Genomic DNA, 55,110 nt, shown 5'->3' with positions numbered 1-55,110 from the left:
GCCTTCGACATCGACTACAAGGAACGCTTTACCGACGAAGCCACCGTGGTGGAATCTTTCGGCCTCAAAATCCAGCTGGTGGAAGGTGAAGAGGACAACCTCAAGATCACCCGACCCGTAGATCTACTGGTAGCGGCGGAGATCCTGCGGCAACGGCAGGCGTGAATCGTCAGGCGTGAGGCGTGAGGCGTCGGGCGTGAATCGTCAATCGCAATGCGCAACAGAAAAAAACGGATGCTGAAGCATCCGTTTTTTTATGATGGCAGGTTAGCGCCGATCCTTTCAGGAAGTTTCGGTTATGGGAATTTCACGATTCACGCTTGACGCTTGACGCCTGACGATTCACGACTCAGGAGCCCGTCACGATCGGCACATTGGGTGATACATTCAGCGCTGCGCGGTGCAGCGTGAGCGTTTCTCCCGCCTGGTCGATGGACAGCTCCACCCAACCCATATAGCGGTTGGTGCCTTGCTGCACCTGCACGGCCAGGTAGCGGTGCTGTGCCGTCTTCCAGAGCCCGTCCCACCAGCCGTCCGACGTTCCGATCACCTTTTCGGCCAGCATCGTTTGTGTGACCTCGTACCATTCGAAGCCGGCCTGTTGCAGCGGGATAGTTGCGGACGCAGCGTAGGGTGTCGTTTCATCCTGGTCGTTCACCAGGAGGTTGCGCTGGATGCCCGACTGTACGCAGAACTGGTGCTTGTCTACCTGCAGGAGCGGGTCGCCCACGAGCTGGAGCTTGAAAAGCAGGTCGGCAGCGCCATCGGCGTTGAGGTCCACGGTTCGGGTCTGCTGGTAGCGTACCTGCGCATCATTCAGGTCGATGATGCGCATAGCGGGTAACGTTACTTCGCCAGGCGCCGCAGCGCGGTCTTTGGTGCAGGATGCGAGCACAAAGAGGAGGAAGGGGAGAAGGGCCTTTTTCATAATCAGCATTTCCTCTCTGACAAGCGCAACGCCCGTTCCGTTGCAGCCCCTTTCGCCAAAGCGGGCCAGTTGGAGAAATACGGGGATGAATCGTCGCAGGTTTCCGACGAAGTTCCTCCCGGCAACCGCTGCGAACGATCACTGCCGCTGCCTACCGAGTTTTTCACCCCCGGCCTTTTCACCTCATCCCGTATTTTGCCCCAAATTGCTGACGCATGAGAAAGTTCGGTATTCCTGCACTGACCCTGTTGTTGATCGCCGGGGTACAGTTTGCCTGCAAAAAGAGCAACTCCGGCAACCTCGACGGCACCTACCAGTCCAACGGGGCCATGAGCGTAGGCCCGCTCAGGATGTACGTGGCGGGCAGTGTGATCACCGACACAAGCGTCACCGGGCCTTATGGACGCCGCTATACTGCGGGCAACCTCGATCCCAGCATGGGCTTTCTGCCCGGGGCCGGCACTGCCACGATGCCCTTTACCTACAAAGTGACCATCAATAACCTGGAGGGTACGATCTTCTTCGAGGGGCAGGCCCCCGTAACCGTCGACATCCGGCACACCCCCGAGCGGTTGTTGCTGGCGGCCCGCGACAGCAGCGCCTATTCTTACAACAGCCCCGACGACCGCTGCGGGCAGCTCCTGCGCCGTGTGACGCTCGATCATTCCGACTCGGCCTGCTACGCGATGCCGGTATCCAGCTTCTCCAATTCCTACTGCAAGTACCGCGATGTGTTCCCCCTCGAAGTGGCAGGCCCCGCGCTCCACGTGCCCACGATGATGCTTGCGATCAATAGCAACGGCTGCGGCCGCAGACTGATCAATGCCTGGGGCCGTTTTGACCCCGCGGTGGCGGTAACGTTGCAGGCCGGCGATACGATCCTGGTGCAGGAGCGTACGCTGCCGCTGTACGAGCAATAAAGGGGATGGAAAGGATCAGCGGGCGGCGCCGAGGCGGACCACCTTAGCCTGTGTGCCGGGCGTGAGCACGCATTCGAGCGCTTCGCCGGGAGCGGCCTCGATGCGCTGCTCGAAACGGGCAAAGCCATCGGCATAGACGAATAACGAAAAAGGATTCCGGAACTGCACCTCGGGCACGTGGAGGGCGAAACAGCCGGCCGCGTTGGCCTCGGTATGGTAGGGCGTGCCACCTGCTTCTACGCGGGCGAATGCCACCGGGTCGCCGTCGGAGTTGCACACGCGGCCGGAAAGGAGCACCTCGCGCGTAGCTGCCGGGAGCAGGTCTTGCAGCAACTGCCGGAGCCGTTCGCGCCAGTGTTCGTTGTGCCGGTGAAGTAAAAATGTGCTGCGTTTCATGCGGGGGTGTTTCTCTGTAATCAAGACGAAAAAAAGAGCGAAAGCGCTGCTTTGGAGTGTCAGTATTTACCTTAATTTTAAAGAAGCCAACAAAACCTGTCGCAGAAGGATCTAACCTCTGCTGAATACCCCTTTGCATCCCGCCCGAAGATGGTTGGCTTTGTTCTGAATGCCGGCGCGGATGCTCCAAACGATTTTTTTATAGGAAGCAATCTGTGTGCGTTTCAAAAGAAGAAGCACACCGAACGCAGGAATAATTGCTCCGCGCGCCGGAATGACCGGATGGAACAGCAGAATGACCGGACGGTGAACCGGAATGACCGGACGGTGGACAGGAATGAGCACACGGTGCAGCGGAAGGAGCAGACGGACTGCAGGAATGGCAATGCCGTGCACCAGAATGAACAAATGGACTGCAGGAATGGCAGCCCGGTGCATCGGAACGAATGATCCCATCGCCGGAGGCGAATGCAACCGGTTGAAAATGAGCCGTATCGACACCAACACCCTTGAAAACACCACGCCAACCTGTGCCCGCACCAACTGACTGTGTCTCTCATTTATTAAACAATAAAAGCAATGTTTATGAACAAAGATGAATTGGCCCAGGTCAAAACGCACGGCGTCACTTATGAGTTCCTGAAAGCAACTGAAGCTACCATCCGGACTGTGGCCAGGCTGTTGGAGGCAACGGGTGAGTACCGGTTGATGCAACAGCAGCTGGCGGAGGTACGCGACGAACTGGCTGGCAGCGGGGGCGGCGATTCCCTCACGAAGGCCGGCAACCGGAAGACGGTACATACCTTTCACCTGCAGGTGGCGTCGGCGGTGGCCGCATGGGCAAATGGAAAGAAGGATCCGGTACTGGAGCAGCAAATGCACGTGACCGAGTCGAAGCTAAAAGCGATCCGTGAAGCCGACCTGGCGCCAGCGAGCCGCGCCGTGCTGGAAGCGGCCCGCACGCGCCTGGCCAACCTGGCCGATTACGGCATCAGCAGCGACCTGCTGGATGCGTTCGACACAGCCATCAAGACCTTTGAAAAAGCCATCCCGGCGCCGCGCAAAACACAGGCGCAGCGTCGCCAGCTGGAGGCGAAGGCCGAAGCCCGGCTCGAGGCGCTCAACGACTTCGCCCGTAAGCAACTTGACAAGCTGATGGTGCCCTTCAAAACAAGCCACCCCGACTTCTACGCCGGCTACCAGCGCAGCCGCACGATCGTGGATGCGGCCACCCGCGGCACGGCCCTTCGCGTGCAGGTGCGCGACGCCCGCACCGACGCCCCCATCGCCGGCGCAAAGCTGATACTCGGTAGCCTGGAAGTAGAAACGGATGCGCAAGGCCGCTTTACGCTCAAGGATATTGAACCCGGTACGCATACAGTGAAAATCGGGAAGCAGGGATATGGAGAAAGGATGGTGGAAGGGGTGGAGGTGAAGGTGGGGAAGGTGCGAAGCCTGAAGATAACCCTGTAAACAAACGATCAATGAATTACTAAAAACTACAAATATGGAAAATGTAACAACTCCACCGCCAACGGTAAGCTCCGCTCCGCCACCTGCAGACAACCCAACGCAATACCAGACTCTACAGTCGCTAGGGACAGTAGCGGGGGCTGCGGCTGTTCTGACAATGATCTACGGAATTGTAACGAACCTATATGCAAATGCAGTGGGTAAAGATCTGCCTTCGATCTGGTGTCATCTCATAGTTTTATCCTTGGCTGCACTAGTAGTAATTGCGTTTAATGCTAAGCGTGAGATGGGTACTACGATGCCGCAGCATGTTCTGGTTCTTGTTATTAATACAGCCGTCCTGTATACTTCTGTGGCCGGAGCCACAGGAATTGCAGCGAACCTTTCCAGTAAAAACAAATCAGGAGTCGTTCAGACTTCGCGGCCAAAAAGCGCTTCGTTTTTTTCTGTGCTTTGCCCAGAACGACCCTTGTACGGTGTTTCTGCAGCGGAACATAATGAGGTAGTAGAAGATTTGGAAGGTGCCCGGACTGTAACAGATGCAGTGACTCAGTACCAAGCTTTAAGCAAGGATACCGCACTCGCAGTGTTCTTGAAAGTGAACGCAGAAGGGGCGCCTTCAGCTCAACAATCTTCAGTATCCGGCTTGGTATTGCCTACAAGCGGTGACTCTACTGAAAGTCAAACAGGTACATGGGTGTATTGCGGACAGATTATTAATGGCTCTTGGACAACCAAGAACTTCTTTTTTACTAACACACCCACACCTGGAATGGAATTAAAAGCAATCAGCGATGTTTTCGAACGAGATGCGTTGCCAAGGAAGATCACTGAGGTTCTTTGGAAGTTAGGCGAAATCGAAGGAACGGTGCCGAAGGGAACTAGGGTCAAGGTGCTACAGGTCCAAAAAATCGAGGACGACAATTATTGGCTACAAATAGTTAAGACTGATTAATGAAAAAGCCTCCGTATAGGAGGCTTTTTTAACCCTAATTAATCTCTGTTACAGGGGAAGTGACAGCAAGTAGAAAAGTGTTGAAATGAAAGTAGGAGAGATACAACACGCTAACCTAGAGGCTGTTACTTTTTCAATCTCCTCGTTCAAAAAAAGTGTACAGGATACCACCGCTTCGCCCCCCCCAAACGTTTGCGCCTCCCATCGGGAGGCGCAAAGGCTAATATTCATTTTCCGGCTTGTCTTTATCCTTGTTCTTCTTCCCGCCGAAGATCCTGCGGAAGATCCCTTTCTTTTCTTCCTGCGGCGGGGCGGCCTCGCCGATCTTGGGGGCAACGGTCTTGCCGGAGTCGCGCTTCGGTCGGTCGGCGGGCGGCGCATCGTCGACGGGCTTCTGCGATTCCGGCGGGATGTATTCGCTGCTCGTATCGAGCTGGTAATCCTGCGCGGAGCCGGCGCCCATGTCCTGGCCCTCGGCGTTTTCCAGCGAGTCGGGAATGATGCTTTCCACGTCGCCCTGGTAGGCCGAGTTGTCCATGTCGGCGGGCTTGTCGAAGGTGCGCGACTTTTCAATGCCCAGGGAAGCGTCGTTGTATACTTTCTGGAAGAAGTTCTGCCAGATGGGACGCGCGGCGGTACCGCCGAAGCCCTGCGCGCTTTCGATGCGGATAAAGCGGTCGTCGCAGCCCACCCATACACCGGCCACCAGCTGGGGCGTGTAGCCCATGAACCAGGCGTCGGCGTTGTCGTTGGTGGTACCGGTCTTGCCGCCCATCTCGGCTGCGCCGAGGGCCTGCATGAGGCCGGCGGCAGTGCCTTTGGTTACCGGTCCTTCCATCAGGCGGGTCATGTTGTAGGCCGTCACTTCGCTGATCGATTCCTTGCGGTCGGCGGTCATGTCGATGCGCTTGATCACGTTTCCGTTGCGGTCTTCGATGCGGGTGATGAGCTTCGGCTTCGTGCTGTAGCCGTGCCCGGGAAATACGGTATAGCCCCACATCATTTCGTAGAGCGACAGGTCGCAGGAGCCGAGGGCGATGGAGGGGAAGGGCTCCACTTTCGTGGGGATGTGGATCTTCTCCGAAAGGAAGGAGGCGAACTGCTCGGGGCCCACCTGCTTCATGATGTAAGCGGTGGCGCAGTTCTTCGACCAGGCGAGGGCCGAGGCCATCGACATCGTGCGGCCGCTGCAGCTCTTGGAAGTGGCGGGCACCTTCTGGTCTTTGCCGAAGCTTTGCTGCACGTCTTCCACCGGTGTTTCGGGGGTGAAGCCGCGCTCTTCCATCGCCTGGGCGTACAGGAAGGGCTTGATGGAAGAACCTACCTGCCGCTTCGTTTCGATGTTGGCGTGGTCGTACTTCCAGGTCTTGAAGGAAATGCCGCCCACCCAGGCTTTTACCTCACCCGTGATGGGGTCCATCACCATGAATGCGGTCTGCATCATCTGGCGGTGGTACTTGATGGAGTCGATGGGCGTCATCACGGTGTCCTTCTCGCGCTTCATGTTCCAGGCGAATACTTTCATCGGCACCGCCTGCTTGAAGGCGGCGCGGATCTGGTCTTCCGTGAGGCCTTCGTCCTTCAGGTTGCGCCAGCGCTCGGAGGCTTTCATGGCGGCGTCAAGTACGTTGTCGTGGCCCTTCCACACCGAGCCGTTGCGGATATTGCTCTGGCTGTTGAGGGTGCGCTGGAGCATCGGCATCTGGCTCGATACGGCCTCTTCGGCATACTGCTGCATCTTGGTGTTGATGGTCGTGTACACCTTCAGTCCATCATCGTAAATATCGTAGGGGTCGCCTTCGGCGTTCTTCAGGTCTTTGAGGGCGTCTTTCAGTTCGTCTTTGAGCACTTCGCGGAAGTAAGGGGCGTAGCCGGTGTTTTCATCGAGCTTCTGGTAGTGCAGCGTGATGGGGGTTGATTTGAGCGCAGCGGCCTCGGCGGGCTTCATGTAGCCGGCTTTTTCCATCTGGCTCAGCACGACGTTCTTCCGGTTGAAGGCGGCCACCATGTGGGTGCGCGGGTTGTAGATGGAGTTGCCTTTGAGCATGCCCACCAGCACGGCGGCTTCGTTGGGGTCGAGCCGGTCGGGCTCTTTCGAAAAGAAGGTACGCGCGGCGTTGCGGATGCCGTATACGTTGTCGCCGTAGGGAACGGCATTGAGGTAAAGGGCAAGGATCTCCTCCTTGGTGAAGTTGCGCTCGAGGCGCACGGCGATGATGTATTCCTTCAGCTTCTCGATGACGCGGAGGGCGACGTTCTTGTTGCCCTGCCCGAGCAGTTGCTTGGCCAGCTGCTGGGTGACGGTGGAACCGCCACCGCTGGAGCCCATGGTCGCCACGGCACTGCCGGTGCGTTTCCAGTCGATGCCCGAGTGGCTGTAGAAGCGCACGTCTTCAGTGGCCACCAGCGCGTGGATCACGTGGGGGGAGATATCGCTGTAGTTGACGTTGCTGCGGTTGCCGCGCTCGCGGTAGTATTTGCCCATGAGCGTGCCGTCGGCGGCGTATACTTCGGATGATTGCAGCAGGCTCGGGTTTTCCAGTTGCTTCAGCGAAGGCATCCTGCCGAAAACGCCCATGAGCGCCAGCACGATGATGAGGAAGAACAGTCCGAGCCCGCCCAGGAAAACGCTCCAGAAGATGCGCACGCTGCGGCGGGTACGGGGCTTCTTCGGTTTGCCTGTCTGCGGAAATCCGGCGTGAGGTTCGATCGGCTTTTTCATTGTAGGTGCTTATGGATGAGCAAAGAACGTGCCTTTGTCTGAGTGCGTAAAGCTAGGGAAAATGACAACGCCTTCGCGAAGCGAAGGCGTTGTCATTGCTGGTCGCTGGCGCCAGCAAACACAAACTAGAAACTACAAACTACCAACTTCGTTTCCTACAGTTTCACCGGCAGCTTCGAATCGATGAACGGTATATAAGCATCCAGCGTCTTCGCATTCTGGACCGCGTTGAGGTTGCCCGGCGAAAGGATGGTAAAGCTGTAGCTGCTGGCCTTCAGCCAGGGCAGTATCTGCGAGGGCGCAATGGGCTTCAACGCCTGCACGTAATCGATGGCGCCCTTGGCGTTGACGAAGGGCCCTACCAGGAGGAGCTTCACGTCGTTGTTCAGCGGCTCCACGCGCGTATCGGCCGTGATGCCGGCCGAGGCGTTGTAGCGGTTGATGGCGTTGCGCGCTTCGTTGCCGAACACCACGTCTACCTTGGTCAGCACCACCACGGCATAGTGGCTCGAGTCGGCGCTGAAGCGGTAGGGACCGGCGGAGGCAACGGGAGCGGCCTGCGGCCGCGTTACGACCGTATCAACACGCGGACGCGGCACCTGCGGCGCCGCTTGTGGTGTTTTCACGGCAGTAGTCATCGTGTCGCGGGTAACCGGAACCACGGCAACGGGCACCTGCGGCTTCGGCACTACCGGCGCTGCGCTCACCACCGCCGACGTATCGTCGCTGTTCCGCTTGACGTCGCTGTTGCGCAGCTCTTCTTCGATCTGCGCGCGGCGGTTCAGCACGTTTATGAGTGTCTGCGCCTTGGCGGCGAGCACCGTATTGGGATTCTGCGTGATCAGGGTTTGCAGCGTGCGCACGGCGTTGCTGTCCTGCTGCTGCTTCACTTGCGCCACGGCCTGGATGTAGAGCAACTGCGGGTTCCAGGTATTGGTGCGGTAGGTGCTGTCGGCGGCGCGCTTGGCGCCTTCGGCTTCCGCAAAGCGTCCGGAGAGGTACAGGTCGTACACCTCTTCGTAAGCTTTTGTTGCTGCCTTTTGCGTCGTTGCCGTCGAGGCCGGGTCGGCACCGGTAGTGGCGATGGCGGTGTAGCGGCCGGCCGGGAAGCTTCCCTGGAGGAGGCGCTTCATCTCTTCGGCTTTTGCCGTATTGCCGGCATGGCGGTAGGCGAAGTAAAGCCCGAAGAGCACCTGCTCGAGCGAATCGGGGCGCGGGTAGCGCTTGCGCAGGTCTTCGAGCGTTACGATGGCGGAATTGTAATCCTCCATATCGGCGGCATAGAGTTGCGCCAGTCCGCGGAGCGCGTATTGAATGCTGTCGTGCGAAGCGCGGAGGGCTTCGGGCGTGAGCGGCACGGGTGCCATCAGCGCTTCAAAGGAAAGCGGGTCGTCGTTGCGGGCGGGGCCGCCGCCTTTGGCCACGTTGCGCGTGGTTTCGGGCAGGTTGTTGCGCAGCTGCGTCGCTACGTCGGTCTGCCGGCGCCAGTTGTCCACGTTCGGACGGTCGCCCCAGAGCTGCTTGAAGGCAGCGACGCCGGAACGTTTTGCATTGTCGTTGTAGAAATACCACTCGCCGCGGTTGTTGCCGTTGTTGGCGGCGCCGAAGGGATCGGCGGCGGGCGTTTCGCGCGAGGCCTGGTAGTCGGCTTCTTCTTTGAGACCTTTGGCGCGGCGCAGCTGGCGGGAGATCTTTTTCACGAACTCCTTGCGCTCGTCGTCGGTCATGGCGGCGATGCGCTGCAGGCTGTCCTGCCGCTCCACCGTGCCGGTGAAGAAGATCAGGCGCGTCAGCAGGGGCTTGCGCGACAGCACCCGCAGCGAGTCGTCGGCGGCGAGGCTGGCCAACTTTACCGAATCGTAGAAGCGCGCGGAGGAGCCGTATTGCTTGCGGTCGAAGGAGCGGTCGGCGAGGGCGAGGTAGGCGTCGTTGCTGACGGCGCCGTTGTCGGAGGCGTACTTGCCGGCGCGGGCCAGGTATTCCTGGGCGGCGCCGAGGTTGCCACGCTCCAGTTCCATCTGTGCCAGCATCGAGTAGATCACGTCGCGGTAGTCTTCGTAGCGGTCGCGGCGGGCCATCTTGAGCAGGGTGGCGATGTTGCGGTCGATATAGTTGTCGCTGCCTTCCTTGTTGAGGCGGATCAGGTTGAGACGGGCGTAGACGTCCATCACCGGATCGTCGGTGTGGTCGATCGATTTGCTGTACCAGGTGCGGGCGTCGTCGGCGTGGCCGGTACGCTCAAAGAGCTGGGCGGCGAGGAATTCCCAGCGGGCCTTTTCCTGGCGGGTGCCGGCGGCGCCGAGGGCGAGCACGAGGTGGCGGGCCGAGGAGTCCCATTGTTCCTGGCGGTAGTACCAGTAGGACTGCACTTCCTCGAGGTCGTCGCGGAGGCGGGCGGGGTAGGAGGAGTCGTTGCGGAGGGTGTTGATGAGCGAGCCGGCTTCCACGTAGGCGTTCTGCTCGATGAGCGTGCGCACCTGCCACAGGAGCGCGTCGTTGCGCGAGGGCGGCTCACTGACCACGCGGCGGGGAAAGCTTTGCTTTTTTTCCTTTGTGGCGATCCGGAGGGCGTTGTTGCCGTCCATTCGCGAGCCGATGTAGCGGTAGTAACCGTCTTTTTCCTTCGGGGCAAACGACCAGTTGATGAACTGGAACATCGTGTAGGCGGAGTCGAACTGCTTCTGGAAATAATAGGCGGAGCCCCAGAGGAAGTAGAGGTTGTCGATCCAGTCGTTGCGCAGGTCGTGGAGCACGATGCCGGTCTTGGCCTTGATGATCACCGAGTCGAGGCTCTGGGCCTGTGCGGCGGTCTGGTCGAGGCTGAAGTTGTAAAAGGGGAGGAGGCGGGTGTAGTTGTCGCGGTGCTGTCCCTTGGCGGCGGCCAGCACTTCATCGATCTTGTTGTTGGCGTTGAAGTAGTAGTTGTAGTGCGTCACCATATTCTGCACCAGGCGCTTCGGCGTCTTGATGGGTTTTTCGGTGGGCGTTTTTTCGGCCTTTACGGTGCGGTTGTCATAGGGTTCGGGCTTTTTGATCTCGAGGCTATAGCCGGGCTGGGCGTGGGCGGACAGCGCAAAAAGGCTGCCGGCCACCCCCATGAGTATTGTAAGGAGCAGGCGTGGTTGGCGGTTCATGAACGAAACTACTAGTACAGTATTAACTGATTTCCGGCCAAAATAGTATAAAAGCCCCGATAAAAGGGGGAGAAAACACCAAAACGAGGTACTTTCCCGGCTGATTCCAGATCTGTGATTTCAGATTTCAGATTTTTGCTGCTTCCGGCTCTCTGAATCCCAGATCTGAAATCCGAAATCTGAAATAACCTGATGCCCAAACTCGACCCCGGTTCCACCCTGAAGCGCCTGCAGAACCGCTACCGCCTGGTAGTGATGAACGAGGACACCTACGAGGAGGTGGTCACCTTCCGCCTGTCGCGGCGCAGCGTCTACGTGCTCCTGAGCTCGGTGTTCGTGCTGCTGGTAGGCCTCACCGTGGCCCTCATCGTGTTCACCCCGCTGAAATACTACATACCCGGTTATGGCTCCTCGGTGGCCGGCCAGGGATACCGCCAGCTCAAATACAAGACCGATTCGCTCGAGAAGCAGGTGCGCTACCAGGGGCAGTATATCGAAAGCCTGCGCCGCGTAGTAGCCGGCGAGCCGCTGCAACTAGATACCAACATCGTGAATGAGCCGCTGCCGGAGGTGACGACCGAGTAGGCCAACGGAAAGGACAGGCCTGCGGCCGTAAATTGGTTAAGTAGTTTATTGGTTAATTAGTAAAGAAGCCTAAAGCGAACCCTGCTTTCCGGTCGGAGAGTGGCTGTTTACCGAAGAGTTCATTAACTTTCGCCGAAGGAAATTGGCTATGGGCAGGAACCTACTACGCCTTAAACGTCCCGTCCAATTAACCAGTCAACCAGTTAACTAATCAACTCCAATCCCTATGTTCAACCGCGACAAATCATCCGCTGAAGGTACTCCGACCAACAAGGCTACGCTTATTTCCACCGGCACCGAGGTGCGGGGCGACATTCATTCCGATCACGACCTCCGCATCGACGGGCGGGTAGACGGCAACGTGAGCAGCAGCGCCCGCATCGTGGTGGGGCCGCAGGGCGCCGTTAATGGCAACATCGAAAGCCAGCAGGCCGACATCACCGGCCGCGTGAGCGGCGACATCCGGGTGCAGGACCTGCTCCAGCTCCGCGGGCAGTGTACCGTCGAAGGCAACATTGCGGCCGGTAAATTGCAAGTGGAGCCTACGGCAACCTTCAACGGCCAGTGCCAGATGGGCGGCGCCGTTACGGTGCTTCAATTGAAAACCCATGAACGAACAACGGCCGAAGCCTAGGAGCAATTCTTCCGAACTGATGCGGTACGCCGGACTCGGCGCGCAGATCTTCGTCACCATCGGCATCGCGGTGTTTGCCGGCCTGAAGGCCGACAAGTGGCTGCATATACCCCTACCTTTGCTCGTCTGGCTGCTGCCCCTCGTGGCGGTGAGCCTGCTGATCTACAAACTGGTCAAAGAAACCTCCAAGCCGAAATGAACCGCCGCCGCAAGCCTATCTACCCCATCATCCTCCTGTTCGTTGTACTCAATGCCTTTTTCATCGCCGGCCGTTCCCTGCTCGAGCGCAAGGGCTTCAGCCAGGACGTGCTGCTCCTGGGCAACGTATTCCTGTTCTTCCTCACCATCGGGTCGTTCCTGATGGCGCAGAAGGGCCTGGCCAACAAGAACCCCCACGCCTTCGTGCGGAGCATTTACGGCTCCATCATGATGAAGCTGTTCCTGAGCCTTATCGTGGCCTTTATCTACATCGCCACGCAGCGCAAGGGCCTCAACAAGCCGGCCTTCTTTACGCTGATGGGCCTGTACCTCGTATACACGGCCATCGAAGTGACGACCCTCACCCGGATGCTCCGCGACCGTTCCGCCTCCTGATATGAGCAAGCAAGAAGCACCGCTGTCGGCCCTCGCCCGCTTCCTGCCGCCCGGAACCTACGAGCCGGTGTCGGCTTACCTCAACCAGCATACGGTGCACCTCACCGTGGCGCGCACCCGCAAGAGCGTGCTCGGCGACTACCGTCACCGCCACCGCGGCGAGGCCCACCGCATTTCGGTCAACGGCGACCTGAACACCTACGCCTTTCTCATCACGCTGCTGCACGAGCTGGCCCACCTGCTCACCTTCGAGGAGTTCGGCAACCGCGTGCCGCCGCACGGCGCCGAGTGGAAGCGCTCCTTCGGGCAGCTGCTGGCACAGTTCATCCAGCACAACGTCTTTCCCGAAGACATCCGCAGCGCCCTGGAGCGGACGCTCCACAACCCCGCCGCCTCTTCCTGCGCCGACGAGGTGCTGCTGCGAACCCTCCGCCGCTACGATGCGCGCCCCGCCGACCTGGTGCTCATCGAAAGCCTGCCGCCCGGCACACTCTTCGAGACCCCCGACGGACGTGTATTCCAAAAAGGAGAGAAGGTTCGGAAGCGCCACCGCGGCACGGAAGTGAGCACGGGGCGGGTGTATTTGTTTAGTCCTGTGTATGAGGTGAGGGCCCATCCCCCAACCCCTTCCCGAAAGGAAGGGGAGTAGACCAACCAACATACAAAGACCCGATGCCAAAGGCATCGGGTCTTTGCTTCCCCTTCCCTTCGGGAAGGGGTCAGGGGATGGGCTTTGCCATCCAAAGCCCGCAGCCATGGTGGCCGCTGTTGCCAAGCGGAGCATCCAGGTAGCGGAAGCCGAAGCGCTCGTAGGTGCTGAGGGCTTTTTTCAGCTCGGGCATCGATTCGAGGTATACCTGCGTGTAGCCCTGTTCTTTAGCGAAGTCCAGCGCGGCCCGGATGAGGCGTCCGCCGAACCCCAGCCCACGGGCTTCGGGCAGCAGGTACATCTTCACGAGCTCGGCGGTGCCTTCGGGCAAGCCTTCGGTGGGGTAGATGCCGCCACCGCCCAGCAGGCGGTCGTCCGTTTCGGCCACGAAATAGCCCGAGCGCGGGGCGCGGAACAGTTCGTAGAGGTGGTCGGTGCTTTCATCGAAATACACCGTGCCCGGGCGGGCGGCGCCGAACTCCTCGAGGGTGCTGCGGATAATGCGGGCGAGGGCGGCATTGTCGCCGGGTGCAATGGGCCGGAGGTGGCAGGAAGGGGCAGAAAGGTTCATTAGAAGAGTTTGCTAAGTATTTACTACTATATTTTTTTAGCTGGATCCTACTAGCCGGCCCAAATCACCCGCCGGAGGTTTTGTTTTCATTGAAGGGGAACAAATATATTTGAACGTATCCGTTCCCTTTAACAACCGATCCGCCTGTTTTTATCCTTATCCTCTTGAAAACGAAGGCCCCTGTTTCCGACAAACAAAAAAAGCCTTAAGAATCCCGCGCGTGAGCGCGGGATTTCTATTTCAGATTTCAGATCTCGGATTCCGGATAGGGCTGGCGCAGAAAAAAGGACCCTTGCGGGTCCCCAATAAATCTGAAATCTGAAATCCGAGATCTGAAATCGTCCTAGGCTACCGCCTTTGCCACAAGTTCCGCGGCTTCGCTGAGCTGGATGGCCGACTGTACCTGGAGGCCGCTTTCGTCGATGAGTTTCTTGGCTTCTTCGGCGTTGGTGCCCTGCAGGCGCACGATGATCGGGATGTGGATGTTGCCCATGTTCTTGTAGGCGTCGATCACGCCCTGTGCGACGCGGTCGCAGCGCACGATGCCGCCGAAGATGTTGATGAGGATGGCCTTCACCTTGGGGTCTTTCATGATGATGCGGAAGCCGGCTTCCACGGTCTGCGCGTTGGCGGTGCCGCCCACGTCGAGGAAGTTGGCGGGCTCGCCGCCGGAGAGCTTGATCATGTCCATGGTGGCCATGGCCAGCCCGGCGCCGTTTACCATGCAGCCCACGTTGCCATCGAGCTTCACGAAGTTGAGGTTGAATTTGCCGGCTTCCACTTCCGTCGGGTCTTCTTCCGAAGTGTCGCGGAGGGAGGCCAGGTCGGGGTGGCGCATAAGGGCGTTGTCGTCGAGGGAGAGTTTGCAGTCCACGGCCACGATCTTGTCGTCGGCGGCTTTGAACAGCGGGTTGATCTCCATCATGGCGGCATCGAGGCCCACGTAGGCGTTATAGAGGTTGGTCACGAACTTGACCATGTTCTTGAAGGCGTCGCCTTTGAGGCCGAGGTTGAAGGCGATCTTGCGGGCCTGGAAGCCCTGGAGCGCGCCGCCGGGGTGCACCCACTCCTTGAAGATCTTCTCGGGCGTGTGGTGGGCCACCTCTTCGATGTCCATACCGCCTTCGGTGGAGTACATGATCACGTTCTTGCCGGTGCCGCGGTCGAGCAGGATGGAGAGGTAAAACTCCTTGCGCTCGGAGGCGCCGTCGTAGTACATATCCTGGGCCACATAGATCTTGTTGACCACCTTGCCGGCCTCGCCGGTCTGGATGGTGACGAGCGTGCCGTTGAGGATCTTGGAGGAGAATTCGGTGATGTCTTCGAGCGACTTGGCCACCTTCACCCCGTTGATGCCGGTCTCCTTGATCTTGCCTTTGCCGCGGCCGCCGGCGTGGATCTGGGCTTTCACCACGGCAAACGGAGAGCCGTAGGTGGTCTTGATCTGGCGGTACGCTTCTTCGGCTTCGTGTACGGTGCTGCAGGCAAAGCCTTCCTGCACCGGCACGTTGTATTTCTTGAGGAGCTCTTTGGCCTGGTACTCGTGCAAATTCATGTGTCTGGGAATTTTGTGCGGCAAAAATAATGGAAAAGGGTTTAGGAGGTTCAGGAGGTTTAGGGGGCAGTAGAGACGCACCATGTGCGTCTCTATGGCTGGCGCCGGCGGAGACGCACATAGTGCGTCTGTACAGGGAGGATGGCCGGCGGTCATCATTGCGTGCGCAGCAAACGGGTAGAGACGCACCATGTGCGTCTCGAAAAGGAGCACCATGTGCGTAATTTAGCAGAAGAACCACAACACAGCATCCATGAACCTCCAGATCATCCGCGGCGACATCACCAAACAACCCGTCGACGCCATCGTGAACGCCGCCAATTCGTCGCTGCTCGGCGGGGGTGGGGTAGACGGCGCCATCCACCGCGCCGGCGGACCGAAGATCCTCGAGGAGTGCCGTGCCCTCGTAGCCCGGCAGGGCGGCTGCGCCACCGGTGAAGCCGTGATCACCGGCGCGGGCAACCTGCCGGCGAAGTATGTGATCCATACCGTGGGCCCGGTGTGGAACGGCGGCGGCAAGGGCGAGGCCGAAAAACTGGCCAGCTGTTACCGGGCCAGCCTCAAGCTGGCCGAAGAAAACGGTTGCCGGTCGATCGCCTTCCCCAATATCAGCACCGGCGTTTACGGTTACCCGAAGCCGGAAGCGGCCCGCATCGCGGTGCGCACGGTGCTGGATTTCCTGAAGGAGAAGGGAAGCAGGATGCAGGTGCTGTTCGTTTGTTTCGACGAGGAAAATTATCGCCTCATCGAAGCGGAACGCGCTAATGCCCTTTCCTGAACCGTACCGGGAAAATTAGTTTTGCCGCTGCCCGTTATAGTGGCTTTCGGCAGGCAGGTACCGGCTCTTTAATTGATCGGTGATGAACCGCGCCTCTGCCTCGTCGAGGCCGATGCCGAACTTCACCGTTTGCAATCCATAGTCGAAGCGGATCGTGCCACCCGTTTGATTGGCGGAAAGGTCGTTGCGGCGGGCGCCGAAGAGTCCGCCGAAACCATCGTTGTCGTCCTGCACCCGCAGGTGCTTCACCTCGTTGAGATCGTATACCTTGGGTTGGAACAGGAGGGCGCCTTCCTTGTCGATGGTCAGTTGCCCTTGCCCCACCGTAATGATCTCTTTTCCTCTTAGATTCCAAAGGAATGTGCGCAAGGCGAAGTAGCCGCCGACGGTCCAGGCGCCGAGCCAGAACAGGATAAACAGGCTCGCCGGGTTGCCACCAAGGATTCCCGTTACGGCACCGAGGGCAAACAGCTCGCCCATGAGCCAGCCGCCGAGCCAGCAGCCGATGAAAATGAGGTGAAACCAGTTTCGCTTCGCAGGAATGGTGATCTGCAGGTCGGTGAAGTTGTCTTGAAGGATCGCGCGGCCGCCGTACGGTTTTTCCATGGTTGTTGATTCAGGCTGGGCTAAATTACAGCGAAGGCCTTTTAAAAATCATTTTATTGCATCCCCCCGCAACTATTCACCAATCCTGGACCGCATGACTCTTTCCGAATTCGCGCAACGTGACGGCGGCAGCCAACTGGCAATCATCCACGAACGCGGGGTGCCGGTCGGCCACCGCGACCAGGGCCCCTACGAGGTGCGCCTCTACCAGGTCGACGCCTTCTACGCGGAGATCTTTTTTCGGAAACACGACCGCAGCATCTGGAAGGTCGGCGGCTTCGATCACCCGGTGCTGCTGCAGCCCTACCTCGACCAGATCGACATCCGTTCCCTGTGGCCGCCGGGGGAATAGGGTATAACGGGATGCGTTGACGCGCGTGGCCACCTCCTTCCCCGGTTCCGGTCAACAGCCACCGGCTTCCGCTGAAACGTACCTGGGTCCGGGAAAACCCTGCTGCAACTCCGCGCGGCCTTTCCTGCTTCAAGGAGACCTTCCCGCAGCGCTGCGCGCCGCCACTTGCCTCCAGGTAATCGTCCGCAGCCGCTGCGCGCCTTTCCACCGGTGTTGGGTAAGCGCCCGCAGCTGCTGCGTGGTCTTCCTTGCCTCCAGGTAACCTTCGGCAGCCGCTGCGGGCCCGTACCTCAGGCCCTTTGAACAGGGCGCAGCGGCTGCGCACCCGAGACCGGGGTTACGGCAAAGCCGTACAACCGGTTCAGGTTCAATAAGAAGGAGGGTTTTGCACATGGCCAGCCTTTTCGTGTGCATATTCCCGTGAGGCGCAACCGCCGGGCGAACGTACCTTATAGAAAATTCTTCTATATGAATGCTTTTCGAAAATCTCGGACGGGCACCTGGCCCAACGCCACTTTTCTTGGTTTTTTTGAAGGCGCTAATGTACTGGTAGAAAAATGCATGAACGGCCTTACCAACACGCCCGACGCCTTTGCGGAACCCTATGCCGCCTTCAGGGAAAGGCTGGTACGACTCGGCGGCTATTTCAAGCTCGGTGCTTCCTCGCTTAGTGGCCAGTTGCAACGCGTGGACGCCCACCGCGACGGGCAGTACAACGGACTCCGCGCCGGCCTGCGGATGTATACCTACCACGAAGACGCCGAGGTGGCCGCCGCCGCCACGCTCGTGGAGGCCAACATGGACCTCTACGGCACCGACCTGACGCGACAGTCCTACATGAACGAGACCGTAGCCATCTCCAACCTGCTCAAAGACTGGCGCGACAAGCCCGAGCTCGCCGGCGCCCTCCGCGCCCTGCCGGCACTGGAATCGTTCCGGGCGCGCCTGGAGCGCGACAACAGCGAGTTTCATGAACTCTACCTGAAACGCGTAGCCGAAAACGCCTCCGCGCCGGAGGGGAATACCGGCGACGCGCAGGCCGAAGTAATCAAGGCCTACGAGCTGGTTCTCCGCAAGATCGCGGGCTTTATGGAAGTATCCGCCGACCCCTCGCCCTGGATGAAGCTGCAGAAAGAGCTCGATACCCTCTGGGAACAATACGCCAACGCCGAAGCGATCCGGATGGGGAAAGCCGCGGCAGCGGCCGAACGAAATACAGTGCCCGGTAGTTGAGTAGTTAATGGAGTAACCGGGTGACGGGTTGATGAAAAAGCCGGAAGCGCATGCTTCCGGCTTTTGGCTTACGATAGCTGCCCGCGTTTCCCTGGCATGCCGGGGGCATGCGCGTTTCCTGACCCGGGATGAAATCCCGGGGCACGATGTGACGCGGGGGCAGGGCTCTTCTTTAATGAAAGTTAAAAGGACCCGGATTCTGCCGGTCCGGTTATCTTTGCCGCGATGAATATGTACGACAAAATCCAGGAAGCCGCACGGTTCCTGCAGCAACACAACAGCGCCGGCGCAACTGTCGGCATCGTGCTGGGCTCGGGCCTCGGCAATTTTACCAACGAGATCGAAGTAACGACGGCCGTTCCCTATGCCGAGATCCCGCACTTCCCTGTGTCTACCGTGGAAGGCCACTCCGGCAAACTGATCTTCGGCCGCATCGCCGGCAAGCCCGTCATCGCCATGGCCGGCCGCTTTCACTTCTACGAAGGCTACGGCCCCGAAGAAGTGGTATTCCCCATCCGCGTACTGCAGGCCCTGGGCGTGAAAACGTTGCTCATCTCCAACGCGGCCGGCGGCACCAACCCGAAGTGGAAGGTGGGTGACCTCATGCTCATCACCGACCATATTTCCTTCTTCGCCCACAACCCGCTCATCGGCCGCAACGACGAACGCTTCGGCCCGCGCTTTCCCGATATGAGCGAGCCCTATAAGAAAGAACTCATCACCCGCGCCCGCCAGATCGCCGCCGACAATGGCCTCGAGCTGCGCGAAGGCGTCTACTTCGGCGTGACCGGCCCCACCTTCGAAACGCGCGCCGAATACCAGCTGATCAACACGCTTGGCGGACAGGCCGTTGGCATGAGCACCGTGCAGGAAGTGATCGCCGCCCGCCATATGGGCATGGACGTATTCGCCATGAGCGTGATCACCGACATCGGCATCCGCGAGGAGGAAAACACGATCACGCACGAAGAGGTGCTCGAGGCCGCCCACGCCGCCGAGCCCAAGCTGACCCTCATCTTCCGCGAACTTATCCGCAGCCTCTGATGCGCCTGTTGCGGGTCATATGTATTTATACGGTCTGCCTCCTGGCCGCCCTGGGCCTTGCCCGGGAGGCCGGGGCGCAGCGTGGCGTGCTGAACAATATCCAGAACGGCGGCTTCAACGGCAGCAGCGGCGGCGGCAGCGACAGCCTGCGCCACCGCGACAAGAACGAGGACAGCCTTACCATTTCGTATCGCTACCTCGACACCGCCGGCCGCTACCGCATCGATTCGGGTGTGCTGGATTTTTACCGCCGCTTCCCGATCCCGTTCACACACCAGTACCTGGGCAATACGGGCGCGCCGTCGCAACCCCTGCTGTTCACACCGCGCACCGCTACCGGCTTCGACCCCGGCCTGCATGCCTTCGACGCCTACCGCTGGACGGTGGACCGCGCCCGCTTCTTTACCACCACGCGGCCCTATACCGAGCTGGGTTACATCCTCGGCGGCGGCCAGCAGCAAGAGATCGAGGTCCTGCACACGCAAAACCTGAAGCCCACCTGGAACGTGTCGGTGAACTACCGCCTCATCAACTCGCCGGGATACTACAACAGCCAGAACACGAACCACAACAACTACCTGGTAACAAGCTGGTACCAGTCGCCCGGCAAGCGCTACAACAACTTTGTCGTATTCGTGGGCAACCGCCTGCAAGCGGCCGAGAACGGCGGCATCCGCGGCGACCGCGACTACCTCAACGACGCGGCCTTCGGCGACCTTACCGGCATTCCCACGCTGCTGGCCAGCGGCAGCACCCGCACCCGGAATACGCTGCTGGGCAACACCACCGTCAACACCGGCAACAAGTACAGCGAGTTCCGCGCCGTACTGCGCCAGCAATACGACCTCGGCCACAAAGACTCGCTGGTGACCGACTCCACGGTGATCCCGCTCTTTTACCCGCGCCTCCGCCTCGAGCATACGCTTTCCTACGGGGAATACAAGTACGTGTTCGCCGACGCCGTCCCCGACTCGCTCATCTACGACAGCGTGTTCCAGGTGGCGCTCCCCGACAGGCGGCCGCTGCTGTACCGCGACATCTGGCGCGAGCTGACCAACGACTTCTCTTTCTACACTTTCCCGGTGGCCAACAACCTGGCCCAGTTCATTCGCCTCGGCGCTTCGTACCAGTTGCTCAAGGGTTTTGTACGCGACACGATTTCCTACAACAACATCTGGGTGCACGGTGAGTACCGCAACCGCACGCGCAACCAGAAGTGGGACGCGCTGGCCGCCGGCGAGTTTTACCTCACGGGCTACAACCGCGGCGACTTCCATGTGCAGGTGCGGCTCCAGCGGCTCCTGGGCTCGCGCCTCGGGTCGCTGCAGGTGGGCTTCGAAAACAGCAACCGCACGCCTTCCTTTATCTACGACACGCGGAGCAACTTCTACCTGGAAACGACGCCCAAGCCGTTTTTCAAGGAAAACAGCAGCCGTTTTTCGGGGCGTCTTTACAACCCGCGCTGGAAGGTGGAGCTCGGTGCTGATTACTTCCTGGTCACCAACTACCTCTATGTTACCGGCTACCACACACTGGAGCAGGAGAGCGGCGTGTTCAACCTGTTGCGCCTCCAGGGCAAGAAATCTTTTAAGGTCTTCCGCAAATGGGGCCTCGACGCCGAAGTATACCTGCAGCAGCAGGCCGGCAACGCGGCCGTGCACGTGCCCCTGGTTTTCGGCATCGGGCGCTTTGCTTACCAGGGCAACCTCGGCTTCAAAAGCCTGACGCTTGCCGCCGGCTTCGAAGCCCGCTACGCTTCGCCCTACAAAGCCGACAATTATTCGCCGCTCATCGGGCAGTTTACCTACCAGGACAGCACCCAGATCCGCAACCGCCCCGACGTCAACGCCTTTGTGCAATTCCGCATCCGCGGCTTCAAAGGCTTCATCCGTGCCGAAAACCTCAACACCCTCCGCTTCAGCAGTCCCGCGGGCTTCAAGCAGTACAACAGCCCCGCCACCGGGTACTATTACCCATCGATGGTACTGCGGTTCGGGTTCTACTGGAGCTTTGTGAATTAATAAGTTGCGGTAAGGGAAATAAGTGTCGGAACCGCGGAGAGAAAAAGAGAAGAAGCGTTTCGCGAAGAGATACGGTAACAGCCCCGCCTGCGGCGGTGCTGTTTTATGGAAACAAAACTTAGCGTACCACCTTCTTTTCTTTTTCTCTTCGCGGTTCAAAACGCTTCTTTAACTTTTTCTTCCTTCTTCCTGACCAGGATCAGGTCAATTCTTCAAAAACACGCTCTACCTTTACGGGCAATGAAAAAGCTGTTCGCCATACTGACGCTGCTGGCTTACTTTACGGTAAGCACGGGCTTCGTGGTGAACCTTCATTATTGCATGGACCGCTACCACTCCTGGGAGCTGGGGGCGCCGAAAGCCGACCGCTGCGATACCTGCGGCATGTCGGTGAAAAAGAACGGCTGCTGTCACGACCAGGTGAAACTGGTGAAGGTGCAGCAGGATGCTACCGGCGCCCAATATGCGCTCTTTACCTTCGCTGCGGCACCGGCGCTGCTTCCTCCGCAACCGATGTGGGAAGCACTGCTTTCGGTGCCGGCAACCGATCGTTCCGCAACGCCCATCCACGGGCCGCCTCTTTTGAGCAGGCAGGATACCTACCTGCGTCATTGTGTTTTCCGGATTTAGACAAGAATGCCGCGCCCGAAACGGGTGCCTGTCCTTCGATTATTGTCTCTTTCAAAAAAACACAAATCATGAAATACGTACTTTCCTTCCTCACCGTTATCCTGCTCCTGTTCGTTACGAACAGCACGTTCGCACAGGCGAAAAAAGAAACCATCAAAGTCGCCGGCGAGTGCGGCATGTGCCAGAAGACCATCGAGACCGCCGCTAAGAAAGGGGGCGCTTCCTTTGCTTCCTGGAATGTGGAAAGTAAGCTGCTCACCGTTCGCTACGACGCCAAAAAGACCAGCACGACCCGCATTGAGCAGTCTATAGCGGCCGCCGGTTACGACACCCCCGAAGTAAAGGCCACCGAAGAAGCCTACAACAAGCTGCACGCCTGCTGCCAGTATGAGCGCGGCGACGCTGCCGTGAAGTCCTGCTGCGACAGCCAGCAATGCAAGGAAGCTTCCTGCCTCAAAGACGGCAAGTGCGCCCCCGGCATGAGCTGCTGCAAGGAAGGCGGCTGCGCTGAAAAAGACTGCTGTAAGAAATCCTGATTCGCTCACCCCAAACTATTGTACCATGAAAGCAATCTTTGTTTTCCTGTGTGCCCTGCTGCTTGGCAGCGGTGCCCACGCGCAGGTGGTCCGGGTGAGCCTCCAGGCCAGCGGACTCACCTGCTCCATGTGCTCTAAAGCCGTCAAGAACGCGCTTGAAGGCGTATCCTTTGTAGAAAAAGTGCAGGTCGATATCAAGAACCAGCAATACAACCTCACGTTCAAAGAAGGCCAGGCCGTGAACTTCGATGTCCTCGCCGGGGCGGTGGAAGATGCGGGCTTTTCCGTGGCTTCGCTGCTCGTAACGGCGCAATTGCCGGCGCAGGCCACGCTGCACAAGGACGAGCACATGGCTGTGGGCGGGCAAACCGTCCACTTTCTCAATGGCGACGGGCAGTCGCTATCGGGCACGGTATCATTTCACCTTGTGGACAAGGCCTTCACTTCGGCCAAAGAGCACAAGAAATGGAGCGCCCGCTCTTCGATGGCCTGTGTAAAAACGGGCCGCATGGCGCCCTGCTGCCAGAAAGGATCCGAAACCCGTATCTACCACGCGATCATATAAGCGATGTATAAATACCTGCTGGCGCCGGCTCTTGCCGGCGCCTTTTTCTCCGCTTCGGCACAGGAGCTGTATCCCTGGACCGAGCCGGCATCGAACATGCCGTCGCGATCGGTCAGCGCGAAGGCCACGGGCATGTTCATGCGTTCCGTGCACGACGACCGGGTGAAGCAGCGCTATATGCCCGAGGTTATGTTTGGCCTCAACAAAAAGTGGATGCTCCACGGGGCGCTTACTTTTTCCGACATGTACAGCGGGTCGCTCTCCTACGAAGCCGCGCGGGCTTATGCCAAGTACCGCTTCCTGAGCCGCGACGAGGTGCACCGCCACTTCCGCATGGCGGCCTTTGCCGCCACGGCCTGGAGCCGCGCTCCGCTGGAGCGCAACGACATCAACCTCTGGGGCGACGGCAGCGGTGTGCAGGGCGGCCTCATCGCCACCCAACTGGTCGATCGCTGGGCCTTTTCGGCTACGGGCTCCCTGCTGGAACTGCTGCCGAAAGACCGCTGGGAAAAAGAGACTTCCGGCAGGTATGCCTGGGAGGCCCTGCAGTATTCGCTGTCGGCGGGCGTGCTGCTCCTGCCCCGGCAATACACCGACTACAACCAGACCAACCTGAACCTGTACGTAGAACTACTGGGCCACCGCAACCTGCGTTTTCCCAGCGAAAAGTATTACGTGGACCTGGCGCCTTCGCTGCAGCTGATTTTCCGGAGCACTGCGAAGTTGAGCGCCGGCTACCGGTTTGAAGCAGGAGGCGATATCCGCCGGCTTTCGAAAGGACAGGTGATGGTAAGCTATGAGCAGATCTTTCTCAACGCATTGGGGAAGGGAAGAAGGAAGAGCAAGTGATTACATGAATACATGACTACATGAGGTCAGAAATCTTCCCTCACTTCTTCCCTCACGTAATCATGTACTCATTTGCTCATGTAATCTACCCTAATGAAAAGGCCCCTGGAAAGGGGCCTTTGTCGTATCGATTGCTTGATGTCTGAATGTATTTAGCGAACGAACAGGAGCTCGCGGTATTTCGGGAGCGACCATTCGCGGTCGTCCACGAGCTGCTCGAGCTTGTCGGCGTGGTAGCGCAGGTTGTCGAAGTGGGCTTCCTTCACCTCGGTGCAGTAGGCGATGGCCTTCTCGCGGCTGTCGGTGATGTTGTTGCACTTCTTGCGGGCTTCCACCATGGCTTCCACGGCTTTCGTGGCTTCGTTGATGTGGTTGGAGATCTTCTCCAGCAGGTTGCGGGTGCAGGTGCCGGTGCTTTCCAGGCCGAGGTCTTTGAGTCCGCGCACGGTGTTGATCAGCGTGTTCTGGTAGCGAACGGCCGCCGGGATGATGTGGGTCGAGGCGAGGTCCACCATCAGGCGGCTCTCGATCTGCACCTTCTTGATGTATTTCTCCAGCTCGATCTCGTGGCGTGCCTCGAGCTCGGCGTGGGTGTAGATGTTGTTGTCCTGGAACAGCTTCAGCGACTTCTCGGTCACCATGGCGTCGAGGGCGGTCGGTGTCGTTTTCACGTTGGCCAGGCCGCGGCGCTCGGCTTCTTTTTCCCACTCTTCGCTGTAGCCGTCGCCTTCGAAGCAAACCTTCTCGGAGGCCACGATGTACTCGCGGATGGTGTGGAGGATGGCGATCTCTTTTTTCTCGCCTTTTTCAATGAGGCCGTCCACGTCTTTCTTGAACTGTTTCAGGGTTTCGGCCATGATGGTATTGAGCACCGTCATCGGGTTGGCGCAGTTGGCGGTGGAGCCCACGGCGCGGAACTCGAACTTGTTGCCGGTAAAGGCGAAGGGCGAGGTGCGGTTGCGGTCGGTATTGTCCTGAAGCAGCTCGGGGATGGAGCGGTGAATGTCCATCTTCAGCATGCTTTCGTCTTGCTCATCGAAGTTGTCGCCCACGCGCTCTTTCACGTCCTGCAGCACCTTGGCGAGGTACTGGCCTACGAACACGGAGATGATGGCCGGGGGCGCTTCGTTGGCGCCGAGGCGGAAGTCGTTGGAGGCCGAAGCAATGGAGGCACGCAGCAGGTCGGCGTAGTCGTGCACGGCCTTGATGGTGTTGACGAAGAAGGTGAGGAACATGAGGTTCGTCTTCGGCGTCTTGCCCGGGGCGAGCAGGTTCACACCGGTATCGGTGGCCATGCTCCAGTTATTGTGCTTGCCCGAACCGTTGATGCCGGCAAAGGGCTTTTCGTGTAACAGAACACGCAGACCGTGGCGGGCGGCTACGCGGGTCATCACGTCCATGAGGAGCGTATTGTGGTCTACGGCGATGTTCACCTCTTCGAAGATGGGGGCGCATTCGAACTGCGCGGGGGCCACCTCGTTGTGCCGGGTGCGCAGGGGGATGCCCAGGCGGTACGACTCCTGCTCGAAGTCGCGCATGAAGGCGTAAATGCGCTCGGGGATGGAACCAAAGTAGTGGTCTTCGAGCTGCTGGCCCTTGGCGGGCGAGTGGCCGAACACGGTGCGGCCGCACAGCAGCAGGTCGGGGCGGGCGTTGAAGAGACCTTCATCCACTACGAAATATTCCTGCTCCCAGCCCAGGGTGGGCGTTACACGGGTCACGTTCTTGTCGAAGTAGTTGCACACGTCCACGGCGGCGCGGTTGATGGCCTCGAGGGCTTTCACCAGCGGGGCTTTGTAGTCGAGCGATTCACCGGTATAGGAGATGAAGATCGTGGGGATGCACAAGGTCTTGCCCGTGCCGATGTCCATAATAAAAGCGGGGGAGGAAGGATCCCAGGCGGTGTAGCCGCGGGCCTCGAACGTGGCGCGGAGGCCGCCGTTGGGGAAGGAGGATGCGTCGGGCTCCTGCTGGATGAGGGCGTCGCCGTCGAAGGTCTCGATGGGGGTGCCGTCGCTCTTCAGGGTAAAGAAGGAGTCGTGCTTTTCGGCGGTGGTGCCGGTAAGGGGCTGAAACCAGTGGGTGTAGTGCGTGACGCCTTTGCTCTCGGCCCAGGCGCGGATGCCGTTGGCGATCTGGTTGGCCATGCTCCGGTCGATCTTGTGGCCGTTCTTAACGGATGCCTGCAAGCTTTTAAAGGCCTCGTCTGCCAGGAACTGGCGGGCAACGGCGTGCGTAAACACGTTTTCTGCAAAAATCGCCGTCACTTTGGTCGTGGTGGCCACCTCCGTGGGTGTGGAGTTGATATTTTTCAGTGCTTCAAAGCGAAGAGAGGACATAAACGGATAAGTTTCCGCAAAAAAACGTCAATTCCGGTAGAAAAATCTAAAAATTTGAAAGGAAGGGCTTCAAAAACACATGATTCTTCAGAAAAAGTCTTACATATTTTTATTTGTCATATGTTCCCGGTCCTTCCAGCGCAGCCTCAGGGTGCTCAGCAGCGGTGTCACCAGCAGGGGAAGCACGAGGCTCCGGTAGCGCACCATTGCCCCCAGGAAGTTGACCGTGAACCCGATCATCAGGAAGAGCGTGAACGCAAAAAAGAGACAGAACGCGACGAAGGGCTCCACTCGGCCGCCGCGGTGGCGCAGCAGCCACCAGCCGAATAGTCCCAGCAGCACGTAGGTTTCGATGCAGGCCAGCAGGATAAAGCTGTTGTAGACATCGCCCGGCCAGGGGCGCAGCAGGAGCAGTGAGAGGGCGTGCGGCGCATTGGTCAGGAACGACCAGGCCGTCGGCTGCAGCTTCGGCGCCGGGATCATCGAATTACCGACGAGGGTAAAGAAGTCCTCCTGCTTTTCCACCGCCATCTGTGGGAAGTCGAGCACCGGCACGGCGTAGCGGGTGCAGAAGAACAGCAGCCCGTACACCGCGTACGTGATCCCGAACACCAGCAGGGGATGCGTGCGGCTGCGGGCGGCCACCCACCAGGCCAGCAGGGCCGGGAGGAGCACCACCACCAGGTAGTTGCGGAAAACGAGCAGCAACAGCAGCCCCGCAACGATCGTTACTACGTATTTCGCCTTCCAGCGATCGCGTAGGCCCATGAAAAAGCAATACAGGATCATTCCCAACGCCAGGGCCACCGGGGCATCGCGGAAAATGCCGCTGGTCCAGAACAGGTAGGAGGGCACCAGGAAGGCCCCCACGAACACCGCCGCCTTGCGGCCGGGGTACAGCTGGTGAAAGATCCGGAACAGCGCCACCGGCCCTGCCATCGTAGCGAAGGCAAAGAAGAGAACGTTTACGAAGTAATGCCCCCGCGTGATCTCGTTGAGCAGGGCGAGGCACTTGATGAAAAGATTACTGTGCAGGTCGTTCCACCAGGAGTTGCGGCTCGACAGGAAGCGGCCGAAGCCGTGGCTGTAGTTGTTGCGCAGCAGATCGGTGAAGAAGGCATGCGGGTCGCGATGGAGCAGCGCCCCTTCCTTCAGCCCCTGGTAATGCAGCCACCAGGTGTCCACGATCTGGCCTTTCTGGCTATAGTAGATGCCTACCAGGCCATAGAGGATGCCGGCAAAGACCTTCAGCAGGAAAACGATCTGCACCTGCGTTTGCGACAGCCCCGAGTTGCGGAAGAAGGGAATCTTCCGCAGCAGCCAAACAAACAGCAACAGGAACAACACGAACAGCAGGTAGGACAAGCCCGGCAATTTTCGCGAAAGTAGGGAAACGTGTGGCGTGAGGCGTCAGGCGCGTCCATTTTCAGGGCCGATCGACGATCTGAATAAAATGTGGAGGATTCGCTCACGCCTCACGCCTGACGCCTCACGAACTCCCCTTAGTTTTGTAGCCCTCACTTCACCATTATGCAAATCACCGCACAAACCGCCCGGCAGCTCCGCCTCACCGAAGAAGAATTCGATCTAATCTGTCAAAAGCTCGGGCGCACGCCCAACTTCAACGAGCTCTGCGCCTTCTCGGGCATGTGGAGCGAGCACTGCAGCTACAAGAATTCCATCAAATGGCTCAAAACCCTGCCCCGCGAGGGTGGGCGTATGCTGGTGAAAGCCGGTGAGGAAAATGCCGGCCTTATGGACATCGGCGACGGCCTCGGCGTGGTGTTCAAGATCGAGTCGCACAACCACCCTTCGGCCATCGAGCCCTTCCAGGGCGCGGCCACCGGGGTAGGCGGCATTCACCGCGACATCTTCACCATGGGTGCGCGCCCCATCGCCGCCCTCAACTCGCTGCGCTTCGGCCGCCTCGAGGAAGAAAAAACGCAGCACCTGCTGGCAGGCGTCGTGCACGGCATCGGTCACTACGGCAACTGCTTCGGCGTACCCACGGTAGGAGGGGAAATTTATTTCAACCAGTGCTATCATACCAACCCGCTCGTCAACGCCATGAGCGTAGGCATCGTGCCCGTAGGCAAGACCGTTTCGGCTACCGCGGAAGGCGAAGGCAATCCCGTCATGTACGTGGGCTCCGCCACCGGTAAGGACGGCATCGGCGGTGCTTCCTTTGCCTCCGCCGACATCACCTCCGACAGCGTACAGGAACTACCGGCCGTGCAGGTAGGCGATCCTTTCCAGGAAAAGAAATTGCTGGAAGCCTGCCTCGAAGTGCTGGCCACCGGCGCCGTTGTAGGCATGCAGGACATGGGTGCCGCGGGCATCATCTGCTCCACTGCCGAAATGAGCGCGAAGGGAGGCGTAGGCATGCGTATCGATCTGGAAAAAGTGCCCATGCGCCAGCAGAATATGAAGGCCTGGGAGCTGCTGCTTTCCGAAAGCCAGGAGCGTATGCTGCTGGTGGTGGAGGCAGGCCGCGAGGAAGAAGTGAACGCCGTCTTCCGCAAGTGGGACCTCGAGAGCGCCGTCATCGGCGAGGTGACAAACGACGGCCTGCTGCGCTTTTATATGAACGGAATCCTGGAGGCCGAAATCCCGGCGGATGAGCTGGTGCTCGGCGGCGGCGCCCCGCAATACAGCCGCGAATACAAGGAGCCCGCGTACTTCGGAAAGATCGCTTCCTTCCAATCGGACAGCATCGCGGTGCCGCAGGACCTGCGCGCCGTGGCCGAGCAGCTCATCGCACTGCCCACGATCGCCTCCAAGCGCTGGATCTATAATCAATACGACTCGATGGTGGGCACCAACAATACATCCACCAACGCACCTTCCGACGCGCCCGTAGTGTTGGTGAAGGAAACCGGCAAGGGCCTCGCAGTGACCGTGGATTGCAACAGCCGCTACGTGCACGCCAACCCGTATAAGGGTGCGCAGATCGCCGTGGCCGAAGCCGCCCGCAACATCGTGTGCAGCGGTGGCCAGCCTCTTGGCGTGACCAACTGCCTCAACTTCGGCAACCCCTACGACCCGGAAGTATACTACCAGTTTGTGCATGCCATCAAAGGCATGGGCGACGCCTGCCGCCGCTTCGATACGCCGGTAACGGGCGGCAACGTTTCCTTTTACAACCAGAACCCCGACGGACCCGTCTTCCCGACGCCGACCATCGGTATGGTGGGGCTGCTGGACGACCTGTCGAAAAAGACGACGCTGGCCTTTCAGGAAGCCGGCGACCTCCTGTACCTCGTGGGTTCTTCGCGCAATGACATCAATTGTTCGGAATACCTGCATTCGATCCAGGGCGTTGCCTTCAGCCCGGCGCCGCACTTCGACCTGGAAGAAGAATTCCAACTCCAGCAAACCGTGAGCACGCTCATCCTCCAGCGCCTGGCGGCCTCCGTGCACGACCTGAGCGAAGGCGGACTGTTCGTGGCCCTCTGCGAGAGCGGCTTCCGCAACAGCCTGGGCTTCGATATCCGCTCCGATAAAGGCATTCGTGCCGATGCCTTCCTGTTCGGCGAAGCCCAGAGCCGCGTGCTGGTGAGCGTGCTGCCTGCGCAGGCCGCCGCTTTCGAAGCCGCCCTCGGCGCCCATCCTTTCGAAAAGCTGGGCACCGTCACCGGTGGCGAGCTCGTGATCGACGGACAGGACTGGGGCCGCATCGAAGACTGGCGCGAGCGCTATGACACCGCTATCGAGAATATGCTGGCGCGTGTGGAGAGTGAGGGAGCGCTGGGGCTGCTTTGAGGGCAGATCAAATGAGTACATGAATACATGATTACATGGGGGTAGCGGGAAGGTTTGATTTCTGACCTCATGTACTCATGTACTCATGTATTCATGTAATCAAGTATTTCCCTCTTTATTATTCCCTCTCTGGTTCTCCCCTCATTTTCCACAGTGCTGTTAAATACCCTTTTTCAGCCCTGTTTTTGCCGTAGGTTTGCACGACCTCCCGGAAAGAATCATTTCCTTTCTTCGCTGGTCAACCGGCCTTTTTACGCATACATTTATTGATTCACGCGACAACTATCGAAACGATGGCGAAGTATATTTTTGTTACCGGCGGCGTTACTTCTTCTTTGGGCAAAGGCATCATTGCGGCCTCGCTGGCCAAGCTGCTCCAGGCCCGCGGCCTCCGGGTGACGATCCAGAAATTCGACCCCTATATCAACGTGGACCCCGGCACGCTCAATCCCTACGAGCACGGGGAGTGCTATGTGACCGAAGACGGCGCCGAGACCGACCTCGACCTCGGCCACTACGAACGCTTCCTCAACATCTTTACCACGCAGGCCAACAACGTGACCACGGGCCGCATTTACCAGACCGTGATCAACAAGGAGCGGGAAGGTGCTTACCTCGGAAAGACCGTGCAGGTGATCCCGCACATCACCGACGAGATCAAGCGGCGTATGCTGGCGCTGGGGCAGAAGAACGAATACGACATCGTGATCACCGAGCTCGGTGGCACCGTGGGCGACATCGAGTCGCTGCCCTACATCGAGGCCGTACGCCAGCTGCAGTGGGAGCTCGACGAGCAGGACCTGCTGGTAGTGCACCTTACCCTCATCCCGTACCTCAAGGCCGCCAAGGAGCTGAAGACCAAGCCTACGCAGCACTCCGTAAAAATGCTGTCGGAGCAGGGCGTTTTTCCCGACGTTATCGTGTGCCGCACCGAGGAGCCGATCAACAACGACATCAAGCGCAAGATCGCGCAGTTCTGCAACGTCAAGGTGGAGGCCGTTATCGAAGCGCCCGACGCCAGCACCATCTACGAAGTGCCGCTGCTGATGCAGAATGAAAAGCTCGACGAGATCGTGCTGAAGAAACTCAATATGCCCAACGACCGCGAGCCGGACCTGGAAAAGTGGAAGGTGTTTCTCAACAAGCTCAAATACCCGAAGGCCCGCCTCACCATCGGCCTCATTGGTAAATACGTAGAACTACAGGACGCTTACAAGTCGATCCTGGAAGCCTTTATCCACGCCGGTTCCGTTAACGAATGCAAGGTGCAGGTGGTGCCGATCCATTCGGAGTTTTTGCAGGAAGACAACATCTCCGAAAAGCTGGCCAACCTCGACGGGTTGCTGGTGGCGCCCGGCTTCGGTCACCGCGGCATCGAAGGCAAGATCACGGCCGTGAAATACGCCCGCGAAACGGGGCTGCCCTTCTTCGGTATCTGCCTCGGAATGCAAATGGCGGTGATCGAGTATGGCCGCAACAAGCTGGGCATCAGCGGCGCGCACAGCACCGAAATGTACCCCGAAGCTACCGACGCCGTGATCAATATGATGGAGGAGCAGAAGGCCATAACAGCCAAGGGCGGCACGATGCGCCTCGGCGCTTATCCCTGCGCCATCACGCCCGGCACGCTGGCGCACAAGATCTACGGCAGCACGCTGATCTCCGAGCGCCACCGCCACCGCTATGAATTCAACAACGCCTTCCTGGAGCAATACGAGGCCGGCGGTATGGTGATGAGCGGCCGCAATCCCGAAACCGGGCTCGTGGAGATTATCGAGCTGCCGAACCACCCGTTCTTCATCGGCGTGCAATACCACCCCGAGCTGAAAAGCACCGTGGAAAACCCGCAGCCTCTTTTCGTGCATTTCGTGGCCGCCGCGCGGAAGTACAACGAGGAGCGGACGAACGGATCGAAGAACCCACTGCTGCAAAGCGAGATGATTTAAGCCTCTCCCCTAACCCCTCTCCAAAGGAGAGGGGAATAGAGAAAGTAGAGAAGAAGATAGTATAAGGAGGTCCGGAAGGGCCTCCTTTTTGTTTTGCCGCTTTGTGGTCCGCGGCGCATCGTTTACATGCGGCGAAAGGCGGCGCGCAGGAGGCGGACGGCCAGCCCGGTGAGCAGGGCGGCGCCGGGCCATTTTACCAGGGCCAGTTCGGAAACACGCACCGGCGCGGAGAAAAGTCGCGCACTTACTGCCAAAACAATGGCGATAACGAGGGCCGTCGCAGCGCCCAGGAGGTAAGCTTCATTGAGCCGGTACCGCACAGCGTTTTTTGTCCTTTCAAGGTACGTCAAATCGCTTCCAATCGACCGGATGGGCAATAGCAGCAGCCCACAAATCAATTGATTTATAAGGCGGGATCGTTCGGAGGCAGGTGGGAAATATTTCGGAGGAGGATGCAATTCGTCCGGTGATGGGTCGGAAATATTTCCGGTGTGGGTCCGGACCGTCCGGATACCGGTTGCAAATAATTGCCAAGTATGTCCGGAGACTCCGGATATAGACCGGAAATATTTCCCCTATAGGTCCGGAGCGTTCGGGGGTACGTCCCAAATATTCCGGATATAGGTCCGGAGCGTTCGGAGCTGCCTCGCAAATATTTCCCTGATAGGTCCGGAGCGTTTGGAGGTGCCTCGCAAATGTTCGGGCTATAGGTCCGAACGTTGCGGACGACATTTTCAACGTTACACCCGGGATGGGCAACGTTGGGATGGGGGATAGAACGTTTAAAGAGTACTCTGAGCGTTCAGAAGGGGTATTTATCCTTTGATCCGCAGGGCGCCGGAGCGCCATCAGCCCATTAATCCATGAACCGGTCAATTTGTTAACCCGTTTCCCCGCCTTCATTCACCGAAAACCCGCCGATTCCCGTTAATACTCCGTCCGGCATGGTCACGGTTGCTTACCTTTGCCGCCCATAAACGAAGGTTCGAATGAATTTTGACCGTAATACCATCATTGGCTTTGTGTGCCTGGGTCTCCTGTTCCTCGGCATGTTCCTCTACACGAGCCGTGACCAGAAGGCGTTCCAGGAGCAAAAGCGCATCAAAGACTCCACCGAAGCGGCTCACCGCCCGAAAATCAACCCGGCCATCGCCCTGGCCGATTCGCTGCGCGCCGATTCCCTCGCCCGCCAGGCCCAGACCGCGGGCCTCGATAGCAGCGCCAAGGGTCCGGAGCAGACCATGACGGTGGAAAACAGCGTCGTGCGCGTGACCTTCTCTTCCCGCGGCGGCCAGCCGAAGCTGGTGGAACTCAAGAAGTTCAAATCCTTCGACTCCTCGCTGGTGCGCCTTGGCGGCCAGGCCGGCGATCACTTCCAGTACAACGTGGTTACGGGCGCCAACCAGACGGCGCTCAGCACCACACTTAACTATACGGCGAGCCCCGTGACCACGGGTGTCGACGGCAGCCAGCAGGTGAGCTTCCGCCTTCAGACTCCCGGCGGCCCGGTGGTGCACCAGTATACGATCCGGAAAGACGACTACCTGATCGACTTCAACCTGCAGGTGCCGCAGGCCTTCACACAGAACGGAAAGCTGGGCGTGGAATGGGCCAAGGAAGCCGTGCAGGTGCAGAAAGACCTTTCCTACGAGCGCCAGCAGTCGACGCTGGCCTACCGCGAGGACGGCAACTACGACGACTACAACGTATTCAAATCCGGCCCCCACAGCTTCGAAAAGGCCGTGAGCTGGGTAGCGGTGAAGCAGCAGTTCTTCAACAGTACCCTCATCGCCCGCAACAACTTTGCCGGCGGTACCCTTTCCTGGACGCCCCCGCCTTCGGAAGTAACCCCCGGCAACCGCAGCGTGGTGAAGGCTACGGCCTCCCTCCAGCTCGTGTTGCAGAACGGCGCCGCCCCGCTGGCTCTTTACTACGGCCCCAACGACTACAAGCTGCTGAAGCGCTACGACAACGGGATGGAAAGCATGGTGAACCTCGGTTCGGGCATGTTTGCCTTCGTGAAATACCTCAACCGCTGGGTGGTGCTGCCGGTGTTCGACTTCTTTACAAGCATCACCGCCAACGTGGGTATCGCGATCCTGCTGCTGACCCTGTTCATCCGCCTGCTCATCTCCCCGCTGACCTACAAGAGCTACGTGAGCAGCGCCAAGATGAAGCTGATGAAGCCCGAGATCGACAAGCTGAAGGAAAAGCATCCCGGCGACCAGCAGGCCCAGAGCATGGCGCAGATGCAGCTCTTCCGCGAGGCCGGTGTGAGCCCGCTCGGCGGCTGTCTGCCCGCGCTGGTGCAGATGCCGATCTTCATCGCGCTTTACAACTTCTTCAACTCCAACATCGCCGTCCGGGGCAAGAGCTTCCTGTGGGCCGAAGACCTGTCGCGCTACGACTCGATCGTCCACTTCGGCTTCAACATCCCGCTGCTCGGCGACCACCTGAGCCTGTTCACCATCACCGCCGTGATCACCTCGCTGGCCATCTCGCTGTACTCCATGAGCATGACGCCTACGCAGGACAACCCGATGATGAAGTACATGCCCTACATCTTCCCGGTGGTGATGCTGTTCTTCTTCAACAAGTTGCCCGCGGCCCTCACCTGGTATTACACGGTGTCGAACATCATCACGCTGCTGCTGCAGTTCCTGATCCAGAACTACATCATCGACCACGACAAGATCCTGGCGCAGATCGAGGAAAACCGGCGCAAGCCCAAAAAAGCCAGCGGCTGGGCGGAAAAGATGGCCCAGATGCAGGAACAGCAAAAGCGCCTGCAAGACCAGCAACGCAATAAGAAAGGTTGATCATTGAATAATAGCTATTGCATCTTATTTATTGAATAAGGAAGGGCCCTGCGGAAGCGGGGCTTTTTCTTGCGGCAGCCCCCAAGCCGCTTTCCCGCTTTTTATTAACATTTTTAAACGGGCCGGCTGCACCTCCGCAAAAGCAACTAACTTGTACCATCCAATCGTCTATCAGGGGAGAACTACGAATATGAAAACTGTGTACGCATTACTGGCCCTGTCGCTCCTGGCAACCGGGGTTCATGCCCAAAAGAAACTTTCCGAAGCCACGATCTCGTACGATATCGTGATCAACACCGGCACCGAGCGCCCACGCGCCGCCGACTTTTTCGACGGCGCCACCAATACGGTCTACCTGAAAGGCAACAAAAGCCGCAGCGAGATGGTGTCGTCGCTGGGTACGGAAGCCACGATCATCGACGAGCCGGGCAAGTCCTATTACAGCGTAAAGGAATTCGGCGCCCAGAAATACATCATCCGCATGACCGAGTCGAACTGGAAAGAGGCCAACCGCCGCTTTGAGGACGTGCAGTTCGGTTTCACCAACGAGAGCAAGACGATCCTGGGCTACAAATGCCTGAAAGCCGTCGGCCGCCTGTCGGACGGATCTTCGTTCGTGGTGTGGTATACGCCCGACCTGGTGCCGGAAAACAAGACCTTCCAGTACGTCAACCGCAACCTGCCCGGCCTGGCCATGGAGTATGAATCGAATGTGGGTACTACCAAGATCACTTTTACGGTATCGAAGATCAACATGAGCCCGGTGCCCGCCGCCAAGTTCGACCTGCCCAAATCCGGCTTCCGGATCATGAGCTACGAAGAAAGCAAGGGACAGTAATGCAGTGACCTATACTATCCGATAGGGCCCCGCAAGGGGCCTTTTTGATGAATTTAAAAAGTCGGAAGTGCGAAGTCGGAAGTAAAGGGCAATAAAAAAAGCCCACTAGGGACTTCCGACTTCAAACTTCCGACTTTTCAACTTTCTCAATAGGGGTTGAACTTCACCTTTTCCAGCACCACCGGCTTCTTTTTGAGCGGGATGATGTAGGTGGTGTTGCCCTTTTGGTAGGTCACCGTGTTCGTCATCAGCTGGAAGGGCTGGGGTGTTTGGTCCAGCAGGCGGTCCGACTGGTAGGTGATGCCGCTGCGCAGGGAAAAGCGCGTCTGGGCGTATTGCGGGCGGATGGAAAGAAGGCGGTGCGAAGCGGTGCCGCCCCCGATCTGCACGGGGGGCGCCTTCCCGTCACCCAAGGTGGCAAAGGCAGCGGCCGACAGGGCTACAAAGAGCGCCGTCAGGGCTTTTTTGCGTTTGTGGGTGATTATGGAAAGTCGTTTCAGCATTTGATTTAACAAAGATAACGAAAAATATTAACATTTATGGTGCCAAAGGAAGATTTTTCCGGGGAAAATCAAAAATGGAACCAAGCCTGGCAGTCGTTATGGCAGAGAATTAAACTTGGTCCTTTTTGTGCATTACTCTATATTGTACCTGATACTTTTTGAATGAATACAGATCCCCTCGAAAACGACAAGGAAACCCTTCGGGAGTTGTTGAAGCACTACGACAACCTGCGCGCCGGGCGTAGCTCCACCTTCCTCGAGGAAGAGTCCTTTGAGAAGATCATCGACTACTTCGACGACCTGGAAGACTTTCCGAAGGCACTGGAAGCCGCCGAAATCTCGATCGAATACTTTCCCTTTTCGGCCTCGCTGCTCCTGCGCAAGGCCGACGTGCTCCTGTCTACCCGCAAATACAACCAGGCCCTCGAAGTGCTGGAAAAGGTGGAGCTGCTCGACGCCAACGATATCAACCTCTATATCCTCAAAACGGACGTTTATCTGGCCCTCGACCAGCCGGGCCGCGCGGCCGAACTGCTCGAAGAGGCCATCGGCCACTTTGAAGGGGAGGAGAAGACCGAGCTGCTCTTCGAGCTCGCCGACGTATACGACGACTACGAAGAGTTTGAAAAAGTGTTCGACTGCCTGAAGCTCCTGCTGCAGGAAGAACCGAATAACGAAGAAGCCCTGTACAAAATCTGCTTCTGGGCCGACTTTACCGGACGCTACGAGGAAAGCATCCGCCTGCACACCGAGATCATCGACGAGCATCCCTACAGTGAGCTGGCCTGGTTCAACCTGGCCGCCGCCTACCAGGGGCTGAAGCTGTATGAAAAGTCGATTGACGCCTACCAGTACGCGCTGGTGATCGACGAGAAGTTCGACTTCGCCTACCGCAACATGGGTGATGCTTACATCCGCCTGCGCAAGTACCGCGAGGCCATCGAAGCCCTCGAGAAGGTGCTGGAGCTGTCGAAGCCCGAAGACGTCATTTACGAAGCCATCGGTCATTGCTACGACAAGCTGCGCAACTGGGCCCAGGCACGTTTTAACTACCGCAAAGCCGTACACCTCAATCCGGAAGACGGCCGCCTGCACTACAAGATCGCCTGCACCTATTACAACGAGCAGCAGTGGAGCGCCGCTGTCAAGCAGCTTGAGGCAGCCTTGCGCCTGAACCGCCAGCAGAACGAATACAACCTCCTGATGGGCGAGTGCCAGCTGCAGCTGGGCGCCTTCAAGGAGGCGATCCACTACTTCTCGATCGTGGTCGGCAATAAGCCGCGCAACAAAAGCGGCTGGGAGGCCTTGATCCGCTGCCTGTTCAGCGCAGGTTTCTACGACGAGGCGCTGGTGCAAACGTATGCCGCGCTGGAGCAGACCGAGCGCAAGCCGCTGTTCATCTACTACCTAGCCGCCGTGCAGATGGCCCTGGGCCAGAGCAAGGAAGGCCTCCTGACGCTGGAAACCGCCCTGCAGGCCGCGCCGAAGCTGCTCAACCGCTTCCTGGAGCTTTGCCCCGAGCTGCTGCAAAACCAGCAGGTAGTGGAGGTGATCGCACGGAACAAGCGCGGTAAGCGGAAGACGTGACGCGTGAGCGCTGACGCCTGCGACGAAAGAACGGATGCCATCGGCATCCGTTCTTTTTTTGCGCGCAATGCGTGCTCACGGCTCACGGTTGACGGCTCACGCTTCACGCCTGACGCCTTTGGCCATCCCAGTTTTGACCGCATTTTGACCGGCGCTTCCGCGCACTTTCTTACTTTTGCGCGCAATCCACCACAAACCGCGTACATGAATTTCAACCTTTCGCAGATCCCCGAGCGTATCAGTAAGCCCCGCACCTCCGGCCTGACCATGGTCATGGACAAAGGCCTGAGCATTGAAGAAGTCAAGAATTTTCTCAGCGTGTCCGGTCCGCACGTAGATATCGTGAAACTGGGTTTCGGCACTTCTTACGTAACGCCCAATCTGGACGAAAAGCTGAAAGTGTACGCCGACTACGGCATGCCGATCTACTTTGGTGGAACGCTCTTCGAAGCTTTCCTGATCCGCAACCAGTTTGAAGATTACATCGCGGTGTGCAAGAACTACGGCATCTCCTATATGGAGGTAAGCGATGGCTCCATCGAGATCCCCCATGCCGAAAAATGCGGCTACATCGAAAAATTAACGGCCCACGGCACCGTCCTTAGCGAAGTTGGTTCGAAGGACGCGGCCCATATCATTCCGCCCTACAAATGGATCGAGCTGATGCGTGCCGAGCTGGAAGCCGGCTCCACCTACGTGATCGCTGAAGCCCGCGAGGCCGGAAACGTCGGTATCTACCGCGGTTCGGGTGAAGTACGCGAAGGTCTTGTGCAGGAGATCCTGACGCAGATCCCGGCAGAGAAGATTCTCTGGGAAGCCCCGCAAAAAGCCCAGCAGCTTTACTTCATCGAGTTGATCGGCTGCAACGTGAACCTCGGCAACATCGCACCCAATGAAGTGCTGCCCCTCGAGGCGATGCGCGTGGGCCTGCGCGGCGATACCTTTCACCTCTACCTCAACAAGGAGAAGGCCTGATGCGCCGATTCGGTCTCATCGGCCGGACGCTGAAGCACTCCTTTTCGAAGGGCTACTTCACTGATAAATTTTTGCGCGAAGAACGCACCGATTGTGTCTATGAGCTGTTCGAGCTCGACGCGATCGGTGCGTTCCCGCTTTTGCTGGAGCGACATCCCGACCTCGCCGGACTCAATGTAACGATCCCCTACAAAAAGGAGATTCTGCCTTTCCTGGACCTGCTGCACCCCGACGTGCAGGCGATCGGCGCAGCTAATACGATCCGCTTTCGCAACGGGAAACTCGAAGGATTTAATACCGACTGGACAGGCTTCCGTGATGCGCTACTCCCAATGCTGAACGGGCGTTTGCCCAAAGCGTTGGTGCTGGGCACCGGTGGCGCGGCCGCAGCCGTTCGTTATGCACTGTCGCAAATGGGAATCGAATGCCGCTCCGTATCACGATCGGGCACAAGCGAAATTTTTTCCTACGATGATCTGAATGCCGACCGGCTGGGCGAATTTCACCTGATCGTCAATACCACGCCGCTCGGCACCTGGCCGGATGTGGAAAGCTTGCCGCCGATTCCCTACGAAGCACTCACAGCGCAGCACCTCCTTTTTGACCTCGTATACAACCCGGAGGTTACCGCATTTCTACGGAAAGGCCAGGAGCGGGGTGCGCAGATCAGGAATGGATATGACATGCTGGTGTTCCAGGCAGAAGCTTCTTGGAAGATATGGAACGGGTAAGGACCTTCGGTCGCCTTGGTTTCACCCCAAAACGCATCGGCGTAAAGACGCCAAGGTACTATTTCAGCACTTTCGTTACCGAAGAAAAAGCGGCTTTAAATCGTTGTGCGCTTTCGCCTGGCCTTATTTCAGCGCCGCCTTCGCGACGTCAGGAACCGAAACAACTTTCCGCGCTGTATAATCAAAGCAGATCATGCCGGTCTTGGCGTTTGCGATCGGCGTCTTTCCGTCATCCTTGGTAACGCGGTAATATAGTTCGAACCCCACGCGGCTCCATTCGGTGGCGACTACCTCAAAGCGCAGGGCATCGCCGTAAAAACCTTCCCCCTTGTATTCGATAGCTGCGTCGCTCATGATCAGGGAAGCACCGAAGAACGACAGTTCCGACGCGCCGGCCGTGGCCAGGTATTGCATCCGGGCTTCGTGGAGCAGGCCAAGCAGCGCATGGTTGCCGAGGTGGTCGCCATAATTGAGGTCAGTGACCCGGACGGGCAGCACGGTGGAAAATGAAAAATCTGCGGGCAGATCGATGCGGATACGGGCCATGGTTATTTGCTGGTTTCCAGGTCTTGCAAGCGCTCGATGAGTCCGCCGAAATCGGTAACCACCGACAAGGCCATTTTTTCCTGCACGGCACCGATGCTCACCTTGCAGAGGCTTTGGCTGAAGCCGGTGGAGTGCTCGGCACAGTCCACTACGGGGGATACTTTCTTGGAAAAGCGAACCGTGCTGCCGTTGTTGTACGAACGCACGAGGTAACGGTCTTCGTCAAGCGCAGCCGTATGGGCGGGCGCCGTCCGGGCCAGGGACGCGGAAGCATACGTATTGGCGGGCACGCGGACGGCAGGGCCGGGAGCGGCGCTGCGGGCAGGTACCCGGCTGGCGGTTTGATCTGCCCGGGTGGCGGCAGGGTTATTTGCGGGCGCGGTAATGGCCACGTCGATGTCGGTTTGCGTTGTTGCGGCCTCCTCGGGTGCAGCGGCGGTGTGCAGCGGTGCGGTGGTTGCGGCAGGAGCCGTAGCGGGCTGCCCGGTGCGTACAGCAACGGCGGGTGCCGGCTCATTGCGGTTGAGCAGCAGGGTCGTGCCCACGAGGATAGCACCGATGAGGGCCGCAGCAGCGGCATAGGCGAAGAAGCTGTTGCGCCGGCGGGGAAAGGCTACCACGGGTGCCTCTTCGGCGGTAGCGGTACCGTCGAGTTGCTGCTCGATGCGGTCCCACATACCGGCGGGTGGCGGTGCCGTGAAGGCCTGCAGGCGTTCGGCCACCGAAGCAGGGTCCTGCTCCAGCGACGCTTCCACCCGGTCCCACAGCTGGGGCGGGGGCATTGCCTCGAATCGCTTCAATCGGTCTTGCCACGTCTCTTTCATACTCAGGGAGCCTGTTTTTGTTTTTTATCCAGATGGGTGCGTACCAGGTCTTGCAGGATGGCCTTAGCGCGCGATAATTGCGATTTGCTCGTTCCTTCGGAGATGCCGAGGAGCTCGCCGATCTGCTTGTGGGTGTAGCCTTCCACCACGTACATGTTGAACACCGAGCGGTAGCCCGGCGACAACTGCTGCACGAGGCCGATGATATCCTTTTCGGCCAGGCTGTCCAGCACCGAGAGGTAGTCCGACTCCATGGTCTCTTCCTCCCGCTCGGTGACGGGCTGCAGGTAGGTCTTCCGGCGGAAGTGCTCGATGGCGGTGTTCACGATGATCCGGCGGATCCAGCCCTCGAAAGAGCCTTCGCCGCGAAAGGAACTGATCTTGTTGAACACTTTCACGAACCCCTCCTGCAGGATATCCTCGGCCTCTTCGGTCGCCCCGGCGTAACGCAGGCACACCCCGAACATTTTCGGGGCGAAGCGTTCGTACAGCTCCTTCTGAAGCTTCCGGTCGCCCTGGCGGCATCCCTCTACTAAGTCGCTTTCGCTGATCATTTGGTTGCGTCGAACGGCTCTGCCGTGCGGTATTTTATGGGTTTATCGTCAAAAATGCTACCAGTTTGTCGAGGGCCTTGCGCCGGTGGCTGAATCGGCCCTTTTCGGCCAAGGTCATTTCGGCGAAAGTGCGGCCGTCGCCACCATCCGGAACAAACACGGGGTCATAGCCGAAGCCGCCCGTCCCTTGCGGGTTTGCGCTGATCCGGCCCGGACAGATGCCCTCAAATTCATGGTAGGTGCCCGCCAAACATAAGCAAATAATGGTTCGGAAGCGGGCCGAGCGGTCAGTGGCGCCATCGAGCTCGCGGAGGAGCTTGTCGGTGTTGGCGGAAGGGGAGCGGTCATCGCCGGCATAGCGGGCGCTGTGCACGCCCGGGGCGCCGCCCAGTGCCGCCACTTCCAGGCCGGTGTCTTCGCTGAAGCAATCCCTGCCGGTAAGCTCATGGATGACGCGGGCTTTTTCCCGGGCATTCTCCCGGAGGCTGTCGAAGGGCTCGGGAATATCCTGGAAGATGCCGGCTTCTTTCAGTGAAAGGATCCGAAAGCCAGCGGGCAGCACGGCCCGCAGCTCGTCCACTTTATGAGCGTTGTTGGTGGCGAAGATGAGTTCCATGGTGAGTAGGGAATGGTTGTAATGGGATAATGGGGCTGTCGGCTGATGGGGTAATGGGTCGGGTTGGCAGGTCCCTGTTACCATCCGGCCAAAAACCAAACGACAAATAGACCAATTCGACCAGCGCCGCTTATACTCCGAACAGTTTTTTCAGCGATAGCCACAAGGCTTTCTTCAGTTCTTTGTCGGCGGCAATGCCGGAGAGGGAAGGGGCATGCACGTAGGTGCGGTCGGCGAGGGGCTGCACCTGGAAGGGCGGAAAGTTGGCCGGCAGCCCGAAAGTATGGGGTGTAACGGCAAACAGCAGCACCTGCCGAGCCTGGAGCGCGGCGGCGAGCGCCGGGCCATCGGGGGCTTCGAGTCGTCGCCAGTTGACGATGGCCACATCGCCGAGGCCGAGCCCGCAGGCGCCCAAAACATTCGTTAAAAAGGCAAGGTCTGCGTCGGCGAGGTAGGGGGCGCCCGCCTCGTCGGTGACCACCAGGATGCCCCGGCTGTTCTGGCCGAGGAAGGCGGGTGTTTTGGGAGTGCCTGAGGGCGCCGGCGCGGCCGCTTCAGGTGTCGCCGGCGCAGCCGGGACGGCTGTTTCGCACGTTTGGGGAAACGGCGCGGCAGCTCCGCCGGCCGGGGCGATCTCCACGAGGCTTCGGGCGTACAGCCCGGCCAGCTGATTGCCGCTGAGCTGAATATCGTTCAGGTCCATCTTAATATTTTAAGCGCCGCAGGTTGTGGCGGTTTTTTCGTTTCTTTGCTGCGCTAAATTAAGTCTTCCTTTCGGGTCCGGAACGGGTCGTATCGAAAGCTTCTTAAGGCGGCAGGAACACCGATTTCAAAATCCCAACGATATGCTTGCTTCTACTACTATGGACATTACTATTCACAAGGCCGAGCATTCCAAGCTCAACGACCTCAACCTCGAGAACATTCCCTTCGGTAAGTATTTCTCCGACCACATGCTGGAAGCGGACTATGAGAACGGCGAATGGAAGAACGTGGAGATCAAGCCCTACCAACCCCTGCTGCTGAGCCCCTCCATCGCGGCCCTGCACTACGGCCAGGCCATCTTTGAAGGGGTAAAAGCGTACAAGGATGCCGACGGCAATGCGTTCATCTTCCGCCCGCAGGACAATTTCCGCCGCTTCAACGTGTCGGCCGAGCGGATGCAGATGCCCCACGTACCCGAAGAGATCTTCATGGAAGGCATGAAGCAACTCGTTGCCCTCGACAGCAGCTGGATTCCCAACAAGGAAGACCACTCCCTCTATATCCGTCCCTTTATGTTCTCGAGCGACGAACTCATTGGCGTTCGTCCTTCCGAGACCTATAAGTTCATGATCCTCCTGAGCCCCACGGGCCCGTATTACAATGCCCCGATGCGTATCTACGTGGAAGAGCAGTATGTGCGCGCGGTACCGGGCGGGATCGGATACGCCAAGGCGGCCGGCAACTACGGCGCCTCGATGTACGCCACTGCCGAAGCCAAGAAAAAAGGCTACGACCAGGTGCTGTGGACCGATGCCTTCGAACACAAATACGTGCAGGAGATCGGCACCATGAACGTGATCTTCATCATCGGTAACAAGGCCGTTACGCCCGACCTGGGTGCCGGCACCATCCTCGCCGGTGTTACCCGCGACTCGGCACTTACCCTGCTGAAAGAAGCCGGTTTCGAGATCGAGGAGCGCACCATCTCCATCGACGAGCTCATTGACGCCTACAAGGCCGGTCACCTGTTCGAGGTGTTCGGTACGGGCACCGCCGCCACTATCTCCTACATTAAAGAGCTTCGCTACAAGGATTTCGTAATGACCTTCAACGTGGACGAATGGAAGACCGCGCCCACGATCAAGAAGTGGCTCACGGACATCCGCGAAGGCCGCCGCGAAGACAAGTATGGCTGGATGATGGCCGTGAAGTAATCATGCAGACCACGCCGATAGAGATTTGAAAAGACCGCCGCTGGCGGTCTTTTCATCAACGGAAAGAGCCGCGGAGGGGTTGAACGAACCGGGATTAAAGGCGGGATCGGGACTGAGATTTCGGCCATTTTTAAACGTATTCCAAAAATTCCGACTTCGGACTTTCTATTTTTTACTTTTTTCCCTACCTTTGCCGTCCCAAAATTGGGGTATAAACAGAAGTTCGTAATGCCTACTATTCAACAACTAGTTCGTAAAGGAAGAGAGATCATCCGCGCCAAGAGCAAATCGCGTGCTCTGGATAGCTGCCCGCAGCGCCGCGGTGTTTGCACCCGCGTATACACCACCACCCCGAAGAAGCCGAACTCGGCCCTCCGTAAGGTAGCCAAGGTGCGCCTGACCAATAAAGTGGAAGTGATTGCCTACATCCCCGGTGAAGGCCACAACCTCCAGGAGCACTCCATCGTACTGATCCGCGGCGGTCGTGTAAAGGACCTGCCGGGTGTACGTTACCACATCGTTCGTGGTTCGCTCGACACTGCCGGTGTTAAAGACCGTAAGAAGAGCCGCTCGAAGTACGGTACCAAGAAAGACAAGGGCGGTGCAAAAGCTCCTGCCAAGAAAAAATAATTCAAGAATTTAAGCCGATCAAGTAGCTCAGCACTGCGCCTGAGAACCTGATGGTCGAAACACAAGCATACTATGCGTAAAGCACAAGCCAAAAAACTCCCGCTCGCTCCGGATCCCCGTTATAACGACAAGCTGGTAACCCGCTTCGTCAACAACCTGATGTGGGAAGGCAAAAAGAGCGTAGCCTTCGTTATTTTCTACGACGCTATCGAGAAGGTGGCCAAGACCACCGGTGAAGACGGATACGAAATCTGGAAGAAAGCCCTCCAGAACGTTACCCCGGCCGTAGAAGTACGCAGCCGTCGTATCGGTGGCGCTACCTTCCAGATCCCCTCGGAAGTGCGTCCCGACCGCAAAATCTCCCTGTCCATGAAGTGGCTGATCCGCTACAGCCGCGAGCGCAACGGTCGCTCCATGGCCGACAAACTGGCCAACGAGATCGTAGCAGCTGCCAAGGGTGAAGGTGCCGCTTTCAAAAAGAAAGAAGATACGCATCGTATGGCTGAAGCCAACAAGGCTTTCGCTCACTTCAAAGTCTAGTAAAGCATTATACGAACAACAAAGCCCCGCTTCCGCGGGGCTTTTCTTTTTGGCCGTAGGGCAGGAGCTTCGGCGCACGCCGGCGGCGTGCGCAGCATGCAAAACAAAGCCCCCTGCCTGTGGCGGGGGGCTTTGTTTATCTGAAGCCTGCTTTGTTACATTTCCTCAGCGGTGTCCGTAGTGCCGCCGCCGATTTCGCTGCCGGTGCTGCCACCGGTGGCGTCGCCGCCCAGCACGTCGGTGAGGCTCGTATCGTTGCCCAGGGCCGTATCGGCGGGCATCGAGCTGCCCGAATCCACATCCATGGCCTGGTCGCGGTCGTTGCTGAGGCCATAGGTATTCCCGGTGCGGGTCAGTTCGGCGTTGTTGTTGCGGCCGTTTTTGCCCATGGCGCCGGTCGTGCCGCTGTTACCGCCCTGCGCCGTGCGTGAGCCGGCGTTGGCGCGGGTGCCGCCACCGCCACCGGGGTTGCGGCGGGCTGCTGCTGCTTTCTGAGGAGCGCCTTTGGCAGCGGCTTTCCTGGCCGGGGCGGCTTTCTTAGCCGAAGCTGCCTTTTTAGCGGGAGCTGCTTTTTTTGCGGGAGCGGCCTTCTTCGCGGGAGCTGCTTTTTTCGCGGCGGCTTTTTTCGCGGGCGCCGCCTTCTTGGCCGGGGCAGCTTTCCGGGCGGGCGCCGCCTTCTTGGCAGCGCCTTTTTTGGCCGGGGCGGCCTTCTTGGGTGCTGCTTTCTTAGCGGCTGCTTTTTTCGGTGCTGCTTTTTTGGCTACGGCTTTCTTGATGGCTGCTTTTTTGGGCGCCGCTTTCTTGGCTGCCTTTTTGGGCGCCGCTTTTTTGGCGGCGGCTTTCCGGGGGGCTGCCTTTTTAGCGGCCGCTTTTTTGGGCGCCGCTTTCTTTACAGCGGCTTTTTTCGGAGCCGCCTTTTTTGCAGCTGCCTTTTTCGGAGCCGCTTTTGCGGGGGCCTTTTTAGCCGTGGCCCGTCCGCCTTTGGAAGCGGCGGCTTTTTTGGGAGCAGCTTTCTTGCTTGCTTTTGCCATGTTTAATGGGTTTTGATGTGGGGTGATTCAATTTTCTGATCGAAAATTACAACAGTGTAAATGATTTGCAAAAATTATGCACAGGCGTCCGAAGCTACGTTTTTAAACGGCGCGAAGGCGCTTTGGTACCGCTTCCGGTTTAACAAACATTGTTTTTCCACATGATAAGTATGCGGTCTTTTTCATTACCTTTGCGAACCTGAATCGAGAATCGGGCAACAAAATTCTTTCAATTCAACACTCATGGCAGACTTAAGATTTCAACGCAACTTTGGTATTGCCGCGCACATCGATGCCGGTAAGACCACTACGACCGAGCGTATCCTGCGCTACACCGGTATGATCCACAAGATTGGAGAAGTACACGATGGCGCCGCTACCACCGACTGGATGGAGCAGGAGAAAGAGCGCGGTATCACCATTACTTCGGCCGCCGTAAGCTGCCAGTGGAACTTCCCTACCGTAAAAGGTAAGGCAGATGCCAACACGAAAAAATATTACTTCAACATCATCGACACCCCGGGTCACGTGGACTTCACCGTAGAGGTGGAGCGCTCCATGCGTGTACTCGACGGCCTGATTGCCCTGTTCTCCGCCGTTGACGGCGTTGAGCCCCAATCAGAGACCGTTTGGCGCCAGGCCAACCGGTACAACGTACCCCGCATCGGCTTCGTCAACAAGATGGACCGTTCGGGTGCCGACTTCCTCATGGTAGTGAAGCAGGTGCGCGAAATGCTGGGTTCGAAAGCCGTTCCCCTGCAGCTCCCTATCGGCGCCGAAGACGACTTCAAAGGCGTGGTGGATCTGATCAAGATGAAAGGCATTATCTGGCACATGGAAACCGAAGGCATGACCTTCGACGAGATCGACGTGCCTGCTGATATGGTGGACGAAGCCAACGAATGGCGCGCCGCCCTCGTAGAGGCTGTTGCCGAATACGACGACAAGCTGATGGAGAAATTCTTCGACGACCCGAACTCGATCACCGAGGACGAAATGCACGAAGCCATCCGCAAGGCGACCATCGACCTGAGCATCGTTCCGATGATGTGCGGTTCTTCGTTCAAGAACAAGGGTGTGCAGACCGCGCTCGACGCCGTTTGCCGCTACCTGCCTTCGCCGGTTGATATCGAAGCCGTTAAGGGTGTTAACCCCGACACCGGTGAGGAAGAGATCCGCCGCCCCGACGCCAAGGAGCCCTTCGCTGCCCTTGCTTTCAAAATCATGACCGACCCCTTCGTAGGCCGTCTCGCCTTCTTCCGGGTCTATTCGGGTAAGCTCGACGCCGGTTCCTACGTACTCAACGTGCGCAGCGGCAAGAAAGAGCGTATCTCCCGTATCATGAAAATGTTCGCCAACAAGCAGAACCCGATCGACTTCATCGAAGCCGGTGATATCGGCGCCGCCGTTGGTTTCAAGGAAATCAAGACCGGTGATACCCTCTGCCACGAAGATCACCCGATCACCCTCGAGAACATGTTCATTCCCGAGCCGGTAATCGCCATCGCTATCGAGCCGAAAACGCAGGCCGACGTAGACAAGATGGGTATGGCCATCGCCAAGCTCATTGAAGAAGATCCCACACTCCGTGTAAATACGGATGAAGATACCGGCCAGACCATCCTCCGTGGCATGGGTGAGCTGCACCTTGAGATCATCGTTGACCGTATGCGTCGCGAGTTCAAGGTGGAAGTAAACCAGGGCGCTCCCCAGGTTGCTTACAAAGAGGCTTTCTCGAAGAACGTCGAGCACCGCGAAACGCTGAAAAAGCAAACCGGTGGTCGTGGTAAGTTCGCCGACATCATCTTCGAAATGGGACCTGCCGACGAGGAATTCCTGAAGGAAAACCCCGACAAGAAGTACCAGTTCGTGAACGACCTGTTCGGTGGCTCTATCCCCCGCGAATTCGGTCCCTCGATCCAGAAAGGATTTGAAAACGCAATGGGCACGGGCGTTCTCGCCGGTTACCCACTCGACAACCTGAAAGTGCGCGTATACGACGGTTCTTTCCACGCGGTTGACTCCGACGCCATGTCCTTCGAGCTTTGCGCCCGCCAGGGTTTCCGCGAAGCTGGTAAGAAGTGCAAGCCCGTGCTGCTCGAGCCGATCATGAAAGTGGAAGTGATCACCCCCGCCCAGTACATGGGTGACGTTACAGGTGACCTCAACCGCCGCCGTGGTATGATGGAAGGCATGGACAGCCGTGCCGGCGCCGAGGTGATCAAAGCCAAGGTTCCCCTGAGCGAAATGTTCGGTTACGTGACGCAGCTCCGCTCGCTGTCGTCGGGCCGCGCTTCCTCGACCATGGAGTTCTCGCACTACGCACCCGCCCCCACCAACATCGCCGAAGAGGTGATCGCCAAGAACAAGGGCAAGGTGAAGATCGAAGATTAATCTCTTTTGCTTATAGTGAGTAGAGCCTGTTCCGAAAGGGGCAGGCTCTTTTGTTTATTGGTAACCGGGAGGGGACGTATTGAAGTTGCTACTTGCCAGCTTATCGCATCTCTGCCAGGGATCGGTGGTTCCAAGGGATGACAAATAAAACTCCTGCCCCCTGAACTTTCTAAACCGTTTGAACGGTTTAAACCCTTAGTGTCCTGGAACCGTTTAGCTTTCTTTAACAGTTGGCACGGTTCTGGCTTTTGCCGGCGAAAAGAACGAACCCCATGCAGAAAACCGCCCTGACAACCCTTGCCGTTGCTAGCCTTTGCACCCTGTTCACCGCATGCTCGAAAACGGAAAACAGCGCTTCGGGCAACAGCACCGGCCGCCTTGAAGTGTTCCTGACCGACGCTCCCGGTAATTTCGACTCCGTATTCATCGACGTGCAGGATGTGCGCGTCAACTACAGCTCCGACAGCCTGAACGGCTGGCAAAGCCTTGGTAGTGGCGCCCGCGGGCCTGTTAACCTGCTGCAGCTCGTTAACGACCGCGACACACTGCTGGGTGCATCCGACATCACGACCGGCCGCATCGAGCAAATCCGCCTCCTGCTCGGCTCCAATAACTACGTGGTGGCCGGCGGACAGCGCTATAACCTTGAAACACCCAGCGCGCAACAATCCGGTCTCAAGCTCAACATCCACCAGGATGTGGTGGAAGGCACGACCTATCGCCTGGTTCTCGACTTTGACGCCGGACGCTCCATTCATCAGACCGGTAACGGCCGCTATATGCTCAAGCCGGTGATCCGTACCACGCTGCAGGCAACAGGAGGGGGGCTCCGCGGCTTTGTAACGCCTGCTACGGTGCGCACCGCCGTTTATGCCCTTCAGGGAACGGATACCGTTGCCGGAACGTTTACCAGCAGCGGCGCCTGGACGCTCCGCGGGCTGAGCGCAGGCAGCTACGATCTCAGCTTTGTACCAACCGACTCCTCCTATGCAACCCAAACGCGCCCGGGCGTAGCCGTTAGCACCACCAGCACCGCGGTGGTTGACACGGTACGTCTCCAGTAACCTGTTTCTTGTCGGGTAAGCAACCCCGGGCCCCGCCATATGGCGGGGCCCTTTTTGTCATCCGGACCGTTGGCATCCCGTGCCTGCCGCCAAAAGACCGGCATCGGGCCCCGAAACGGGGCTTTTAAGCATTTATTTGAGAAAAAGTAATAGTTAGACTTGGAAAGATGCGCCGGGCCCGTTACCTTTGCACTCCCATTCCAAAAATGGCTATTTGAAATATGTCCCAGCGTATCAGAATCAAATTACAGTCCTACGACCACAATCTGGTAGATAAATCTGCTGAGAAAATCGTCAAGACTGTACGCAGCACCGGCGCAGTAGTAACAGGACCCATTCCCCTGCCTACCCGCAAGAAGATCTTTACAGTACTCCGCTCGCCCCACGTGAACAAGAAGAGCCGCGAGCAGTTCCAACTGGCTACCCACAAGCGCCTGCTGGACATCTACACGTCCTCTTCCCGCACGGTAGACGCGCTGTCGAAGCTCGACCTGCCCTCCGGTGTTGAGGTAGAAATCAAAGCGTGACGGTAGCCGATCGCTGAGCCGCCTGCTCGAAGGAGCAGGCTTTGGCCTGAAAAGGCCAGCACATTGACAAAGGAATCATCTCTCAAAATCATCGCTCCGCTGGCGCATGCGCATCGGCAGACGGGGAAGAAAAGAGCTCTGATCAGGATACTGCAGATAGGAGGGCGGAAGTTCCAAACTCAAATCTGCGCTTACATATAAACAAGCCCTTCGAGGTTTGTTTGCCGGCGGTACTTCTGAATCACCTATGGTGAACCCAGCAAAGGTTGGGGATAAAGGAAAAGGTCGCCGGTGAACCAGGATTGAAGACCCGTGATACCATATGGGTCTGTCTTGCACAACCTTGGGGGGGTTAAACCCTCAAACATGAAAGGTATCATTGGAAAAAAAATCGGGATGACCAGCATCTTCGATGCAAGCGGCAAACAAACCGCCTGCACGATCATCGAGGCTGGTCCCTGCGTTGTAACGCAGGTTAAGACCGTCGACACCGACGGCTACAATGCGCTTCAGATCGCATTCGGCGACAAGAAAGAAAAGCACTCCGTCAAAGCCGAGACAAATCACTTCGCAAAAGCCTCCACATCTCCTAAGAAAGTCGTTAAGGAACTCCGCAACACGACGCTTACGCAGGCACTCGGCGAATCCATCACTGTAGACATTTTTGAAGAAGGCGAGAAGGTCGAAGTAGTCGGCACCACCAAAGGCAAAGGCTTCCAGGGCGTTGTAAAGCGTCACGGATTCTCCGGTGTTGGTGAGGCTTCTCACGGCCAGCACGACCGTCAGCGCGCCCCGGGTTCCGTGGGTGGCTCGTCGTATCCCTCCCGCGTGTTCAAAGGCATGCGTATGGCCGGCCGTATGGGTACCGACCGCGTGAAGGTGAAAGGCCTGAAGGTGGTGAAGGTATTTGCCGACAAAAACTACATCCTCGTAAGCGGCTCCGTCCCGGGCCATATTGGTTCAATCGTATTAATCCAGAAGTAATCATGGAACTGAAAGTATTAAACATACAAGGTCAGGAGACCGGCCGCACGGTGGAACTCCCCGAAGAAATCTTTGGAATTGAGCCGAACAACCACGCGGTTTACCTGGCTGTAAAGCAGTACCTCGCCGCCCAGCGTCAGGGTACCCACAAGGTAAAGACCCGTGCTGAAGTAAAAGGCTCCAGCAAAAAGCTGCACAAGCAAAAAGGCACCGGTGGCTCGCGTAAGGGCAACATCCGCAACCCTATTTTCAAGGGTGGTGGTACCATCTTCGGCCCCAAGCCCCACAAGTATGACATCAAGCTGAACCGCAAGGTGAAAGACCTGGCGAAAATGTCGGCCCTCACTTACAAGGCCCAGGCCAACGCCATCTTCGTAATCGAAGACCTGAACCTGGATACTCCCAAGACGAAAACCATCCTCGGCGCCCTCGGCACGATGAAGGTGGCTGACAAGAAGCTCATGTTCGTGACGCCCGAGTACAACGACAACCTGTACAAGAGCATGCGCAATGTGCCTTCGATCCTGGGTGTGCTGCTGAGCGACATGAACACCTACGACATCATGAACTCCGAGGCACTTGTGCTGACCGAGAGCGCTGCCAAGATGTTCGTCGCCTCTGAAGAAGAAGCCGCTTAACCCTTGGACTGCGCTCAGGGTGACAAATGGAGCGCAAAACATTGATAACGTAACAAACGAATTCAGATGAAACTCTCTGAAGTACTGATAAAGCCCATCCTCACCGAGAAAGCCAACGCACAGCAGGAATCGCTGCGCCGCTACGCCTTCAAGGTTGCCAAGAAGGCCAACAAGCTGGAGATCAAGAAAGCCGTTGAGGAATTTTACGGGGTGAATGTGATCGACGTGAACACGCAGGTGCAGCCTGGTAAAAACAAAACCCGCTTCACGAAGAAGGGTTTTATTTCCGGTGTGAAGCCCGCGTTCAAGAAAGCCCTGGTAACGGTGGCTGAAGGCGAGACCATCGACCTCTACACTGCGTCGATCTAATTAAATTAAAGTAAGGCTGCAACAGCCGCAAATGTTGAAAACCAAAAAAAGTCATGGCAGTTAAAAAATACAAACCGATTACCGCAGGTACGCGCTGGCGTATTGGTAACGCGTATGCAGAAGTAACCACCAACGTACCCGAAAAGTCGCTGGTGGAATCCAAGAAGGGCACGGGTGGCCGTAACTCCTCCGGCCGTCGCTCGATGCGCTACATTGGTGGCGGTCACAAGAAGCAGTACCGTATCATCGACTTCAAGCGCAACAAGTACGACATCCCCGCTACGGTAGCAACGATCGAATATGATCCGAACCGTACTTCTTTCATCGCCCTGCTGAACTACGCCGACGGTGAGAAGCGCTACATCATCGCCCCCCAGGGCCTGGAAGTAGGTGCTACCGTGGTAAGCGGCCTGGCTGTTGCTCCCGAACTGGGCAACGCCCTCCAGCTGAAGAACATGCCCCTCGGTACCGTGGTGCACAACATCGAAATGCAGCCCGGCCAGGGTGGTAAGATCGCCCGCTCCGCCGGTGCTTCTGCCCAGCTGTCCAACAAGGAAGAAAAATACGCCGTGCTGAAAATGCCGAGCGGTGAACTCCGCAAGGTGCTGATCAACTGCTTTGCTACCGTAGGTGTCGCCTCCAACAGCGACCACAGCCTCGAGTCGCTGGGTAAGGCCGGCCGCAACCGCTGGAAGGGCGTTAAGCCCCGTACCCGCGGTGTAGCTATGAACCCTGTCGATCACCCGATGGGTGGTGGTGAGGGTCGCGCCTCGGGTGGTCACCCCCGCAGCCGCACCGGCAAAGTTGCCAAGGGCCTCAAAACCCGTACGCGCGGCAAGGGCAGCGACAAGCTGATCATCCAGCGCAGCAACGGCAAGAAACTCGCCAAGTAAGCGTATCGAGTAAATCCTTTTAAAAAACAGAAATCAGAAACCGAATATGGCTCGTTCAATCAAAAAAGGTCCCTATGTGGCGCATCACCTCGAAGACAAGGTGGTTGCTATGAACGATGGCAAGTCGAAAAAAGGCGTCATCAAAACCTGGAGCCGCCGTTCGACCATCACGCCTGACTTTGTAGGTCACACCTTCGCCGTACACAACGGCAACAAGTTCATCCCTGTGTACGTAACCGAATTCATGGTTGGTCACAAACTGGGTGAATTTGCCCCGACCCGCAACTTTAAAGGACATGCAAGCAAGAAGGGTTAAGCGCTCCTTGCTGTAAAAAAATAATACAATGGAAGCAGTAGCAAAACTGAGAAATTATCCCACTTCGCCCCGCAAGATGCGTCTGCTGGCGGACCTGATCCGCGGCATGCAGGTTGAAAAGGCGATCGCCGTGCTGGAGCACCATCCCAAGCACAACGCCGTACCCCTGCGCAAGCTCGTACTCAGCGCCATCTCCAACTGGAAGCAGAAGAACGAAGGTGGTGATGAAGGCGCTCTGGTTGTGAAGACCATCTTCGTTGATGGTGCCCGCACTCTGAAGCGTATGCGTCCGGCTCCCCAGGGTCGTGGTTACAAGATCCGCAAGCGTTCCAACCACGTTACTGTTATCGTAGACGCGAAAAACAACTAATCAATAATCGTATCAACCAATAAAAATGGGTCAAAAAGCAAATCCGATTGGTAACCGCTTAGGTATCATCCGTGGATGGGAATCTAACTGGTATGGTAACAAGAAAGACTTTGCCAACAAGCTGATCGAAGACAACAAGATCCGCACCTACCTGAACGCCCGCATCAACAAGGGTGGTATCTCCAAGATCGTTATTGAGCGCACGCTCGGTAAGCTGATCGTGACGATCCACACCTCGAAGCCGGGTATCATCATCGGTAAAGGTGGTGGTGAGGTAGACCGCATCAAGGAAGAGCTGAAGAAGCTGACCGGTAAGGAAGATGTGCAGATCAACATCCTGGAGATCCGTCGTCCCGAGCTGGACGCCATGATCGTGGGCGACACCATTGCCCGCCAGATCGAGAACCGCATCAATTTCAAGCGCGCTACCAAGATGGCGATTGCCTCCACGCTCCGCATGGGCGCCGAAGGCATCAAGATCAAGCTGAGCGGCCGCCTGGCCGGCGCGGAGATCGCCCGTAACGAATCGTTCATGCAAGGCCGCGTGCCCCTGCACACCTTCCGTATGGACATCGACTACGCCAACGTATTCGCGCAAACGGTTTACGGTAAGATCGGTATCAAAGTATGGATCTGTAAAGGTGAGGTTCTGGTGAAGCGCGATCTGAACCCCAACATCATCGGCAACGAGCAGAACCAGGGCCCCCGCAGCACGGGTGGTTTCGACCGCGATCGCGATCGTGGTGGCCGTGGTGGCGACCGTGGTGGCCGTGGTGGTGACCGTGGTGGACGCAGTGGTGGCGGTGGCCGTCGCTAAGAGATCTCTGATCGCTGATGTCTGATCTCAGATTTATCAGACATCCGACATCAGAAATCAGACATCGAATTGAAAACAATAACATAACGTGATCGGAGCGATCCGATCAAAAACAGAAATAATATGTTACAGCCGAAAAGAACGAAACACCGGAAAGTGCAAAAAGGCCGCATGAAGGGTAACACCAAGCGAGGCGCCACGATTTCCTTTGGTTCTTACGCACTGAAGGCGCTGGAAGATCATTGGATCACCGACCGCCAGATTGAAGCGGCCCGCCAGGCACTGACCCGTCACATGAAGCGTGAGGGTAACGTTTGGATCCGCATCTTCCCCGACAAGCCGATCACCAACAAGCCTGCAGAGGTACGTATGGGTAAGGGTAAAGGTAACCTGGAATACTGGGCTGCCGTGGTACAACCCGGTCGCATCATCTTCGAAATTGATGGTGTAACGGAGGAAGTAGCCAAAGGCGCACTGGACCTGGCCGCCGGCAAACTGCCGATCGCCTGCAAGTTCGTGAAGCGCCGCGACCTGATCACCGCTTAAGGAAGACTGCCAGCGCGACGAAGCGTATGCGAAGCCGCGAAGCATTAATCGATAAAAAAAACCATCATGTCAAAGACAGCTGATTACATCAAGAGCATCCAGGGCCTGAGCACAGAAGACCTGGCTGCCCGCATCAAGGAAGACGAGATGCGTCTCCGCAAGCTGGAATTCGCCCACGCGCTTTCTCCCCTGGAGAACCCGATGAGCATCCGGAACCTGCGCCGCGACGTAGCCCGCCTCAAATCCGAATTACGTAAGAAACAACTTAGTGCATAATCAGCAGCGTGCGGGGCTGAGGGCTG

The 55,110-nt window shown here is 58.0% G+C and carries 58 protein-coding genes (1 of these 58 cut by a window edge); 40 read left to right on the top strand and 18 right to left on the bottom strand.

The genetic code is table 11. The features are described 5' to 3' along the window. On the top strand, positions 1-165 hold the 3' portion of the coding sequence (locus tag E0486_RS02720; protein ID WP_131850602.1) for a 2-C-methyl-D-erythritol 4-phosphate cytidylyltransferase. 510 nt of this gene lie to the left of the window's left edge; the window shows 165 of its 675 coding nt (coding positions 511-675); its start codon lies beyond the left edge, outside the window; the stop codon is at positions 163-165. Between the two features lie 184 nt (positions 166-349). On the opposite strand, the gene E0486_RS02715 is transcribed toward E0486_RS02720, so the two are convergent. Beyond that, a complete protein-coding gene (locus E0486_RS02715) occupies positions 350-928 on the bottom strand; it encodes a hypothetical protein (protein WP_131850601.1) in 579 nt (192 codons plus the stop codon). 215 nt (positions 929-1,143) lie between these two features. Here E0486_RS02715 and E0486_RS02710 point away from each other — a divergent pair, with 215 nt between their 5' ends. Next, positions 1,144-1,848, top strand: coding sequence for a hypothetical protein (locus E0486_RS02710; RefSeq protein WP_131850600.1), 705 nt, complete (start codon positions 1,144-1,146; stop codon positions 1,846-1,848). A gap of 15 nt (positions 1,849-1,863) precedes the next feature. On the opposite strand, the gene E0486_RS02705 is transcribed toward E0486_RS02710, so the two are convergent. Beyond that, complete coding sequence (locus E0486_RS02705; protein WP_131850599.1) at positions 1,864-2,244, bottom strand: carboxypeptidase-like regulatory domain-containing protein; 381 nt, start codon at positions 2,242-2,244, stop codon at positions 1,864-1,866. Between the two features lie 111 nt (positions 2,245-2,355). Then, positions 2,356-2,865, bottom strand: coding sequence for a hypothetical protein (locus tag E0486_RS02700; RefSeq protein WP_131850598.1), 510 nt, complete (start codon positions 2,863-2,865; stop codon positions 2,356-2,358). Between E0486_RS02700 and E0486_RS02695 the strand changes: the two genes are divergently transcribed. Beyond that, positions 2,830-3,717, top strand: a complete 888-nt coding sequence (locus E0486_RS02695) for a carboxypeptidase-like regulatory domain-containing protein (protein WP_165917162.1) — start codon at positions 2,830-2,832, stop codon at positions 3,715-3,717. The genes E0486_RS02700 and E0486_RS02695 overlap by 36 nt on opposite strands. A gap of 34 nt (positions 3,718-3,751) precedes the next feature. Further along, positions 3,752-4,672 (top strand): hypothetical protein, encoded by a 921-nt coding sequence (locus E0486_RS02690; RefSeq protein ID WP_131850596.1) that lies wholly within the window; start codon positions 3,752-3,754, stop codon positions 4,670-4,672. 220 nt (positions 4,673-4,892) lie between these two features. On the opposite strand, the gene E0486_RS02685 is transcribed toward E0486_RS02690, so the two are convergent. Continuing rightward, the gene (locus tag E0486_RS02685; protein WP_131850595.1) at positions 4,893-7,394 is read right to left on the bottom strand and encodes a transglycosylase domain-containing protein; all 2,502 of its coding nucleotides are present in this window, start codon (positions 7,392-7,394) and stop codon (positions 4,893-4,895) included. A gap of 155 nt (positions 7,395-7,549) precedes the next feature. Next, positions 7,550-10,528: a type IX secretion system periplasmic lipoprotein PorW/SprE gene (gene porW, locus E0486_RS02680; RefSeq protein ID WP_131850594.1), complete on the bottom strand. Its 2,979-nt coding sequence runs from the start codon at positions 10,526-10,528 to the stop codon at positions 7,550-7,552. A 192-nt stretch (positions 10,529-10,720) separates the two neighbouring features. Here porW and E0486_RS02675 point away from each other — a divergent pair, with 192 nt between their 5' ends. The 5 genes from E0486_RS02675 to E0486_RS02655 all read left to right on the top strand — a co-directional run bounded on the left by E0486_RS02675 (position 10,721) and on the right by E0486_RS02655 (position 12,990). Continuing rightward, the gene (locus E0486_RS02675) at positions 10,721-11,113 is read left to right on the top strand and encodes a hypothetical protein (RefSeq protein WP_131850593.1); all 393 of its coding nucleotides are present in this window, start codon (positions 10,721-10,723) and stop codon (positions 11,111-11,113) included. Positions 11,114-11,339: 226 nt separating this feature from the next. Further along, the gene (locus E0486_RS02670) at positions 11,340-11,747 is read left to right on the top strand and encodes a bactofilin family protein (RefSeq protein ID WP_131850592.1); all 408 of its coding nucleotides are present in this window, start codon (positions 11,340-11,342) and stop codon (positions 11,745-11,747) included. Further along, on the top strand, positions 11,722-11,946 hold the full coding sequence (locus tag E0486_RS02665; protein WP_131850591.1) for an AtpZ/AtpI family protein: 225 nt from the start codon (positions 11,722-11,724) through the stop codon (positions 11,944-11,946). The genes E0486_RS02670 and E0486_RS02665 overlap by 26 nt, the downstream gene beginning before the upstream one ends. After that, positions 11,943-12,341 carry a hypothetical protein gene (locus E0486_RS02660; protein ID WP_131850590.1) on the top strand — a complete coding sequence of 133 codons (399 nt, stop codon included), beginning with the start codon at positions 11,943-11,945 and terminating at the stop codon, positions 12,339-12,341. The genes E0486_RS02665 and E0486_RS02660 overlap by 4 nt, the downstream gene beginning before the upstream one ends. Before the next feature lies 1 nt (position 12,342). After that, positions 12,343-12,990 carry a SprT-like domain-containing protein gene (locus tag E0486_RS02655; RefSeq protein ID WP_131850589.1) on the top strand — a complete coding sequence of 216 codons (648 nt, stop codon included), beginning with the start codon at positions 12,343-12,345 and terminating at the stop codon, positions 12,988-12,990. Between the two features lie 70 nt (positions 12,991-13,060). Here E0486_RS02655 and E0486_RS02650 read toward each other — a convergent pair whose 3' ends face one another. Further along, positions 13,061-13,561, bottom strand: coding sequence for a GNAT family N-acetyltransferase (locus E0486_RS02650; protein ID WP_131850588.1), 501 nt, complete (start codon positions 13,559-13,561; stop codon positions 13,061-13,063). Between the two features lie 343 nt (positions 13,562-13,904). Beyond that, a complete protein-coding gene (gene sucC, locus E0486_RS02645; RefSeq protein WP_131850587.1) occupies positions 13,905-15,116 on the bottom strand; it encodes an ADP-forming succinate--CoA ligase subunit beta in 1,212 nt (403 codons plus the stop codon). 253 nt (positions 15,117-15,369) lie between these two features. Between sucC and E0486_RS02640 the strand changes: the two genes are divergently transcribed. After that, positions 15,370-15,894 (top strand): O-acetyl-ADP-ribose deacetylase, encoded by a 525-nt coding sequence (locus E0486_RS02640; RefSeq protein WP_131850586.1) that lies wholly within the window; start codon positions 15,370-15,372, stop codon positions 15,892-15,894. A 15-nt stretch (positions 15,895-15,909) separates the two neighbouring features. Here the strand turns inward: E0486_RS02640 and E0486_RS02635 are convergent, their stop codons facing one another. Next, entirely contained in the window at positions 15,910-16,500 is a 591-nt protein-coding gene (locus E0486_RS02635; protein ID WP_131850585.1) for a hypothetical protein, read from the bottom strand. A 94-nt stretch (positions 16,501-16,594) separates the two neighbouring features. Between E0486_RS02635 and E0486_RS02630 the strand changes: the two genes are divergently transcribed. The 8 genes from E0486_RS02630 (at position 16,595) to E0486_RS02595 (ending at position 23,730) form a co-directional block, all read left to right on the top strand. Beyond that, positions 16,595-16,852, top strand: coding sequence for a hypothetical protein (locus tag E0486_RS02630; protein WP_131850584.1), 258 nt, complete (start codon positions 16,595-16,597; stop codon positions 16,850-16,852). 468 nt (positions 16,853-17,320) lie between these two features. Further along, complete coding sequence (locus E0486_RS02625) at positions 17,321-18,085, top strand: DUF6261 family protein (protein WP_131850583.1); 765 nt, start codon at positions 17,321-17,323, stop codon at positions 18,083-18,085. 225 nt (positions 18,086-18,310) lie between these two features. Continuing rightward, positions 18,311-19,129, top strand: a complete 819-nt coding sequence (locus tag E0486_RS02620; RefSeq protein ID WP_207906187.1) for a purine-nucleoside phosphorylase — start codon at positions 18,311-18,313, stop codon at positions 19,127-19,129. Further along, positions 19,129-21,150, top strand: a complete 2,022-nt coding sequence (locus E0486_RS02615; protein ID WP_131850581.1) for a putative porin — start codon at positions 19,129-19,131, stop codon at positions 21,148-21,150. The genes E0486_RS02620 and E0486_RS02615 overlap by 1 nt, the downstream gene beginning before the upstream one ends. 240 nt (positions 21,151-21,390) lie before the next feature. Continuing rightward, a complete protein-coding gene (locus E0486_RS02610; RefSeq protein ID WP_131850580.1) occupies positions 21,391-21,780 on the top strand; it encodes an HYC_CC_PP family protein in 390 nt (129 codons plus the stop codon). A 68-nt stretch (positions 21,781-21,848) separates the two neighbouring features. Beyond that, positions 21,849-22,316, top strand: coding sequence for a heavy-metal-associated domain-containing protein (locus tag E0486_RS02605; protein ID WP_207906186.1), 468 nt, complete (start codon positions 21,849-21,851; stop codon positions 22,314-22,316). 25 nt (positions 22,317-22,341) lie between these two features. Further along, positions 22,342-22,881 (top strand): heavy-metal-associated domain-containing protein, encoded by a 540-nt coding sequence (locus E0486_RS02600; protein ID WP_131850579.1) that lies wholly within the window; start codon positions 22,342-22,344, stop codon positions 22,879-22,881. Positions 22,882-22,884: 3 nt separating this feature from the next. Beyond that, complete coding sequence (locus tag E0486_RS02595) at positions 22,885-23,730, top strand: hypothetical protein (RefSeq protein WP_131850578.1); 846 nt, start codon at positions 22,885-22,887, stop codon at positions 23,728-23,730. A gap of 152 nt (positions 23,731-23,882) precedes the next feature. Here E0486_RS02595 and E0486_RS02590 read toward each other — a convergent pair whose 3' ends face one another. Both E0486_RS02590 and E0486_RS02585 read right to left on the bottom strand, forming a co-directional pair. Further along, positions 23,883-26,069 carry a glutamine synthetase III family protein gene (locus tag E0486_RS02590; protein ID WP_131850577.1) on the bottom strand — a complete coding sequence of 729 codons (2,187 nt, stop codon included), beginning with the start codon at positions 26,067-26,069 and terminating at the stop codon, positions 23,883-23,885. Between the two features lie 99 nt (positions 26,070-26,168). Beyond that, positions 26,169-27,434, bottom strand: a complete 1,266-nt coding sequence (locus E0486_RS02585; protein ID WP_131850576.1) for a hypothetical protein — start codon at positions 27,432-27,434, stop codon at positions 26,169-26,171. A gap of 165 nt (positions 27,435-27,599) precedes the next feature. On the opposite strand from E0486_RS02585, the gene purL reads away from it, so the two are divergent. Both purL and pyrG read left to right on the top strand, forming a co-directional pair. Next, positions 27,600-29,831, top strand: coding sequence for a phosphoribosylformylglycinamidine synthase subunit PurL (purL, locus tag E0486_RS02580; protein WP_131850575.1), 2,232 nt, complete (start codon positions 27,600-27,602; stop codon positions 29,829-29,831). 293 nt (positions 29,832-30,124) lie between these two features. Next, on the top strand, positions 30,125-31,777 hold the full coding sequence (pyrG, locus tag E0486_RS02575) for a CTP synthase (RefSeq protein WP_131850574.1): 1,653 nt from the start codon (positions 30,125-30,127) through the stop codon (positions 31,775-31,777). A gap of 122 nt (positions 31,778-31,899) precedes the next feature. On the opposite strand, the gene E0486_RS02570 is transcribed toward pyrG, so the two are convergent. Continuing rightward, a complete protein-coding gene (locus tag E0486_RS02570) occupies positions 31,900-32,097 on the bottom strand; it encodes a hypothetical protein (protein WP_131850573.1) in 198 nt (65 codons plus the stop codon). 669 nt (positions 32,098-32,766) lie between these two features. Between E0486_RS02570 and yidC the strand changes: the two genes are divergently transcribed. Continuing rightward, complete coding sequence (yidC, locus tag E0486_RS02565; RefSeq protein ID WP_131850572.1) at positions 32,767-34,596, top strand: membrane protein insertase YidC; 1,830 nt, start codon at positions 32,767-32,769, stop codon at positions 34,594-34,596. Between the two features lie 190 nt (positions 34,597-34,786). After that, positions 34,787-35,434: a hypothetical protein gene (locus E0486_RS02560; protein WP_131850571.1), complete on the top strand. Its 648-nt coding sequence runs from the start codon at positions 34,787-34,789 to the stop codon at positions 35,432-35,434. A 146-nt stretch (positions 35,435-35,580) separates the two neighbouring features. On the opposite strand, the gene E0486_RS02555 is transcribed toward E0486_RS02560, so the two are convergent. Next, a complete protein-coding gene (locus tag E0486_RS02555; RefSeq protein WP_131850570.1) occupies positions 35,581-35,937 on the bottom strand; it encodes a hypothetical protein in 357 nt (118 codons plus the stop codon). A gap of 162 nt (positions 35,938-36,099) precedes the next feature. Between E0486_RS02555 and E0486_RS02550 the strand changes: the two genes are divergently transcribed. From E0486_RS02550 to E0486_RS02540, 3 genes are all read left to right on the top strand, one after another. Then, on the top strand, positions 36,100-37,524 hold the full coding sequence (locus E0486_RS02550) for a tetratricopeptide repeat protein (protein WP_131850569.1): 1,425 nt from the start codon (positions 36,100-36,102) through the stop codon (positions 37,522-37,524). A gap of 204 nt (positions 37,525-37,728) precedes the next feature. Then, entirely contained in the window at positions 37,729-38,499 is a 771-nt protein-coding gene (locus tag E0486_RS02545) for a phosphosulfolactate synthase (RefSeq protein WP_131850568.1), read from the top strand. Beyond that, a complete protein-coding gene (locus tag E0486_RS02540; protein ID WP_131850567.1) occupies positions 38,499-39,230 on the top strand; it encodes a shikimate dehydrogenase family protein in 732 nt (243 codons plus the stop codon). The genes E0486_RS02545 and E0486_RS02540 overlap by 1 nt, the downstream gene beginning before the upstream one ends. A gap of 123 nt (positions 39,231-39,353) precedes the next feature. Here the strand turns inward: E0486_RS02540 and E0486_RS02535 are convergent, their stop codons facing one another. The 5 genes from E0486_RS02535 to E0486_RS02515 form a co-directional block, all read right to left on the bottom strand. Further along, on the bottom strand, positions 39,354-39,776 hold the full coding sequence (locus E0486_RS02535; protein WP_131850566.1) for an acyl-CoA thioesterase: 423 nt from the start codon (positions 39,774-39,776) through the stop codon (positions 39,354-39,356). Positions 39,777-39,778: 2 nt separating this feature from the next. Next, entirely contained in the window at positions 39,779-40,600 is an 822-nt protein-coding gene (locus tag E0486_RS02530; RefSeq protein WP_131850565.1) for a hypothetical protein, read from the bottom strand. 2 nt (positions 40,601-40,602) lie between these two features. Further along, entirely contained in the window at positions 40,603-41,154 is a 552-nt protein-coding gene (locus tag E0486_RS02525; protein WP_131850564.1) for an RNA polymerase sigma factor, read from the bottom strand. 34 nt (positions 41,155-41,188) lie between these two features. Continuing rightward, positions 41,189-41,770, bottom strand: coding sequence for an RdgB/HAM1 family non-canonical purine NTP pyrophosphatase (gene rdgB, locus E0486_RS02520; RefSeq protein ID WP_131850563.1), 582 nt, complete (start codon positions 41,768-41,770; stop codon positions 41,189-41,191). A gap of 130 nt (positions 41,771-41,900) precedes the next feature. After that, the gene (locus E0486_RS02515; RefSeq protein ID WP_131850562.1) at positions 41,901-42,473 is read right to left on the bottom strand and encodes a hypothetical protein; all 573 of its coding nucleotides are present in this window, start codon (positions 42,471-42,473) and stop codon (positions 41,901-41,903) included. A gap of 142 nt (positions 42,474-42,615) precedes the next feature. Between E0486_RS02515 and E0486_RS02510 the strand changes: the two genes are divergently transcribed. From E0486_RS02510 to rpsG, 3 genes are all read left to right on the top strand, one after another. Continuing rightward, positions 42,616-43,689 (top strand): branched-chain amino acid aminotransferase, encoded by a 1,074-nt coding sequence (locus tag E0486_RS02510; protein WP_131850561.1) that lies wholly within the window; start codon positions 42,616-42,618, stop codon positions 43,687-43,689. Between the two features lie 228 nt (positions 43,690-43,917). Next, a complete protein-coding gene (gene rpsL, locus E0486_RS02505; RefSeq protein WP_131850560.1) occupies positions 43,918-44,319 on the top strand; it encodes a 30S ribosomal protein S12 in 402 nt (133 codons plus the stop codon). Between the two features lie 72 nt (positions 44,320-44,391). Beyond that, a complete protein-coding gene (gene rpsG, locus E0486_RS02500; protein ID WP_131850559.1) occupies positions 44,392-44,859 on the top strand; it encodes a 30S ribosomal protein S7 in 468 nt (155 codons plus the stop codon). A gap of 155 nt (positions 44,860-45,014) precedes the next feature. On the opposite strand, the gene E0486_RS19060 is transcribed toward rpsG, so the two are convergent. Beyond that, a complete protein-coding gene (locus E0486_RS19060; protein WP_207906185.1) occupies positions 45,015-45,890 on the bottom strand; it encodes a hypothetical protein in 876 nt (291 codons plus the stop codon). 243 nt (positions 45,891-46,133) lie between these two features. Here E0486_RS19060 and fusA point away from each other — a divergent pair, with 243 nt between their 5' ends. From fusA to rpmC, 12 genes are all read left to right on the top strand, one after another. Then, positions 46,134-48,284 carry an elongation factor G gene (gene fusA, locus E0486_RS02490; RefSeq protein WP_131850558.1) on the top strand — a complete coding sequence of 717 codons (2,151 nt, stop codon included), beginning with the start codon at positions 46,134-46,136 and terminating at the stop codon, positions 48,282-48,284. A 272-nt stretch (positions 48,285-48,556) separates the two neighbouring features. Then, complete coding sequence (locus tag E0486_RS02485; protein ID WP_131850557.1) at positions 48,557-49,348, top strand: DUF4382 domain-containing protein; 792 nt, start codon at positions 48,557-48,559, stop codon at positions 49,346-49,348. A gap of 221 nt (positions 49,349-49,569) precedes the next feature. Continuing rightward, entirely contained in the window at positions 49,570-49,875 is a 306-nt protein-coding gene (gene rpsJ, locus E0486_RS02480; RefSeq protein ID WP_028787065.1) for a 30S ribosomal protein S10, read from the top strand. 366 nt (positions 49,876-50,241) lie between these two features. Further along, positions 50,242-50,859, top strand: a complete 618-nt coding sequence (gene rplC, locus E0486_RS02475) for a 50S ribosomal protein L3 (protein ID WP_131850556.1) — start codon at positions 50,242-50,244, stop codon at positions 50,857-50,859. Between the two features lie 2 nt (positions 50,860-50,861). Next, on the top strand, positions 50,862-51,497 hold the full coding sequence (rplD, locus tag E0486_RS02470) for a 50S ribosomal protein L4 (RefSeq protein WP_131850555.1): 636 nt from the start codon (positions 50,862-50,864) through the stop codon (positions 51,495-51,497). 66 nt (positions 51,498-51,563) lie between these two features. Next, the gene (rplW, locus tag E0486_RS02465; protein ID WP_131850554.1) at positions 51,564-51,866 is read left to right on the top strand and encodes a 50S ribosomal protein L23; all 303 of its coding nucleotides are present in this window, start codon (positions 51,564-51,566) and stop codon (positions 51,864-51,866) included. 53 nt (positions 51,867-51,919) lie between these two features. Then, entirely contained in the window at positions 51,920-52,759 is an 840-nt protein-coding gene (gene rplB / locus E0486_RS02460) for a 50S ribosomal protein L2 (RefSeq protein WP_131850553.1), read from the top strand. Positions 52,760-52,805: 46 nt separating this feature from the next. Next, positions 52,806-53,075: a 30S ribosomal protein S19 gene (rpsS, locus tag E0486_RS02455; RefSeq protein ID WP_131850552.1), complete on the top strand. Its 270-nt coding sequence runs from the start codon at positions 52,806-52,808 to the stop codon at positions 53,073-53,075. 28 nt (positions 53,076-53,103) lie between these two features. Next, positions 53,104-53,445 carry a 50S ribosomal protein L22 gene (gene rplV, locus E0486_RS02450; RefSeq protein WP_131447461.1) on the top strand — a complete coding sequence of 114 codons (342 nt, stop codon included), beginning with the start codon at positions 53,104-53,106 and terminating at the stop codon, positions 53,443-53,445. 25 nt (positions 53,446-53,470) lie between these two features. Continuing rightward, positions 53,471-54,262, top strand: a complete 792-nt coding sequence (gene rpsC / locus E0486_RS02445) for a 30S ribosomal protein S3 (protein ID WP_131850551.1) — start codon at positions 53,471-53,473, stop codon at positions 54,260-54,262. A 123-nt stretch (positions 54,263-54,385) separates the two neighbouring features. Further along, a complete protein-coding gene (gene rplP, locus E0486_RS02440) occupies positions 54,386-54,808 on the top strand; it encodes a 50S ribosomal protein L16 (RefSeq protein WP_131850550.1) in 423 nt (140 codons plus the stop codon). Positions 54,809-54,874: 66 nt separating this feature from the next. Continuing rightward, the gene (rpmC, locus tag E0486_RS02435) at positions 54,875-55,084 is read left to right on the top strand and encodes a 50S ribosomal protein L29 (RefSeq protein ID WP_131850549.1); all 210 of its coding nucleotides are present in this window, start codon (positions 54,875-54,877) and stop codon (positions 55,082-55,084) included. The last annotated feature ends 26 nt before the right edge of the window (positions 55,085-55,110 follow it).

The sequence above is a fragment of the Flaviaesturariibacter aridisoli genome (genome assembly GCF_004343705.1).
GTDB lineage: Bacteria > Bacteroidota > Bacteroidia > Chitinophagales > Chitinophagaceae > Flavisolibacter > Flavisolibacter aridisoli.
This window is presented reverse-complemented; position numbering and strand designations above follow the sequence as displayed.

What these genes read in the sequence shown, in the direction of transcription:
- E0486_RS02715 (WP_131850601.1), bottom strand. Translation starts at nt 928, where the DNA reads ATGAAAAAGGCCCTTCTCCCCTTCCTCCTCTTTGTGCTCGCATCCTGC.
- E0486_RS02710 (WP_131850600.1), top strand. Translation starts at nt 1,144, where the DNA reads ATGAGAAAGTTCGGTATTCCTGCACTGACCCTGTTGTTGATCGCCGGG.
- E0486_RS02705 (WP_131850599.1), bottom strand. Translation starts at nt 2,244, where the DNA reads ATGAAACGCAGCACATTTTTACTTCACCGGCACAACGAACACTGGCGC.
- E0486_RS02695 (WP_165917162.1), top strand. Translation starts at nt 2,830, where the DNA reads ATGAACAAAGATGAATTGGCCCAGGTCAAAACGCACGGCGTCACTTAT.
- E0486_RS02690 (WP_131850596.1), top strand. Translation starts at nt 3,752, where the DNA reads ATGGAAAATGTAACAACTCCACCGCCAACGGTAAGCTCCGCTCCGCCA.
- E0486_RS02685 (WP_131850595.1), bottom strand. Translation starts at nt 7,394, where the DNA reads ATGAAAAAGCCGATCGAACCTCACGCCGGATTTCCGCAGACAGGCAAA.
- porW (WP_131850594.1), bottom strand. Translation starts at nt 10,528, where the DNA reads ATGAACCGCCAACCACGCCTGCTCCTTACAATACTCATGGGGGTGGCC.
- E0486_RS02675 (WP_131850593.1), top strand. Translation starts at nt 10,721, where the DNA reads ATGCCCAAACTCGACCCCGGTTCCACCCTGAAGCGCCTGCAGAACCGC.
- E0486_RS02670 (WP_131850592.1), top strand. Translation starts at nt 11,340, where the DNA reads ATGTTCAACCGCGACAAATCATCCGCTGAAGGTACTCCGACCAACAAG.
- E0486_RS02665 (WP_131850591.1), top strand. Translation starts at nt 11,722, where the DNA reads ATGAACGAACAACGGCCGAAGCCTAGGAGCAATTCTTCCGAACTGATG.
- E0486_RS02660 (WP_131850590.1), top strand. Translation starts at nt 11,943, where the DNA reads ATGAACCGCCGCCGCAAGCCTATCTACCCCATCATCCTCCTGTTCGTT.
- E0486_RS02655 (WP_131850589.1), top strand. Translation starts at nt 12,343, where the DNA reads ATGAGCAAGCAAGAAGCACCGCTGTCGGCCCTCGCCCGCTTCCTGCCG.
- E0486_RS02650 (WP_131850588.1), bottom strand. Translation starts at nt 13,561, where the DNA reads ATGAACCTTTCTGCCCCTTCCTGCCACCTCCGGCCCATTGCACCCGGC.
- sucC (WP_131850587.1), bottom strand. Translation starts at nt 15,116, where the DNA reads ATGAATTTGCACGAGTACCAGGCCAAAGAGCTCCTCAAGAAATACAAC.
- E0486_RS02640 (WP_131850586.1), top strand. Translation starts at nt 15,370, where the DNA reads ATGAACCTCCAGATCATCCGCGGCGACATCACCAAACAACCCGTCGAC.
- E0486_RS02635 (WP_131850585.1), bottom strand. Translation starts at nt 16,500, where the DNA reads ATGGAAAAACCGTACGGCGGCCGCGCGATCCTTCAAGACAACTTCACC.
- E0486_RS02630 (WP_131850584.1), top strand. Translation starts at nt 16,595, where the DNA reads ATGACTCTTTCCGAATTCGCGCAACGTGACGGCGGCAGCCAACTGGCA.
- E0486_RS02625 (WP_131850583.1), top strand. Translation starts at nt 17,321, where the DNA reads ATGAATGCTTTTCGAAAATCTCGGACGGGCACCTGGCCCAACGCCACT.
- E0486_RS02620 (WP_207906187.1), top strand. Translation starts at nt 18,311, where the DNA reads ATGAATATGTACGACAAAATCCAGGAAGCCGCACGGTTCCTGCAGCAA.
- E0486_RS02615 (WP_131850581.1), top strand. Translation starts at nt 19,129, where the DNA reads ATGCGCCTGTTGCGGGTCATATGTATTTATACGGTCTGCCTCCTGGCC.
- E0486_RS02610 (WP_131850580.1), top strand. Translation starts at nt 21,391, where the DNA reads ATGAAAAAGCTGTTCGCCATACTGACGCTGCTGGCTTACTTTACGGTA.
- E0486_RS02605 (WP_207906186.1), top strand. Translation starts at nt 21,849, where the DNA reads ATGAAATACGTACTTTCCTTCCTCACCGTTATCCTGCTCCTGTTCGTT.
- E0486_RS02600 (WP_131850579.1), top strand. Translation starts at nt 22,342, where the DNA reads ATGAAAGCAATCTTTGTTTTCCTGTGTGCCCTGCTGCTTGGCAGCGGT.
- E0486_RS02595 (WP_131850578.1), top strand. Translation starts at nt 22,885, where the DNA reads ATGTATAAATACCTGCTGGCGCCGGCTCTTGCCGGCGCCTTTTTCTCC.
- E0486_RS02590 (WP_131850577.1), bottom strand. Translation starts at nt 26,069, where the DNA reads ATGTCCTCTCTTCGCTTTGAAGCACTGAAAAATATCAACTCCACACCC.
- purL (WP_131850575.1), top strand. Translation starts at nt 27,600, where the DNA reads ATGCAAATCACCGCACAAACCGCCCGGCAGCTCCGCCTCACCGAAGAA.
- pyrG (WP_131850574.1), top strand. Translation starts at nt 30,125, where the DNA reads ATGGCGAAGTATATTTTTGTTACCGGCGGCGTTACTTCTTCTTTGGGC.
- yidC (WP_131850572.1), top strand. Translation starts at nt 32,767, where the DNA reads ATGAATTTTGACCGTAATACCATCATTGGCTTTGTGTGCCTGGGTCTC.
- E0486_RS02560 (WP_131850571.1), top strand. Translation starts at nt 34,787, where the DNA reads ATGAAAACTGTGTACGCATTACTGGCCCTGTCGCTCCTGGCAACCGGG.
- E0486_RS02555 (WP_131850570.1), bottom strand. Translation starts at nt 35,937, where the DNA reads ATGCTGAAACGACTTTCCATAATCACCCACAAACGCAAAAAAGCCCTG.
- E0486_RS02550 (WP_131850569.1), top strand. Translation starts at nt 36,100, where the DNA reads ATGAATACAGATCCCCTCGAAAACGACAAGGAAACCCTTCGGGAGTTG.
- E0486_RS02545 (WP_131850568.1), top strand. Translation starts at nt 37,729, where the DNA reads ATGAATTTCAACCTTTCGCAGATCCCCGAGCGTATCAGTAAGCCCCGC.
- E0486_RS02540 (WP_131850567.1), top strand. Translation starts at nt 38,499, where the DNA reads ATGCGCCGATTCGGTCTCATCGGCCGGACGCTGAAGCACTCCTTTTCG.
- E0486_RS02535 (WP_131850566.1), bottom strand. Translation starts at nt 39,776, where the DNA reads ATGGCCCGTATCCGCATCGATCTGCCCGCAGATTTTTCATTTTCCACC.
- E0486_RS02530 (WP_131850565.1), bottom strand. Translation starts at nt 40,600, where the DNA reads ATGAAAGAGACGTGGCAAGACCGATTGAAGCGATTCGAGGCAATGCCC.
- E0486_RS02525 (WP_131850564.1), bottom strand. Translation starts at nt 41,154, where the DNA reads ATGATCAGCGAAAGCGACTTAGTAGAGGGATGCCGCCAGGGCGACCGG.
- rdgB (WP_131850563.1), bottom strand. Translation starts at nt 41,770, where the DNA reads ATGGAACTCATCTTCGCCACCAACAACGCTCATAAAGTGGACGAGCTG.
- E0486_RS02515 (WP_131850562.1), bottom strand. Translation starts at nt 42,473, where the DNA reads ATGGACCTGAACGATATTCAGCTCAGCGGCAATCAGCTGGCCGGGCTG.
- E0486_RS02510 (WP_131850561.1), top strand. Translation starts at nt 42,616, where the DNA reads ATGCTTGCTTCTACTACTATGGACATTACTATTCACAAGGCCGAGCAT.
- rpsL (WP_131850560.1), top strand. Translation starts at nt 43,918, where the DNA reads ATGCCTACTATTCAACAACTAGTTCGTAAAGGAAGAGAGATCATCCGC.
- rpsG (WP_131850559.1), top strand. Translation starts at nt 44,392, where the DNA reads ATGCGTAAAGCACAAGCCAAAAAACTCCCGCTCGCTCCGGATCCCCGT.
- E0486_RS19060 (WP_207906185.1), bottom strand. Translation starts at nt 45,890, where the DNA reads ATGGCAAAAGCAAGCAAGAAAGCTGCTCCCAAAAAAGCCGCCGCTTCC.
- fusA (WP_131850558.1), top strand. Translation starts at nt 46,134, where the DNA reads ATGGCAGACTTAAGATTTCAACGCAACTTTGGTATTGCCGCGCACATC.
- E0486_RS02485 (WP_131850557.1), top strand. Translation starts at nt 48,557, where the DNA reads ATGCAGAAAACCGCCCTGACAACCCTTGCCGTTGCTAGCCTTTGCACC.
- rpsJ (WP_028787065.1), top strand. Translation starts at nt 49,570, where the DNA reads ATGTCCCAGCGTATCAGAATCAAATTACAGTCCTACGACCACAATCTG.
- rplC (WP_131850556.1), top strand. Translation starts at nt 50,242, where the DNA reads ATGAAAGGTATCATTGGAAAAAAAATCGGGATGACCAGCATCTTCGAT.
- rplD (WP_131850555.1), top strand. Translation starts at nt 50,862, where the DNA reads ATGGAACTGAAAGTATTAAACATACAAGGTCAGGAGACCGGCCGCACG.
- rplW (WP_131850554.1), top strand. Translation starts at nt 51,564, where the DNA reads ATGAAACTCTCTGAAGTACTGATAAAGCCCATCCTCACCGAGAAAGCC.
- rplB (WP_131850553.1), top strand. Translation starts at nt 51,920, where the DNA reads ATGGCAGTTAAAAAATACAAACCGATTACCGCAGGTACGCGCTGGCGT.
- rpsS (WP_131850552.1), top strand. Translation starts at nt 52,806, where the DNA reads ATGGCTCGTTCAATCAAAAAAGGTCCCTATGTGGCGCATCACCTCGAA.
- rplV (WP_131447461.1), top strand. Translation starts at nt 53,104, where the DNA reads ATGGAAGCAGTAGCAAAACTGAGAAATTATCCCACTTCGCCCCGCAAG.
- rpsC (WP_131850551.1), top strand. Translation starts at nt 53,471, where the DNA reads ATGGGTCAAAAAGCAAATCCGATTGGTAACCGCTTAGGTATCATCCGT.
- rplP (WP_131850550.1), top strand. Translation starts at nt 54,386, where the DNA reads ATGTTACAGCCGAAAAGAACGAAACACCGGAAAGTGCAAAAAGGCCGC.
- rpmC (WP_131850549.1), top strand. Translation starts at nt 54,875, where the DNA reads ATGTCAAAGACAGCTGATTACATCAAGAGCATCCAGGGCCTGAGCACA.